The organism is Dinoroseobacter sp. S124A (assembly GCF_049801015.1).
Classification (GTDB): Bacteria; Pseudomonadota; Alphaproteobacteria; order Rhodobacterales; family Rhodobacteraceae; genus Dinoroseobacter.
In genome coordinates this window covers 1-56,703 of sequence record NZ_JBNAGD010000007.1, presented here as the reverse complement: position 1 = coordinate 56,703, position 56,703 = coordinate 1, and the positions used below count along the sequence as shown (strand labels likewise).

At 65.6% G+C, this 56,703-nt stretch carries 52 protein-coding genes and 1 other RNA gene (1 of these 53 only partly in view); 20 read left to right on the top strand and 33 right to left on the bottom strand.

Features of this window, described 5'->3' with window-relative positions; translation table 11 throughout:
• Positions 1-452, top strand: partial view of an FAD:protein FMN transferase gene (locus tag ACP15I_RS16930; RefSeq protein ID WP_424975985.1) — the 3' portion only. Its footprint begins 460 nt before the window's first position; 452 of the gene's 912 nt are visible here — the last part of the coding sequence; its start codon lies beyond the left edge, outside the window; its stop codon occupies positions 450-452.
• A gap of 21 nt (positions 453-473) precedes the next feature.
• Here ACP15I_RS16930 and ACP15I_RS16925 read toward each other — a convergent pair whose 3' ends face one another.
• Positions 474-701 (bottom strand): DUF1150 family protein, encoded by a 228-nt coding sequence (locus ACP15I_RS16925; protein ID WP_424965477.1) that lies wholly within the window; start codon positions 699-701, stop codon positions 474-476.
• The gene (locus ACP15I_RS16920) at positions 698-1,141 is read right to left on the bottom strand and encodes an Hsp20 family protein (protein ID WP_424975984.1); all 444 of its coding nucleotides are present in this window, start codon (positions 1,139-1,141) and stop codon (positions 698-700) included. The genes ACP15I_RS16925 and ACP15I_RS16920 overlap by 4 nt, the downstream gene beginning before the upstream one ends.
• A 179-nt stretch (positions 1,142-1,320) precedes the next feature.
• Between ACP15I_RS16920 and ACP15I_RS16915 the strand changes: the two genes are divergently transcribed.
• The 3 genes from ACP15I_RS16915 to ACP15I_RS16905 all read left to right on the top strand — a co-directional run bounded on the left by ACP15I_RS16915 (position 1,321) and on the right by ACP15I_RS16905 (position 3,172).
• Positions 1,321-1,539: a YdcH family protein gene (locus ACP15I_RS16915; protein WP_424965475.1), complete on the top strand. Its 219-nt coding sequence runs from the start codon at positions 1,321-1,323 to the stop codon at positions 1,537-1,539.
• Between the two features lie 81 nt (positions 1,540-1,620).
• On the top strand, positions 1,621-2,106 hold the full coding sequence (gene purE / locus ACP15I_RS16910; protein WP_424975983.1) for a 5-(carboxyamino)imidazole ribonucleotide mutase: 486 nt from the start codon (positions 1,621-1,623) through the stop codon (positions 2,104-2,106).
• Positions 2,099-3,172, top strand: a complete 1,074-nt coding sequence (locus tag ACP15I_RS16905) for a 5-(carboxyamino)imidazole ribonucleotide synthase (RefSeq protein WP_424975982.1) — start codon at positions 2,099-2,101, stop codon at positions 3,170-3,172. Before purE ends, ACP15I_RS16905 begins: the two co-directional genes overlap by 8 nt.
• 271 nt (positions 3,173-3,443) lie before the next feature.
• Here ACP15I_RS16905 and ACP15I_RS16900 read toward each other — a convergent pair whose 3' ends face one another.
• Together ACP15I_RS16900 and ACP15I_RS16895 are read right to left on the bottom strand one after the other, a co-directional pair.
• Positions 3,444-3,815 carry an HIT domain-containing protein gene (locus ACP15I_RS16900; protein ID WP_424965472.1) on the bottom strand — a complete coding sequence of 124 codons (372 nt, stop codon included), beginning with the start codon at positions 3,813-3,815 and terminating at the stop codon, positions 3,444-3,446.
• Positions 3,816-3,823: 8 nt separating this feature from the next.
• A complete protein-coding gene (locus tag ACP15I_RS16895; protein ID WP_424975981.1) occupies positions 3,824-5,401 on the bottom strand; it encodes a DUF5928 domain-containing protein in 1,578 nt (525 codons plus the stop codon).
• A gap of 115 nt (positions 5,402-5,516) precedes the next feature.
• Here ACP15I_RS16895 and ACP15I_RS16890 point away from each other — a divergent pair, with 115 nt between their 5' ends.
• Positions 5,517-6,332: a sulfotransferase family protein gene (locus ACP15I_RS16890; protein ID WP_424975980.1), complete on the top strand. Its 816-nt coding sequence runs from the start codon at positions 5,517-5,519 to the stop codon at positions 6,330-6,332.
• 78 nt (positions 6,333-6,410) lie between these two features.
• Here the strand turns inward: ACP15I_RS16890 and ggt are convergent, their stop codons facing one another.
• Both ggt and hemF read right to left on the bottom strand, forming a co-directional pair.
• The gene (gene ggt, locus ACP15I_RS16885; protein ID WP_424975979.1) at positions 6,411-8,201 is read right to left on the bottom strand and encodes a gamma-glutamyltransferase; all 1,791 of its coding nucleotides are present in this window, start codon (positions 8,199-8,201) and stop codon (positions 6,411-6,413) included.
• A gap of 178 nt (positions 8,202-8,379) precedes the next feature.
• Complete coding sequence (hemF, locus tag ACP15I_RS16880; protein WP_424975978.1) at positions 8,380-9,273, bottom strand: oxygen-dependent coproporphyrinogen oxidase; 894 nt, start codon at positions 9,271-9,273, stop codon at positions 8,380-8,382.
• A gap of 59 nt (positions 9,274-9,332) precedes the next feature.
• On the opposite strand from hemF, the gene ACP15I_RS16875 reads away from it, so the two are divergent.
• On the top strand, positions 9,333-9,713 hold the full coding sequence (locus ACP15I_RS16875; RefSeq protein ID WP_424975977.1) for a hypothetical protein: 381 nt from the start codon (positions 9,333-9,335) through the stop codon (positions 9,711-9,713).
• Here the strand turns inward: ACP15I_RS16875 and ACP15I_RS16870 are convergent.
• The 3 genes from ACP15I_RS16870 to clpS are packed head-to-tail and all read right to left on the bottom strand — an operon-like array spanning position 9,694 to position 11,873.
• Positions 9,694-10,503, bottom strand: coding sequence for an SDR family NAD(P)-dependent oxidoreductase (locus ACP15I_RS16870; RefSeq protein ID WP_424965466.1), 810 nt, complete (start codon positions 10,501-10,503; stop codon positions 9,694-9,696). The genes ACP15I_RS16875 and ACP15I_RS16870 overlap by 20 nt on opposite strands.
• A 29-nt stretch (positions 10,504-10,532) precedes the next feature.
• Positions 10,533-11,534, bottom strand: a complete 1,002-nt coding sequence (locus ACP15I_RS16865) for a methyltransferase (protein ID WP_424975976.1) — start codon at positions 11,532-11,534, stop codon at positions 10,533-10,535.
• A gap of 18 nt (positions 11,535-11,552) precedes the next feature.
• Positions 11,553-11,873 (bottom strand): ATP-dependent Clp protease adapter ClpS, encoded by a 321-nt coding sequence (clpS, locus tag ACP15I_RS16860; RefSeq protein WP_424966018.1) that lies wholly within the window; start codon positions 11,871-11,873, stop codon positions 11,553-11,555.
• Between the two features lie 158 nt (positions 11,874-12,031).
• Between clpS and ACP15I_RS16855 the strand changes: the two genes are divergently transcribed.
• Positions 12,032-12,733, top strand: a complete 702-nt coding sequence (locus ACP15I_RS16855; RefSeq protein WP_424975975.1) for an HAD family hydrolase — start codon at positions 12,032-12,034, stop codon at positions 12,731-12,733.
• A gap of 179 nt (positions 12,734-12,912) precedes the next feature.
• On the top strand, positions 12,913-14,421 hold the full coding sequence (locus ACP15I_RS16850) for a D-alanyl-D-alanine carboxypeptidase family protein (RefSeq protein ID WP_424975974.1): 1,509 nt from the start codon (positions 12,913-12,915) through the stop codon (positions 14,419-14,421).
• On the opposite strand, the gene ccoS is transcribed toward ACP15I_RS16850, so the two are convergent.
• The 9 genes from ccoS to fnrL form a co-directional block, all read right to left on the bottom strand.
• A complete protein-coding gene (ccoS, locus tag ACP15I_RS16845; RefSeq protein ID WP_424965462.1) occupies positions 14,418-14,576 on the bottom strand; it encodes a cbb3-type cytochrome oxidase assembly protein CcoS in 159 nt (52 codons plus the stop codon). The two genes, ACP15I_RS16850 and ccoS, sit on opposite strands and share 4 nt — an antisense overlap.
• 3 nt (positions 14,577-14,579) lie before the next feature.
• Positions 14,580-16,772, bottom strand: a complete 2,193-nt coding sequence (locus ACP15I_RS16840) for a heavy metal translocating P-type ATPase (protein ID WP_424975973.1) — start codon at positions 16,770-16,772, stop codon at positions 14,580-14,582.
• A gap of 1 nt (position 16,773) precedes the next feature.
• Positions 16,774-17,241: a FixH family protein gene (locus ACP15I_RS16835; RefSeq protein WP_424965460.1), complete on the bottom strand. Its 468-nt coding sequence runs from the start codon at positions 17,239-17,241 to the stop codon at positions 16,774-16,776.
• Positions 17,238-18,680 carry a cytochrome c oxidase accessory protein CcoG gene (gene ccoG / locus ACP15I_RS16830; protein WP_424965459.1) on the bottom strand — a complete coding sequence of 481 codons (1,443 nt, stop codon included), beginning with the start codon at positions 18,678-18,680 and terminating at the stop codon, positions 17,238-17,240. The genes ACP15I_RS16835 and ccoG overlap by 4 nt, the downstream gene beginning before the upstream one ends.
• 337 nt (positions 18,681-19,017) lie before the next feature.
• Positions 19,018-19,878 carry a cytochrome-c oxidase, cbb3-type subunit III gene (ccoP, locus tag ACP15I_RS16825; protein ID WP_424965458.1) on the bottom strand — a complete coding sequence of 287 codons (861 nt, stop codon included), beginning with the start codon at positions 19,876-19,878 and terminating at the stop codon, positions 19,018-19,020.
• Entirely contained in the window at positions 19,875-20,108 is a 234-nt protein-coding gene (locus ACP15I_RS16820) for a cbb3-type cytochrome oxidase subunit 3 (RefSeq protein ID WP_424965457.1), read from the bottom strand. The genes ccoP and ACP15I_RS16820 overlap by 4 nt, the downstream gene beginning before the upstream one ends.
• A gap of 11 nt (positions 20,109-20,119) precedes the next feature.
• Positions 20,120-20,845 (bottom strand): cytochrome-c oxidase, cbb3-type subunit II, encoded by a 726-nt coding sequence (gene ccoO / locus ACP15I_RS16815; RefSeq protein ID WP_424965456.1) that lies wholly within the window; start codon positions 20,843-20,845, stop codon positions 20,120-20,122.
• A 14-nt stretch (positions 20,846-20,859) separates the two neighbouring features.
• Positions 20,860-22,461, bottom strand: coding sequence for a cytochrome-c oxidase, cbb3-type subunit I (ccoN, locus tag ACP15I_RS16810; protein ID WP_424965455.1), 1,602 nt, complete (start codon positions 22,459-22,461; stop codon positions 20,860-20,862).
• Positions 22,462-22,835: 374 nt separating this feature from the next.
• On the bottom strand, positions 22,836-23,585 hold the full coding sequence (gene fnrL / locus ACP15I_RS16805) for a transcriptional regulator FnrL (RefSeq protein WP_424965454.1): 750 nt from the start codon (positions 23,583-23,585) through the stop codon (positions 22,836-22,838).
• 51 nt (positions 23,586-23,636) lie between these two features.
• On the opposite strand from fnrL, the gene hemN reads away from it, so the two are divergent.
• Entirely contained in the window at positions 23,637-24,998 is a 1,362-nt protein-coding gene (hemN, locus tag ACP15I_RS16800) for an oxygen-independent coproporphyrinogen III oxidase (protein WP_424965453.1), read from the top strand.
• 58 nt (positions 24,999-25,056) lie between these two features.
• On the opposite strand, the gene ACP15I_RS16795 is transcribed toward hemN, so the two are convergent.
• The 5 genes from ACP15I_RS16795 to ACP15I_RS16775 all read right to left on the bottom strand — a co-directional run bounded on the left by ACP15I_RS16795 (position 25,057) and on the right by ACP15I_RS16775 (position 31,569).
• Complete coding sequence (locus ACP15I_RS16795) at positions 25,057-26,658, bottom strand: ABC transporter ATP-binding protein (RefSeq protein ID WP_424975972.1); 1,602 nt, start codon at positions 26,656-26,658, stop codon at positions 25,057-25,059.
• Complete coding sequence (locus tag ACP15I_RS16790) at positions 26,655-27,839, bottom strand: ABC transporter permease (RefSeq protein WP_424965451.1); 1,185 nt, start codon at positions 27,837-27,839, stop codon at positions 26,655-26,657. Before ACP15I_RS16790 ends, ACP15I_RS16795 begins: the two co-directional genes overlap by 4 nt.
• A gap of 1 nt (position 27,840) precedes the next feature.
• On the bottom strand, positions 27,841-28,938 hold the full coding sequence (locus ACP15I_RS16785) for a microcin C ABC transporter permease YejB (RefSeq protein WP_424965450.1): 1,098 nt from the start codon (positions 28,936-28,938) through the stop codon (positions 27,841-27,843).
• Between the two features lie 4 nt (positions 28,939-28,942).
• A complete protein-coding gene (locus ACP15I_RS16780; protein WP_424975971.1) occupies positions 28,943-30,844 on the bottom strand; it encodes an extracellular solute-binding protein in 1,902 nt (633 codons plus the stop codon).
• A 206-nt stretch (positions 30,845-31,050) separates the two neighbouring features.
• Positions 31,051-31,569, bottom strand: a complete 519-nt coding sequence (locus ACP15I_RS16775; protein WP_424965448.1) for a c-type cytochrome — start codon at positions 31,567-31,569, stop codon at positions 31,051-31,053.
• A gap of 123 nt (positions 31,570-31,692) precedes the next feature.
• Here ACP15I_RS16775 and ACP15I_RS16770 point away from each other — a divergent pair, with 123 nt between their 5' ends.
• Positions 31,693-32,526 (top strand): prephenate dehydratase, encoded by an 834-nt coding sequence (locus ACP15I_RS16770; protein WP_424975970.1) that lies wholly within the window; start codon positions 31,693-31,695, stop codon positions 32,524-32,526.
• A 30-nt stretch (positions 32,527-32,556) separates the two neighbouring features.
• Here ACP15I_RS16770 and ACP15I_RS16765 read toward each other — a convergent pair whose 3' ends face one another.
• Both ACP15I_RS16765 and nudC read right to left on the bottom strand, forming a co-directional pair.
• Entirely contained in the window at positions 32,557-33,024 is a 468-nt protein-coding gene (locus ACP15I_RS16765) for an SRPBCC family protein (protein ID WP_424975969.1), read from the bottom strand.
• Between the two features lie 23 nt (positions 33,025-33,047).
• A complete protein-coding gene (gene nudC, locus ACP15I_RS16760) occupies positions 33,048-34,007 on the bottom strand; it encodes an NAD(+) diphosphatase (RefSeq protein WP_424975968.1) in 960 nt (319 codons plus the stop codon).
• Between the two features lie 114 nt (positions 34,008-34,121).
• Between nudC and ffs the strand changes: the two genes are divergently transcribed.
• The 4 genes from ffs (at position 34,122) to recR (ending at position 37,126) form a co-directional block, all read left to right on the top strand.
• Positions 34,122-34,218, top strand: an RNA gene (gene ffs / locus ACP15I_RS16755) — signal recognition particle sRNA small type.
• Positions 34,219-34,382: 164 nt separating this feature from the next.
• The gene (locus ACP15I_RS16750) at positions 34,383-36,158 is read left to right on the top strand and encodes a DNA polymerase III subunit gamma/tau (protein ID WP_424975967.1); all 1,776 of its coding nucleotides are present in this window, start codon (positions 34,383-34,385) and stop codon (positions 36,156-36,158) included.
• 20 nt (positions 36,159-36,178) lie between these two features.
• Entirely contained in the window at positions 36,179-36,523 is a 345-nt protein-coding gene (locus ACP15I_RS16745; protein ID WP_424975966.1) for a YbaB/EbfC family nucleoid-associated protein, read from the top strand.
• Positions 36,524-36,526: 3 nt separating this feature from the next.
• Positions 36,527-37,126 (top strand): recombination mediator RecR, encoded by a 600-nt coding sequence (gene recR, locus ACP15I_RS16740; protein WP_424965442.1) that lies wholly within the window; start codon positions 36,527-36,529, stop codon positions 37,124-37,126.
• A 6-nt stretch (positions 37,127-37,132) separates the two neighbouring features.
• Here the strand turns inward: recR and uvrC are convergent, their stop codons facing one another.
• The 7 genes from uvrC to ACP15I_RS16705 form a co-directional block, all read right to left on the bottom strand.
• Positions 37,133-39,016 (bottom strand): excinuclease ABC subunit UvrC, encoded by a 1,884-nt coding sequence (gene uvrC, locus ACP15I_RS16735; RefSeq protein WP_424975965.1) that lies wholly within the window; start codon positions 39,014-39,016, stop codon positions 37,133-37,135.
• Between the two features lie 293 nt (positions 39,017-39,309).
• Positions 39,310-40,089, bottom strand: a complete 780-nt coding sequence (locus ACP15I_RS16730) for an SDR family oxidoreductase (RefSeq protein WP_424975964.1) — start codon at positions 40,087-40,089, stop codon at positions 39,310-39,312.
• Between the two features lie 10 nt (positions 40,090-40,099).
• A complete protein-coding gene (locus ACP15I_RS16725) occupies positions 40,100-41,041 on the bottom strand; it encodes a calcium/sodium antiporter (protein ID WP_424975963.1) in 942 nt (313 codons plus the stop codon).
• A gap of 6 nt (positions 41,042-41,047) precedes the next feature.
• Complete coding sequence (locus ACP15I_RS16720) at positions 41,048-41,218, bottom strand: hypothetical protein (protein ID WP_424965438.1); 171 nt, start codon at positions 41,216-41,218, stop codon at positions 41,048-41,050.
• A 3-nt stretch (positions 41,219-41,221) separates the two neighbouring features.
• Positions 41,222-42,019 carry a S49 family peptidase gene (locus ACP15I_RS16715; RefSeq protein ID WP_424975962.1) on the bottom strand — a complete coding sequence of 266 codons (798 nt, stop codon included), beginning with the start codon at positions 42,017-42,019 and terminating at the stop codon, positions 41,222-41,224.
• A gap of 102 nt (positions 42,020-42,121) precedes the next feature.
• Positions 42,122-42,883 carry an ABC transporter permease gene (locus ACP15I_RS16710; RefSeq protein ID WP_424965436.1) on the bottom strand — a complete coding sequence of 254 codons (762 nt, stop codon included), beginning with the start codon at positions 42,881-42,883 and terminating at the stop codon, positions 42,122-42,124.
• Positions 42,880-43,830 (bottom strand): ABC transporter ATP-binding protein, encoded by a 951-nt coding sequence (locus tag ACP15I_RS16705; RefSeq protein WP_424975961.1) that lies wholly within the window; start codon positions 43,828-43,830, stop codon positions 42,880-42,882. Before ACP15I_RS16705 ends, ACP15I_RS16710 begins: the two co-directional genes overlap by 4 nt.
• Before the next feature lie 671 nt (positions 43,831-44,501).
• Here ACP15I_RS16705 and ACP15I_RS16700 point away from each other — a divergent pair.
• The 5 genes from ACP15I_RS16700 to ACP15I_RS16680 all read left to right on the top strand — a co-directional run bounded on the left by ACP15I_RS16700 (position 44,502) and on the right by ACP15I_RS16680 (position 52,183).
• Positions 44,502-46,727 carry a cyclic nucleotide-binding domain-containing protein gene (locus tag ACP15I_RS16700; RefSeq protein WP_424975960.1) on the top strand — a complete coding sequence of 742 codons (2,226 nt, stop codon included), beginning with the start codon at positions 44,502-44,504 and terminating at the stop codon, positions 46,725-46,727.
• Between the two features lie 2 nt (positions 46,728-46,729).
• Positions 46,730-47,107, top strand: coding sequence for a DUF3307 domain-containing protein (locus ACP15I_RS16695; protein ID WP_424975959.1), 378 nt, complete (start codon positions 46,730-46,732; stop codon positions 47,105-47,107).
• A gap of 205 nt (positions 47,108-47,312) precedes the next feature.
• Positions 47,313-48,743 (top strand): TolC family protein, encoded by a 1,431-nt coding sequence (locus ACP15I_RS16690; RefSeq protein ID WP_424975958.1) that lies wholly within the window; start codon positions 47,313-47,315, stop codon positions 48,741-48,743.
• Complete coding sequence (locus ACP15I_RS16685) at positions 48,740-50,860, top strand: type I secretion system permease/ATPase (protein ID WP_424975957.1); 2,121 nt, start codon at positions 48,740-48,742, stop codon at positions 50,858-50,860. The genes ACP15I_RS16690 and ACP15I_RS16685 overlap by 4 nt, the downstream gene beginning before the upstream one ends.
• Before the next feature lie 3 nt (positions 50,861-50,863).
• On the top strand, positions 50,864-52,183 hold the full coding sequence (locus ACP15I_RS16680) for an HlyD family type I secretion periplasmic adaptor subunit (RefSeq protein ID WP_424975956.1): 1,320 nt from the start codon (positions 50,864-50,866) through the stop codon (positions 52,181-52,183).
• A 3-nt stretch (positions 52,184-52,186) separates the two neighbouring features.
• Here ACP15I_RS16680 and ACP15I_RS16675 read toward each other — a convergent pair whose 3' ends face one another.
• A complete protein-coding gene (locus tag ACP15I_RS16675) occupies positions 52,187-54,397 on the bottom strand; it encodes a CHASE2 domain-containing protein (protein WP_424975955.1) in 2,211 nt (736 codons plus the stop codon).
• 262 nt (positions 54,398-54,659) lie between these two features.
• On the opposite strand from ACP15I_RS16675, the gene ACP15I_RS16670 reads away from it, so the two are divergent.
• Positions 54,660-56,703: tandem-95 repeat protein (locus tag ACP15I_RS16670; protein ID WP_424975954.1), on the top strand; the 2,044-nt coding region annotated here is incomplete at its 3' end.

Genomic DNA, 56,703 nt, shown 5'->3' with positions numbered 1-56,703 from the left:
TGGCCCCGGGTCAGGCGCTGAGCTTCAACGGGATTGCTCAGGGCTATGCCACGGATCTCGTCTCGGACACGCTGAGCGCCCATGGTTTCGGCGATCTTCTGGTCAATATCGGAGAGTTTCGCGGCACGGGCGGTCCGTGGCGGATCGGGCTGCAGGACCCGGATCAGGGCCTGCTGGGGACGCGGGTGCTGCGCAGCGGGGCCATCGCCACCTCAAGCCCGCGCGCCCTGCATCTGGCGCGGGGCGCGCCCCATATCCTCGACCCGCTTGGCGCCACGGGGCCGCAATGGTCCACCGTCTCGGTGGAGGCCGGGACCGCGGCAGTGGCCGATGCGCTCTCGACCGCGCTGTGTCTGGCCGATCGTAAGGCCGCCTCGCGCATCAAGGCGCGTGTCTCGGGGGTGGAGCGGATCACCCTCGTGGATTTCGAGGGTGATCTCGTCACGCTCTAGGCGCGGAGGCGTCAGCCCCGGTCAGTGGACATGGACCGGCGACATCTCGTTCTGGCGGGCCAGCACGAAGGCCGTATCCCGGTCGGTCACCAGCGCGAGGCGCTCGCCCGTATCGGAATGGACGGCAAACAGCTCGGAGGCATCCTCGAGCTGGGCCTGCACATCCGCCGGAAGCTCGGCCATATCCACGGGGCGGACATAGACGATGGGCTGGCCATTCTGGGTCACGTCGTCGAAATCATGGGTCATTCGCTGCGGTCCTTCTTGTGGCTGGTTTTGGCGGGCGTGATCTGGATCGTCTGGACCACGGAATCGGGCACGTCGCGCTTGAGATCCACATGGAGCAGGCCGTTTTCCATGGTCGCGCCATTCACATCCACCCCATCGGCAAGCACGAAGCTGCGCTGGAACTGCCGCGTGGCGATCCCGCGATGGAGAAAGATCCGGCCTTCGCTGTCATCGCGCTGGCGCCCGCGGATCACGAGCTGGCGATCCTCGACCGTGATGGAAAGGTCCTCTTCCTCGAACCCGGCCAGCGCAAGGGTGATGCGATAGCGGTTCTCGGAGGATTGTTCGATATTATAGGGCGGGTAGCCGTCATTGCCGGATTTGGCCGTCCGTTCCACGAGCCGCTCGAGCTGATCAAAGCCGAGCAGGAACGGGTGGGCACCCAGGGTCATCTTCGTCATCGTGCTGTCCTTCGAAAAGCGACGTTCCGCGCGCGGCCCCTTCTGGCGACCGGCACTTGATTGAAATATGGGTGGCGCGGGGCCGTGCGACAAGTGTTCGGGGCCTGCCTGCGGCCAAAGGCCTTTCACGATTGGGGGAATCCCTTTACACCGGGGCCAAGTGAGTTGGAGTGACGGGTATGCATGGCACCGGTGAAATGAGCCGTGAAGAGGTGCTCAAGGTCGAGCTGGAGGTGCTGCGCTGCGAGCACCGGGATCTCGACGAGGCGATCCAGGCCCTGGCCGAGCGCCCGGCGCCCGATCAGCTGACCCTCAAGCGTCTCAAGAAGAAGAAACTGGCCCTGAAGGACCAGATCACCCGGATCGAAGACCAGCTCACCCCGGATATCATTGCATAAGGCCCCGAGCGGCCCCGGCGGCGCGTTGCCAAGCCCCGGCGCTTGGCTATAGTGCCGCTTCCCCAAGAGACGGAGAGGGATATGAGCGTGAGCGTTGGGATCATCATGGGCAGCCAGTCCGACTGGGCGACCATGCGCGCGGCGGCCACGCTGCTGGACGAGCTGGGCGTGGCCTATGAAACGCGGATCGTGAGCGCCCATCGCACGCCGGACCGGCTCTGGGAGTATGGCAAGACCGCCGCAGGGCGCGGGCTGAAGGCGATCATCGCCGGTGCGGGCGGCGCGGCTCATCTACCGGGCATGATGGCCTCCAAGACCCGGGTGCCGGTGATCGGCGTGCCGGTGCAGACCCGGGCACTATCCGGCGTCGACAGTCTTTATTCCATCGTCCAGATGCCCAAGGGCTTTCCCGTGGCCACCATGGCCATCGGCGAAGCGGGCGCGGCCAATGCCGCCCTGATGGCTGCGGCGATCCTCGCCAATGAAGACGCGGATCTGGCGGCGCGGCTGGATGAATGGCGCGCGGCGCTCTCGGCCTCGATCCCGGAGGTGCCGGTCGATGAGTGATCCCCTTCCCCCCGGTGCGGTGATCGGCATTCTCGGCGGTGGGCAACTCGGGCGCATGCTGTCCATGGCTGCGGCCCGGCTGGGCTTTCGCTGTCACATCTTCGAGCCCGGCGCCAATCCCCCCGCCGGTCAGGTGGCCGAAAAGGTCGTGACCGCTCCCTATGAGGATCTCGACGCCCTGCGCACCTTCGCCGAGGCCGTGAATGTGATCACTTATGAGTTCGAGAACATCCCCACCGAGGCGCTTGATGCGCTGGAGGCCCTGCGCCCGATCCATCCCGGCCGCATGGCCCTGGCCAAAAGCCAGGACCGGCTGGTCGAGAAGGCGTTCCTGCAGGGGCTCGGCCTGACCACTGCGCCTTTCGCGCCCGTGGACGATGCCGAGAGCCTGCGCGCTGCGCTGGCCGAGATCGGAGCGCCCGCGATCCTCAAGACCCGGCGGCTGGGCTATGACGGCAAGGGCCAGGCCCGGATCCAGAGCCCCGAGGAGGCCGACGCCGCGCTGGCGGCCATGGCCGGCGCGCCCGCGATCCTCGAAGGTTTCGTGAATTTCTCCCATGAGGTGTCGGTGATTGCCGCCCGGGGGCAGGACGGGGCCGTGGCCTGCTATGACCCGGGCGAGAACGTCCATCGCGACGGGATCCTCGCCACGACCACCGTCCCTGCCCGGCTGCGCCAGAGCCAGCGGATGGATGCGGTGATCCTTGCGGGTCAGATCCTGAACGCGCTGGACTATGTCGGCGTGATGGGGGTCGAGCTGTTCGTGACGCCGGGCGGGCTGGTGGTCAATGAGATCGCGCCGCGGGTCCACAACTCCGGCCACTGGACCCAGACCGGCTGTGTCGTGGACCAGTTCGAACAGCATATCCGCGCGGTGGCCGGCTGGCCCCTCGGGGACGGGCAGCGGCACGCGGATGTGGTGATGGAGAACCTGATCGGCGACGACATGGACAAGGTGCCCGCGCTGGCCGCCGAGCGCGATACCGCGCTCCATCTCTATGGCAAGGCCGAGACCCGCGCAGGCCGCAAGATGGGTCATGCGAACCGGCTGATCCGGCCCGAATAGCCACTGAAAGGGCTTGTTTCGGCAGGCTGCGACCCATCGCAGGGCGCGCCTGTGATGGGATGGCCCGCGCATCCCCGGTCGGACCCGCTGCTCCGCCATCACGCGTCTCAAGCTGCGCGGAGCGCGCGGTTTTTTGCACGGCGTTCCTCGGGCGAATCCGCGTCACGCGGGTCAGTTCAGGCGGCGTAACCCTACGCATCGGTCCCAAGAGGGCGGACTGAACCGCCGCCCGGGACGCTGTTTCGGCGGATCGAGCATCCGCGTTGCACGTTTACTTCGGCGGATTGAGCATCCGCCCGAGGGGTCGGCCGGCCAGAATATGAATGTGCAGATGGGGGACTTCCTGCACGCCGATCTCCTTGGCGTTGGAGATCAGACGGAACCCCTCGTCGCCCACGCCCAGCATCTCGCAGACCTTCGCGATGGTCCGCGTATAGTCGAGGATCTCGGCATCCGAGGCCTCGGCCGCGAAATGATCATAGGTGACGTAAGGCCCCTTGGGGATCACCAGCACATGGACCGGCGCCTGCGGATAGATGTCGTGGAAGGCCAACGTGTGCTCGGTCTCCAGCACGGTCTTGTTGGGCAGATCCCCGCGCAGGATTTTCGCAAAGATGTTCTCGGGGTCGTAGGTATGGGCCATGCCACTCCTCAATCGCTAAATAGGTGGTCGGACCGGGCGAGCGCCTCGGCCTGAGCCTCTGGAATGCCGAAGAACCCGGCGAGGGCCACGGCATTGCCATCGGCGGAATTCTGTTCGCTGATATAATAGACATCGCCGAAGCCCGCATCCCGTATCTGCTCGCGTTCCAGCGCGATCTCGGCGCGGATCGTCGGGACGGCCTGGTCCAGCACGCTCTGGGGCGAGTGATCTGCGGCAAGCCCGATGCGCTTGGCGTGGCCCACAAGATATCCGTCCGAGAAGTTGCAATCGATCACCAGAAGCCGCGTGGTGGCCCGGTCGGCAAAGAAATCCCGCATCAGATCCAGCGCGCTGGGATCGATACAGAGCGCCAGCCGGTCCGTCTCGAAACAGCTGTAGAGCAGGCGCACCACCGAGCGGCGGTGACGGTTGCGCTTGTCGAGCGTCTTGTCGAGACCGCCCAGATCCGGGAGCGCGCAGTCTTCTTCGTGAAAGGCGAAGGCCACCCCCTGCAGGTCCAGATCCTGCTGCGCCCGGGTCAGAAGCCGCTTGGCCACATGCCATTTCTTGCAGGCGATCAACAGCAGCTCGCGTTCGGGGCCCAGACTGCTCGCCGCTTCCCAGAAACGCGGGGCGTAGCGGTGGCCGATCCGCCCCTGCCCGGTGAGGAACCCGTGCAGGCGCTGCCCCTCGTTGGAGATCGCGAATGCGCGCCCGGTCTCGGACCAGAGCGCGCCCAGCCGGTCCTTGAGCTCCTGCGCCTCGGCGGAGATCTTGCGCGCAAAGAGCGCCTCCTGCCCCAGAAGCAGGTCGTGATGGTCGTTATAAAACGTCACCGGCATGCCATAATCCGAGAACATCAGGAAGGTCGGCGTGCGGCTCTCGATCTGCGGGTCCGGCACCAGGTGCCGGGTCAGGGTCTGGAAGAAGGTCTCATCCGGGATCCAGGTGGTCGCGAAGAACCGGAGCACCTCGGGCCGCGCCGCGCAGAAGGCTAGGATCGCCTCGATCGTGCTGCGGCGCAGGCACCACCATTGGGAGCCGATCTGCATGGTCAGATCCGCTGGCACCGGGCGGCGCAGACGCAAGGCCCGCTGCAGCGCGAGAGCGCCATAGAAGAGCCTGGGCTGGGTGCGCTCGTTGAACCAGTGGCGATAGCGCAGCCGGTCCTCTTTCATGCCCGTGCGGATCCAGCCGGAATTGAAGAAATCGACCGCCTCGATGTAGTCGCAATCGCGCCGGTCGAGGAAATCATGGGCGTATTCCGCCGATTTGGTCGGCATGCAATCGCCGGAGACCATGTAGAAATGGCTCGCATCGGGCCAGGCGGCCTCGGCCACGCGCACCGCCTCGAGCGTGGCGGCGACCAGCGACCATTCCCCCCAGCCGCATTTCAGACGACGTTCGGCAAACCGCACCTGCGGATTGTCCTGCAGGGCGGTCCGGATCGCGGCGAAATCCTCGGCCCTTGCCCGCGCATCGAAATGCACGGCAACATAATCCCCCTCGGAGGTCAGACGCCGTGCCTGGGCGATGATCGCGTCAGGGTCCTTGTGGCACAGAAGGATAAAGGCAATTCTTGCCAAGCCGTGCAGCCTCGTGTCAGCTTCGGGTCCGCACCCATAGACCGCGAAGAGTCTTTACAAATCAATGATACATTCATGATTTTGACGCATCCTCGCGCAAACGGACGGAGGAAAGATGGGATTTCCCGGGACCTGGATGACCGAAAGCGGCTCCATGATCTATCGCGTGGTGCCGAAATGCGCCTGCTCGACCATCGGGCAGATCATGTTCTATTCGGACAATGGCGCCTTCTTTGACGGCGACATCCATGACAGCAAGGACCGGCTGCACAAATGGGGGCAGGAGGCGAGCCGCCCGGCGATCGAGGCCGGGATCCGCGACCATGGCGGGCTGGTCTTCACCTGCGTGCGCAACCCCTACACCCGCATCCTGTCGGCGTTTTTCGACAAGATCGCCGGGATCCAGCGCAACGGAAACCGCTATCGGGGCAAGCTCGTCCCGATGCTGACCCAGCGCTACGGTGTGGATGTGGAAGGCGATTTCGACCAGATCGCGAGCTTCCGCCGCTTCCTGCTCTTTGCCCGGGACACGATCCGGTATCGCCGCCCGATGGATCCCGATATCCACTGGTCGGCCATGTCGGGCCATGTCTCGACGCTGGTGGCCAATGGCGGGCGCTATGACCGGGTGTTTTTCACCGAGCGGTTTCAGGACGGGATGCAGGATGTACTGGCGCAGGTCTCGACGCCCCATTCGGTGGATCTGGACACGATCCCGCGGTTCAACGAATCCGAGGGGCACGGCCCCAAGCGGCTCCACCCGGTAGAGGCGTATTTCGACGATCTGTCGATGCACCTGATGTACGAGATGTACAAACTGGATTTCGAGCTCTTTCATTACGAGTTCGAGAACCCGGCCAACAAGATGCCCCTGCGCGAGGTGGATCTGGACGAGGTGCATGCCAAGCTCGGTCCGCGCGCGGTGGCCTGAGCGCCTCCGGGCATGACAAGGGCATGAAAAAGGCCGCTCCGGATCCGGCGCGGCCTTCGCTGTTTCTGGCTCGGTGCCTCAGTCGCCCAGGGCGATGCCCTCGCGACGTGGATCGGCCGCGCCAAGCAGCCCGTCTCCGATGGTGATCACATGCAGGCCCGAGGTCAGGCCACGCGCGTTCATCTTGAAGCCCATGCCCTCAAGCGCGGGCAACAGATCCTCGGCGCTGGTCCCGGCCTCCACATCATAGGTGCCGAACCGGTTGACCAGATGCGGCAGGGCGACGGCCTGCTGCGGATCGAGCCCCCAGTCGAGTTGCGCGATGATCGTCTTGGCCACGTAACCGATGATCCGGCTGCCCCCGGGGGAGCCGATCACCATGCTCGGTGCGCCATCCTTCATCACGATGGTCGGCGACATCGACGAGCGTGGGCGCTTGCCCGGCTCCAGCCGGTTCGCGATGGGCACGCCCTCGCGATGGGTGCGGAAGGAGAAATCCGTCAGCTCATTGTTGAGCAGGAAGCCCCGCACCATGAGCCGCGAGCCGAAGCCGTTCTCGATGGTGGTCGTCATCGACAGCGCGTTGCCGTACTGATCCACGATGGAGATGTGAGAGGTCGAGGGCAGCTCGATGCTCTCATCATCGGCCCAGAGCAGCGCATGGTCGAATTCCGGGCTGCCGGGGCTGACGGTCTCGAGCGCGGCATCCGTGTCGAGCAGGGCCGCGCGCTCGGCCAGATAGGCGGGCGCCACCAGCCCCTGGGTCGGGACGGGGACATAATCGCTATCGGCCATGTAGCGGCCACGATCCGAGAAGGCGAGACGCGAGGCATCGCCGATCAGCCGCCAGGCTTCGGGGTTCTCGGCCCCGAGCGCCGACAGGTCATAGCTGTCGAGCATCCCGAGGATCTGCCCCACGGTCAGCGCCCCGCTGGAGGGCGGGCCCATCCCGCAAACCTCATGGGCGCGGTAGGTGGCGCAAACGGCGGGGCGTTCCTTGACCGTGTAGAGGTCGAGATCGGTCATCGAGAGCACACCGGGATTGCCCGGCGCGGTGCGGACCGTGGCCACGATATCCTCGGCAATCTCGCCGCCATAGAAGGCACCGACCCCCAGGGCCGCGATCTTGCGCAGCGTGTCCGCATAGGCCGGGTTGACCAGCCTGTCCCCTTCGGCAAGCGGGGTGCCGCCGGGCAGGAAGTAGTCCCGCGTGGCCGCAAAGCGCGAGAGCCGCTCGGCATCCCCGGCAACGAGCGTGGCGAGGCGCGGCGAGACCGGAAAGCCCCCATCGGCCAGCGCGATCGCCTCGGCAAAGAGCCCCGCCCAATCCTGCGTGCCCCACTGGGCGTGGGCCTCGGCCATGAGCGCGGGCGTGCCCGGCGTACCGACCGAGAGGCCGCCCACCACAGCATCAAAGAATTTCAGCGGCTCGCCCGCCTCGTCCTGAAAGAGCGTCGGCGTGGCCGCAAGCGGGGCGGTTTCGCGCCCATCGAGTGTGGTCAGCTCGCCGCTCTCTGCATCATACCAGACCAGGAAAGCGCCGCCGCCCAGCCCTGAGGATTGCGGTTCGACCAGCCCCAGCACCGCCTGCATGGCAACCATGGCATCGACGGCCGTGCCGCCTTCGGACAGCACCCGCGCCCCGGCCTCGACCGCATGGGGGTTGGCCGCGGCAACCATCCAGGTCTGGGCGGCCACCGGCGCACCTTCGGTCTTGGTGGCAAGCGCCGCGCGGGCGGCGTCGGACAGGCCCGAGAACGGGCCCGCCGCGCTGGCCGCTTCGGGCGCGACGCTGTCGGCGGCCTCCTGCGCGAAAGCACCCCCGCCGGTCAGGGCGATCAGGGTCGCAAGCGTGATGTATCTGGTCATGATGTCCTCCCACTACCTGCCGCATGGTAGCGACTTTCCACGGACTGGAAACAGGGGACTGCGCCGGAGCAGCGCTTAAGCGGCAAGAAGCTGTTAACCAAAAATTTGCCTCTGGCCCTTAGGCCAAAGACATGGAGATCGCGTCGCTATGGTTGTGAACGAATGCCCGAGCCCCGGCTCAGGGCCATTTCGCCTCGGGCGGCAGGCTCATGAGGACCGCAGTCGCGTCATGGCCGGTCTCGAGCCCGAATTTCGTCCCGCGATCATAGACCAGGTTATACTCGGCATAGAGACCGCGATGGACAAGCTGCGCCTCTTTGTCGGCATCGGTCCAGGGCAGGTTCCGATTGCGTTCCGTCACCGGCAGGAAGGCCGGCAGGAACGCGCGCCCGACATCCTGGGTGAAGGCGAAATCAGCCTCCCAGTCGCCGGTATTCCGGTCATCATAGAAGATCCCGCCGACGCCCCGCGCGCGCCCGCGATGGGGGACGAAGAAATACTCATCCGCCCATTCCTTGTACTTGGGATAGAGCGCGGCATCATGCTTGTCACAATAGGTCTTCAGCACGTTGTGGAATTCTGCCGTGTCGGCCTCTTTCTCGATACAGGGGTTGAGGTCCGAGCCGCCGCCGAACCACCAGGTCTGCGGGGTCCAGAACATGCGGGTGTTCATGTGCACGGCCGGGCTGTGGGGGTTGCGCATATGGGCCACGAGGCTGATGCCCGACGCCCAGAAGCGCGGATCGGTGTCCATCCCCGGCACACCCTTGCGCGCGGCCATGGCGGCCTGGGCGCGGGGCGCAAGCTCGCCATAGACCGTCGAGATATTGACCCCGACCTTCTCGAAGACACGTCCGCCGCGCATCACGCTCATCAGACCGCCACCGGCATCGGACCCATCCTCGGAGGCACGGCTGGTCTCGCGCACATCGAAGCGCCCGGCGGGCAGATCCGCGAAAGGTCCGTCGGTCTGCGTGTCCTCAAGCCCTTCGAATGCGGCGACAATCTCGTCGCGCAGAGTGCGGAACCAGGACGAGGCACGGGCCTTGCGCTCGGTGAAGTCTTCGGTCATTTGGGTCTCCTTCGTCTGACCTTCTGGCTAGCAGTTTTGCCCGCGACTGTCAGGACCCAATGACAGTTCGTGTGTCTCTTTTCCTGCTCGCAGCCCTGTCTGCTTGCGCCATTCCGGACGAGGATGTGTGCTTTACCGTCGCGACGCGCGAACTGGTCACGGTCTACTCGCTTATCGCGGAAGCAGAGGATTCGGCGCTGCGGGGGTATCGGCTCGAGGAGGACACATGGGTCGATATCGATGTGAGCGATTGCTACGCGACCCTGTCCCCGCGCACCATCTGTACGAACCAGTTCGAGACGCGGCGGGATCGCCCCGTCGCGGTCGACGAAGATCAGCAGCGCAAGATCGCCGCGGACCTGCGCGAGCGCCTCCCCGGCCTCAAGGAACGGGCACGGCGCGACTACAATACCTGTATGATCAGTGCGCGGGCTCAGTGACCGGGTCGAGCAGGGTGCGCCCCCCATCAATGGTGATGATCTGACCGGTCACGAAACCTGACCCGGCCGAGGCGAGATACTGCACCGCGTCGGCCACTTCCGAGGATTTCGCGATCCGCGACATGGGCGTACAATCGAGGATCTCGCCCCGCAGGGCCTTGTTGTCCTTGAGCACGTCCTTGAGGCTGGCGCTCATCACGCTGCCGAAGGCCACCGCATTCACCCGGATGCGATGCTCGGCCAGGGCCACGGCCATGGATCGGGTCATCTGGTCCAGCGCGGCCGAGGCGACCGAATAGCCCAGAAGCTGCGCGTGGGTCTGGCGCGCGGCGATGGAGGACAGGTTGACGATGGCCCCTGCCGGAACCTCGTCATCGCCATCGGCCTCGACCTGCTTGATCATCCGCTTCGCCACGAGCTGACTGAGGCGCAGCGCGGTCATCAGGTTCTGCTCCAGCATGGGCGCGACATTGTCTTCATCCGGGTCGAGCGGGTCCGACACCATCATCTGACGGCTGGCATTCACCAGGATATCCACCCGGTCGAAGGCGTCGATCGTGGCAGAGAGCAGGTTCGCCTGGGTCAGCCGCTCGCGCAGATCGCCCGCGTAATACCGCGCCGCGCCATCCTGCTCGCTGGCCTTGCCGACTTCGTCCTCGAGCCGCGCCTCGTCACGATCGGCGAACATCACATTCGCCCCGTGGTCCACGAATTGGCGCGCGATAGCGAGGCCAACCCCGTTGGCCGCCCCGGTGACGATGGCGGTTTTTCCGGAAATAGAGAAGGACATACGTCGTCTCCGATATCATGAAAGGGGGATCAGCTGCGGCGCGCGGCGCCCGGTTGGCGCGGTTTGCGCGCAAGCACGATTTTGTAGCCTTGCGCCTCGGTTACGGTCTCTGCCTCGGCAAAGCACTCTGCGAGCGTGTGCTCATAGGGCAAATGACGGTTTGCCACAAGGGCGAGCACCCCGCCGGGCTTGAGCAGCCGTGCCGCCGTACGCAGGAACATCTGGCCCAGAGCCGGGTCCGCCTTGCGCGACGTGTGAAAGGGCGGGTTGCACAGGATCGCGTCATAGCGCTTGCCCGGGGCGAAGACCGCGGCGTCCTCCCACAGAAAGCGCGCGCGCGGATCGTCGATATTGCGGCGGGCCGCCTCGAGCGCGTCATACTCGGCCTCCACCAGATCGACGCCCGTTACCTCCGGGCGCTGCAGGGCCGTCTTGGCGAGATACCCCCACCCGGCCCCGAAATCGAGCAGGTCGCCCCGGATGCCGGCCGGCAGGTGATCGGCCAGCAGCGCCGAGCCCGCATCCACCGCCCCGGCAGAGAACCCCGACAAGGCGGTTTCCCAGCCCTCGGGCGCAGTGGGGGATGGCACGAGCCCGTCCAGCGCGGGGACCGGGTCCGGCACATGCCCCCAGAGGATCTTGCCATGGGCCTTGGCGTCGCTGTCCAGATCCGGCAGCAGCGGTTTGGCCGCCTTGATCAGACTGTCGATCCCGTCGGTTTTCTGGCCATCGATCACGATCAGCCCGCCCGGGCCGGTGCGCGTGATCGCCTCGGCCAGCAGGGCCTTGGCGTGGTCCTTGGCCCGCGGCACCCAGAGATAGGCCGCCGCAAAGGCGCCCTCGGCCCCGGGCTGCACCTCATACCCGGCGCGGTCCCATGCGGTGAATTCCGGGCGGAACCCATGAACCACCTGCGTCCGATCCGGCGGCAAGCCATCGGTACCGGCAGGCGGGCGCAGGGCAAGGATCCGGCCCTCGGGCCAGTCGAAATAGGCGCGATCCAGCGCGAGCGAGAGACGTTGAACGGGCATAGGCAACGCGGAGCCGCGTTATTCCTTTTCCATGGTGCATTGCAGCGGGTGCTGGTGCCGCCGCGCAAAATCCATAACCTGCGCGACCTTGGTCTCGGCGATCTCGTAGGAAAAGACACCGACCACGGCGAGGCCTTTCTTGTGCACGGTCAACATCAGCTCGACCGCCTGACCATGGGTCATGCCGAAAAACCGCTCGAGCACATGCACCACGAACTCCATCGGCGTGTAGTCGTCATTCAAGATCATGACCTTGTAGAGCGGAGGTTTCTCCGTCTTGGTCCGTGTCTTGGTGATGACGCTCGTGTCATCCTTCGGCGTGCCGGGATCATCGGACATGGCTATCGGGGTGTATCCTGTCATTCGCAACCGCTCTGGTCATGCGCGTTCCCGTGGCAATATAAGCCCTGTGACCGGTCTGAAAAGAGCAAGGCGCCGGGAATGGCGGACAAAAGGGTCGCGCCGGGGACGCTCCGGTCCGGTTGAAGGCAGGCAAAATGACGAAATTAACCACGATTGCGTTCGATGCGGATGACACGCTTTGGCAGAACGAACAGTTCTTTCGTCTCACGCAGGATCGATTCGCAGACCTTCTGGCGGAGTATGTAGAGCGCGATCACCTTCATGAGCGCCTCTTGGAGGCAGAGCGACGCAATCTGGGCCATTACGGATTCGGGATCAAAGGGTTCGTTCTGTCGATGATCGAGACCGCGCTGGATGTCACAGACCGGCGGGTGCCGGGGGCGGTGATTTCCGAATTGCTGGAGGCCGGGCAGGAGATGCTGCGCCATCCGATCCACCTGATGCCCGAGGCGGCCGAGACCATCGCCGCCCTATCGGGCCAGTACCGGCTGGTGGTGATCACCAAGGGGGATCTGCTGGATCAGGAGCGCAAGCTGGCGCAATCGGGGCTCGGCGAGCTCTTTGATGCGGTCGAGATCGTCTCGGACAAAACCCCCGACACCTATACCCGCGCCTTTGCCGCCGACCCCCATGGACCCGCCGGGGCGATGATGGTCGGCAACTCGCTGAAGTCCGATGTGATCCCGGCCATCGCGGCGGGGGCCTACGGGGTGCATGTCCCCCATGACCTGACCTGGGAGCTGGAGCACGCCGCGCCGCCGGTTGAGTCTCACCGCTTCCACGAGGTGCCCGATCTGGGCGCGCTGCTGCCCCTGATCGACCGGCTGATTGCCTAGGCGCTATGGGGCGCGGCTCGGACAGACCCAAGATATGGGATTCCGACCGCTAAAATCCTCCAGAAAATTAACCCAAAAATCGTTCCTCGCACGGGCCTTACGTGCTATCCTTCAAGCATACAAAAACGCGGTGCATCCAATGAGGCGCACCCAGAGGCAGCAATTAGGATCGAGCAGACATGGCACGCCATAGCCTAGAAGGATTCCGTTTAATCGCGGTCGTTCTCCTGTGCCTAGCAGCACATTTGGGCGCCAAACCCGCATCCGCCGCGCCCTATGCGGCGATGGTGATGGACGCCCGCACCGGGGAGGTTCTGCATTCGCGCAACGCGGATACGCGCCTGCACCCGGCCTCCCTGACAAAGATGATGACGCTCTATATCGCGTTCGAGGCCGTGCGCCTCGGCGAGATCGGGCTGGACACCAAGGTCCGCGTCTCGAAAAAGGCCGCCGCCGAAGTGCCCTCGAAAATCGGCCTGCGCGCGGGCCAGAAGATCGCGTTGCGCTACCTGATCCGGGCCTCGGCGGTGAAATCCGCCAATGATGCGGCCACGGCGATCGGCGAGGCGATTTCGGGATCCGAGGCGGCCTTTGCCCGGCGCATGAACCGCACGGCCAAAGCGCTCGGCATGAGCCGGACGACCTTCAAGAATGCCCATGGCCTGACCGAGGACGGGCATCTGTCCACCGCGCGAGACATGACCATTCTGGGGCGGCACCTCTTTTATGACTATCCCGAATACTACAACCTGTTCTCGCGCCGCTCGACCAACACGACCATGGGCACGGTGAACAACACCAACCGGCGGCTTTTGAACGCCTATCGCGGCGCGGACGGGATCAAGACCGGCTACACGCGGGCGGCGGGGTTCAACCTCGTGGCCAGCGCCGAGCGCGGACAGGAGCGGATCATCGCGACCGTGTTTGGCGGGCGCTCCACGGCGACGCGGAATGCGCGGGTGGCCGAGCTGCTCGACATGGGGTTCCAGCGCGCGCCGACCCATGCCTCCGTGCGCAAGCCCGCCCTGCCCCGCTATGACACAGCGGTGGCCTCGGTCAAACGCAGCAGCACCCAGCTCGCCAAGAGCCCGCGCCCGGCGGCTCGCCCGCTGCGCGGGGCGACGCCGGATCAGAGCGGCGAAGCGTTGATCGCCATGCTCACACCGTCGGTGAAAGAGGCGGTCGCGGGCACCACGGCCAGCCTGGCTGCGGTGGAAAGCGACACCGCTGAAGCCGCGGCAGAGGCCGCGCCCGAGCCGGTGACCACGGCCATGGCCTCCCTCGTGCCGCAGCAGCTGGGCTTTGCCAGCGTGCCCAAGGCGCAAGGCGCGGCGGCCGCGGCGATGCCCGCCCTGGCCAAGCCCCTGCCCATCCCCGAGCCGCGCCGCTTTGCGGATGTAGGCCCGGAAACGGAGCCGGAGGTGGTGACCCGCGTCTCGACCTCGGGCGGGCGGCAATGGGGGATCCATATCGGTTCGTACACGACACGCTATCAGGCCGAGCGCGTCCTTCTGAAGATCGCGCTGAAAGAGACCGGCACGCTGGATCAGGCGCTGCGCAAGGTGTCTCAGCGGGGCGGCAAGTTCGACGCGAATTTCGTCGGCCTGACCGAAGAGACCGCCGCCATGGCCTGCCGCCGCCTGTCGGCGCAGAACGTGCCCTGCGACCCGGTCAGCCCGACCTCCTAGGATTTCGGCTTGTCGTCGAACTCGTCGGACAGAATGCGATTGGCGTCCCCCTCGGGGTCGTCAAACTGGCGCGCCTTGACCATCCAGAAGAACCCGGCGAGGCCCAGCCCCCCAAGGGTCAGTGAGATCGGGATGAGGTAGCTCAGGATCTCCATGGCTCAACGGACCCGAAGCGCGTTGAGGCTGACCGAGATCGACGAGAGCGACATGGCCAGCGCCGCGGCCAGCGGCGTCGCAAGACCCGCGATGGCGAGCGGGACCGCGATCACGTTATAGACTGTCGAAATCGAGAAGTTCTGCCGGATGAGCCGCGTGGACTTGCGCGCAGTCTCGAAGGCATCGCCCAGCGGGGCGAGGTCCTTGCCCAGCAGCACCACATCCGAGGCCACCCGCGCCGCATCCAGCGCACTGGCCGGCGAGATCGAGACATGAGCCGCGGTCAGCGCCGCCGTGTCATTGAGCCCATCGCCCACCATGAGCACCCGGTGCCCGGCCTCCGACAGGGCCGCGATATCGGCCGCCTTGTCTTCGGGACGGCAGCTGGCCTGCCAGTCGTCGATGCCAAGCTCCGCCGCGATCCGCGCCACGGGGGCGGCGGCATCCCCGGAAAGGAGCTTGATCGCCAGACCGCGCGCCCGCAAAGCCTCCACCGCCTCGGCGGCTCCGGGGCGCAGGGCATCGGCGAATTCGAAGGCCACCGGGTCCGCCTGACCGACACGCAGCCATGTGGCGGTCACGTCCCGCGCCTGTGCGCCGACCCAGTCGGCGCGCCCGAGGCGCACGTGTTGGCCCTGCCACCGGGCCTCGATCCCGTGGCCGGGCACCTCGCGCAGCTCCTCCAACCCGGGCGCGTCAGCGCTAGGCGCGTGAGCGGCGAGCGCCTGGGCCAGGGGATGGGCAGACCCGCGCGCGAGGCTTGCCGCCAGCGCCATGGTCTCTGCCGGGATCGCATCGGCATTTTGCAACACGGGCTGGCCCAGGGTCAGGGTTCCGGTCTTGTCGAACACCACCGTATCGACCTCGGCCAACCGCTCGAGCGCCGTGCCGCTCTTGATCAACAGCCCGCGCCGGAAGAGCCGCCCGGACGCAGCGGTCACAACCGCAGGCACCGCAAGACCCAGCGCACAGGGACAGGTGATGATCAGAACCGCACTGGCGATATTCAGCGACAGGCGCAGATCCGAGGAATAGAGCAGCCAGCCCAACCCGGTCAGCGCCGCGAGGATATGCACGCCCGGCGCATAGAGCGCTGCGGCCTTGTCGGCGAGCGAGGTGTAGCGCGAGCGCGCGTTCTCGGCCACCGCGACCAGTTCGGCCATCCGGTGGAGCGAGCTGTCCTCCCCCGCCGCGGTCACCCGCAGGGTCAGCACACCGGTCAGGTTCATCTCCCCCGCCGAGACCACCGTGTCGGGACGGGCCTGCACCGGCAGGGTCTCTCCGGTCAAAAGCGAGCGGTCGAGTTCGGAGACACCCTCGGCAATCACGCCATCCGTGGGGATGCGCGCCCCGGGTGTCACCCGGATCAGGTCCCCGACGGCAAGCTCGGCAATCGCGGTCTGCACCTCGGTGCCGCCCACAAGCTTCGTGGCGCGGGGCACTTCGAGGGCGGCAAGCTCTTGCGCGGCCGAGCGCGCCGAGGCGCGTGTGCGAAAGTCGAGATACCGCCCCGCCAGCAGGAAGAAGGTCAGCGACACGGCCGCATCGAAATAGGCGTGATCGCCGGAATGGGCGGTCTCATAAAGGGACATCCCGACCGCCAGCAGGACCGCCAGCGAAATCGGCACGTCCATGTTCAGCCGCCCGCCGCGCAGCGCCGCCCAGGCGCTGGCAAAGAAGGGCTGGCCGCAGAACCCCACCGCCGGGATCGCAATCGCCGCCGAGATCCAGTGGAACATGTCCCGCGTTGCGGCCTCGGCCCCGGACCATACCGCCACGGAAAGCAGCATGATGTTCATCATGGCAAACCCCGCCACGGCGAGCCGCATCAGAAGCTCGCGCGCCGGGCGGTCGGCCTCGGCATTGCCGAGCTGGCCGGGATCGAGCTCATAGGCCTCGAACCCCGCCTGGGTCAGGCGCGCGGTCAGAGCCTCGGCAGAGGTCACCCCCTCCTCGATCTCGACCTGGGCGCGTTTCAGGGTCAGGTTGACCCGCGCCGCGCGCACGCCCGGGGTCTCATGGAGCAACCGCTCCACCCCGGTGATGCAGGCGGCGCAATGGATCTTGGGCAGGCTGAGCACAACCCCGCCCCGCACGTCCCGGCTGCCGAGGCTTTCGGCCAGCGGGGCGGCGGCGCAGGCCGGGCAGGCGGAGGCGCCCCCGGGGCTCAGGCTATCTGCGCTCAGATCCGACATCTCAACCTTTGACGTAGAAGATCATGCGTTGCTTGAACTCGGTGCCATCCTCGGCCCGGGCCACCAGCCGGATGTTCCAGTTCCCGCCATCGAGCGAGACCGGCGCGACATAATCCCGCCCGGTCCAGCGGAAGGCGGGTGTCTGATCGTCCCGCACATGGGTCGAGCGCCCGAGGGTGACATCCACCAGTTCGGCCCGGATCGGCGCGCCCTCGGCATCGGTGAAGACCAGATGCAGCGCCCCATCTTCAAGCCGCACGTCGGTGGTCCAGCCCAGCGCCTCCTGCGCGGCGCGGTCGTCGTCGAATTTCTGGCTGGCGACATAGCTGTTGCTGACCTCGAGCCCGGGGAAGGTGCCGACCGCGTTCACGGCCATGGTCACGTTGACGGCGATGATGATCCCGAACGCCCCGACCATGATCATCAGCATATGGCGACCGGTGAATTCCTTTTCCTGCGTCTTGCTCATTTGCTTCCCTTTCCGTTGAACACGGTGTCCTTGTAGGCACGCTCGCCCGATGTGAAATCCTCGACCCAGAGCCGGAACTCGGTCCGGTCGCTTTCGGCAGCCTGCGAGCCGTTGGGCCCGACCACATAGACCCGCTGAAGCTGCGTGCTGTCGGCGGGCACGGTGACCCAGAGGCCGTCGCTCCCTTCCAGATCGATCTGCAGGCTCTGGCCCGCCGCATCCTCGGCCTCGATCGCAAGATCGAAGCGGCGGTCCTCGCCATGCTTGTTGAGCAGGCGCACCTCATAGGTGTTGCGGATGTCGCCATTCGAGAGGGTCACGAAGGTCGGGTTACGGATCGGCGCCACGGTCAATTCGATATCCGACCGCAGGAACAGCGCCACCGTCAGGCCAACCCCGACCCCGGCCCAGAGCACGGTATAGAGGATCGTGCGCGGGCGCAGGATATGCGCCCAAGGGTGCTTGCCCTTGCCGCCCGCGCGTTCGGTCGGCTCGTCTGACAGCGCCATGTAGTCGACCAACCCGCGCGGCTTGCCGATCTTGGCCATGATGTCGTCGCAGGCATCGATGCAGAGCCCGCAGGTGATGCACTCCATCTGCTGACCGTTGCGGATGTCGATCCCCATAGGGCAGACATTCACGCAGGCCATGCAGTCGATGCAGTCGCCCTTTTCGGCGGCGTCCTCGGATTTGCGGTGCTTGCCACGGGGCTCGCCACGCCAGTCGCGATACCCGATGGTGATCGTATCCTCGTCCATCATCGCCGCCTGCACACGCGGCCAGGGGCAGGCATAGATGCAGATCTGCTCGCGCATGAACCCGCCAAAAACGAAGGTCGTGGCCGTCAGGATCGCGATGGTCGTATAGGCCACGGGATGGGCGCTGAAGGTCAGCAGATCCACCAGCAGCGTGGGCGCATCGGTGAAATAGAACACCCAGGCCCCGCCGGTCGCCACGGCGATCAGCAACCAGGTGACCCATTTGGTCACCCGCAGCCGAACCTTGCGCGCATCCCATTTCTGGCGATGCAGGCGCAGGCGGTTGTTGCGGTCGCCCTCGATCCAGCGCTCGACCAGAATGAACAGGTCCGTCCATACGGTCTGCGGGCAGGCATAGCCGCACCAGACCCGGCCCATGGCCGAAGTAAAGAGGAACAGGCCAAGCCCGGCCATGATCAACAGGCCAGCCACGAAATAGAACTCATGGGGCCAGATCTCGATGATGAAGAAGTAGAAACGGCGGTTGGCAAGATCCACCAGAACCGCCTGATCCGGCAGGTTCGGCCCGCGATCCCAGCGGATCCACGGGGTAATGTAATAGATCCCAAGGGTGAACAGCATGATCCACCACTTCAGGGAGCGGAACGTCCCTTTGACACGGCGCGGAAAGATCGGTTCCCGCGCGGCATAGAGAGATTTGGGTTCCTCGACGGATGACACAGAGCGACTCCTGACACGTAAAGCTTAGTGTAGCATTTGGATTTTTTACCGGGGCTCTACATTGACCTGAGTCAAATCCAGCCAGCCGATTGCGTCCATCGGGCACTGTGACGCGCAGACCCGAGGTCACCCTCCGGAGCCGCGGAACGCCCGAAAAAACAGGGTTAAGGCCGGGGAAACACACCGCCTCGCAGCGCTTGGTGGCTTTGGCGGCGGGCCCGCCCCCTCCCCTTGCGACAAAACAACACCGCCCCCCAGATTTGCGCGAACAGGCTGGGAGGCGGTGCCGGGGCCGAGCCGCCGCGCGGCGGCTCAGGTATGGTATTGCAGGTCGGGGTTACTCGCCCCCGCCCAGCTGGTGCACATAGGTCGCCACAGCGGCCACATCGGCCTCGGACAACCGGTCGATCCAGCTCGGCATCACGCCAAAGCGGGAATAGCGCACGGTGTGTTCGATGGTTTCCGCATCGCCCCCATAGAGCCAGATGGCATCCGTGAGGTTCGGCGCACCGCCATAGATATCGCCGGTGCCATCATCCATGTGACAGGCCGCGCAATTGTCGAGGAACACGGTCTCGCCCGCAGCAACCAGGGTTTCGTCCGTGGCCGTCCCGGAGAAGTTCATGACATATTGCACCACCGAGGCGATCTCGTCGTCCGACAGGATCTCATCGAAAGCGGTCATCTCCGAATAGCGCGCATCCAGGTCATTCTCGTTACGAATGCCATGGGCAATCGTCAGCTGAATATCCTCGATCGTGCCGCCCCAGAGCCAGTCATTGTCCAGCAGGTTCGGGTAGCCAACCGCCCCCGCCGCACCGGAGCCGTGACACTGGGAACACCAGGACCGGAACACCGCCGCACCACCGGACACCGCATAGCGATAGAGCTCGTCGTTCTCCGCCAGCGTCGTCAGATCGGCCGAGGCCAGCATCGCGTCGAGCTCGGCATTCGCCGTGTCGAAGGCGGCGATCTCCTGGGCCACCTCGGCCCGGGTGGAGAAGCCCAGCAGACCCGGGGTCGCCCCCTTGATCAGCGGCCAGGCCGGATAGGCGATGGTATAGAGCACGCCCCACACGATGGTCGCGTAGAAGGTCCACAGCCACCAGCGCGGCATCGGGTTATCGTATTCCTCGATCCCATCCCAGGAATGGCCGGTTGTCGGCACGTCCTGCTTGTCTTCGGGTTTTTTACTCATAGCCGCGCCTCCTGGTACTGGGCGATCCGTTCGCTGACCTCAGGCAGGCCAGCGGATCGGGCCGCGGCGGGTTTGTCTTCGTAACGAAACGGGATGTTGGCCACGTCCTTGTGGGTGTTCTTGCTCCCCGGACGCAGGGCCCAGAGGACCACCACGATGAAGAAGCTGAACAGGAACAGCAGCATCCAGCTATCTGCGAACTGCCGCAGGATCGAATAGGTATCTTCCATATCACTGTCTCCTAGCGGCTGGCATCGGCTTCGAAGGTCGAGAAGTCGACCAGCGTTCCGAGCATTTGCAGATACGCCACCAGCGCATCCATTTCGGTCAGCTCAGGCTGGCCGTCGAAGTTGCGGGTCTGCGCCTTGGGATAGCGGGCGACGAGGTCGTCCCAGTCTCCGTCCGGATCAGCCTGCACGGTGAAGTCGGCCCGGGCGGATGCAAGCATCTCGTCCGTATAGGGCACGCCCACCATCTTATGGGCCTTCAGCAGATCGCCGATGTATTTGCCGTCCAGTTCGCGATCCATGAGGAAGGCGTATTTCGGCATCACCGATTCCGGCACCACCGACTGCGGATCCATCAGGTGATCCACATGCCAGTCATCCGAGTAGCGACCGCCCACACGGGCGAGGTCCGGCCCCGTCCGCTTGGAACCCCACTGGAACGGGTGGTCATACATGGACTCGGCCGCGAGGCTGTAATGCCCATAGCGTTCCACCTCGTCGCGCATCGGCCGGATCATCTGGGAGTGGCAGACATAGCAACCCTCCCGGATGTAGATCTCCCGCCCCTGCAGCTCCAGCGGGGAGTAGGGGCGCATGCCGTCCACTTCCTCGATGGTGTTCTCCAGGTAGAAGAGCGGTGCGATCTCGACGATGCCGCCGATGGTGACCACGAGGAAGCTGAAGACCAGCAACAGCGTGGCGTTCTTTTCGAGGACCTTGTGCTTTTCAAGAATAGCCATTTGTCAGTCCCTCCTTATTCAGCGGGGGCTGCGAGCGGGGCGGAAGCTTTCTTCGCTTCGCCACGGGACACAGTCCACCAAAGGTTGAGGCACATGATGATCGCGCCAGCCAGGTACAGAACCCCGCCCAGACCACGGACCACATACATCGGGAACTTCGCGGAAACGGTGTCTGCAAAGGAGTTCACGAGGAAGCCCTGCGCATCCACTTCGCGCCACATCAGGCCCTCCATGATGCCGGTGACCCACATGGCCGAGGCGTAGAGAACGATGCCGATCGTGGCGAGCCAGAAGTGCCAAGACACCATGGACAGGCTGTAGAGCTTCTCACGGTTCCACAGGCGCGGCACCAGGAAGTACAGAGCCCCGAAGGTGATCATGCCGTTCCAGCCAAGCGCGCCGGAATGCACGTGACCGATGGTCCAGTCCGTGTAGTGGCTCAGCGAGTTCACGGCGCGGATCGACATCATCGGACCTTCGAAGGTCGACATGCCGTAAAAGCCGATCGAGATCACCATCATCCGGATCACCGGGTCGGTGCGCAGCTTGTCCCAGGCGCCCGAGAGCGTCATCAGACCGTTGATCATGCCACCCCAGCTCGGCATCCACAGGATGATCGAGAACACCATGCCGAGGGTCGAGGCCCAGTCCGGCAGCGCGGTGTAATGCAGGTGGTGCGGACCCGCCCAGATATACAGGAAGATCAGGGCCCAGAAGTGAATGATCGAAAGCTTGTAGCTGAAGACCGGGCGTTCGGCCTGTTTCGGCACGAAGTAATACATCATGCCCAGGAAGCCCGCCGTCAGGAAGAAGCCCACCGCGTTATGGCCGTACCACCATTGCGTCATGGCGTCCTGCACCCCGGCAAAGAGCTGCACCGAACGCGAGCCAAAGATCGAGACCGGCAGGGACAGGTTGTTCACCACATGCAGCATCGCAACGGTGACGATGAAGCTCAGCAGGAACCAGTTCGCCACGTAGATATGCTTTTCCTTGCGGGTCATGACCGTGCCGAGGAAGACCGCCAGATAGGCCACCCAGACCACGGTCAGCCACAGGTCCACATACCATTCAGGCTCGGCATATTCCTTGGACTGGGTCGCGCCCAGAAGGTAGCCCGTGGCTGCCAGCACGATAAAAAGGTTGTAGCCCCAGAATACGAACCACGCGAGATTGCCGCCCCAGAGGCGCGACGCGGAGGTGCGCTGTACGATGTAGAAGGAGGTGCAGATCAGGGCGTTGCCGCCAAACGCAAAAATCACCGCACTGGTGTGCAGCGGTCTCAGGCGCCCGAAATTCGCGTATCCTTCGGCCCAGGCGAAATTGAGCGAGGGGAAGGCCAGCTGAAACGCGATGAACGTCCCGGCCAGGAATCCCACAACGCCCCAAAAGGCCGTGGCCACGACGCCGTAGCGCACAACGTCGTCCATGTATTCACTTGTATCGATTGTCTTCGGCTCGTCGACGCGACGCACCTGCCAGAGAAACATTCCCCCGGCGATCACCATGATCAAGACAGCGTGGACCTGATAGGCCAGATCGCGGGCGTAGTTGGCAGCGATAGCTGCCGCCAGAGCGACCAGACCAAGCAGTACGATTTTAACGTAATCCCACATTGATCGTCCCTTCGTTAATCCGTTCGTGTGACCGACTCGCGGGACACTTCGGTGTTAATTATGGGATTTACATGCGGGTTATGCCGGAGCGGATCCTTGATCCATGTCAAAGATCCCGAGCGGACGCCAAAAGAAGTCGCATCCGCCGCAATAAGTCGCATATCTGACAGTCTTGGTGTCTGATTTTATTGACATTCTCGAGGTGATTTTCCGCCACTTCCGGGGGTGTTAGCGCCCCCATGCGACATCGTTTCCGCAACCGGTTGCCCGCTATGCACAGAGGGCAAATTGACGGGGATCAAGCGCGCGATACACTTGAAAAGGTCAGATTTCAGCGTTTTGAACAGGCCGAACCGGGGTCGAAACGCGCCGTGTCAGACCAGCGGGCCGCCATCGGAATCATCGCCTGTTTCGTCCAGAAGGCGGTTGAAATCCGGGATCGTGACCTCGCGTTTGCCGCGCAGGGCGATCACCCCGTCCCGCTTCAGGGCAGAGACCTGGCGGCTCACCGTCTCAAGGGTCAGACCGAGATAATCGGCCATGGCCTCGCGAGTCATAGGCAGCTCGAAGGTAAAGGACGAGGCATGATCATGCTGGGCAATCGCCGCGTTCCGGCGGGCGATGATGGCAATCAGGCTGGCGATCTTCTCGCGCGCGGTCTTGCGCCCGAGCAGCAGCATCCACTCCCGCGCCGCATCCAGCTCGTCCAGGGTCATCTCCAGCAGGCGCTGCGCGACATGGGGGGTCGAGTTCATCATCTGCTCGAACGGGCCGCGACGGAAGCAGCAGAGCGTGACCTTGGTGCTCGCCGTTACATCGTAGGGCGCATAGCGACGACCGGGCCGTCCCATGAAATCCGACGGCAACAACAGCCCCACCATCTGGCGGCGGCCATCCTCCATCGTCTGGCTCAGAGACGCGATTCCATCCACGACGGAGGCCACGAAATTCAGCTCATCCCCGGACCACACAATGGTCTGTCCCGCCTCGAAATCACGATAGTATTTCATGCTCTCGAGCAGCTCGAGCTCGTCGGTTTCACACCGCGCGCAGACCGCCCGATGCCGGATCGGGCAATCGGAACAATCCTTATTCAGTTGAATGGTTTGGCTGGTCGCCGTCATAGATTGATCTGGGTCAAGGACGCGGGAAGGTCGGTAGCTCATCCTAGGGGAATGGACACCAAAACGCAACTTTCGCGCTTGGGCCTTTTTGACGCTCGCGTTCCGCGGTACACCAGCTACCCCACGGCGACGCATTTTTCGAAAACGGTCTCGGCAGCGCACTTCACCGATTGGGTCTCCGGCATTGCGCCGGGCACCGAGATCTCGCTCTATGCGCATGTTCCGTTTTGTCGGCGCCTGTGCTGGTTCTGCGCCTGCAGGACCCAGGGCACGCAAAATGACGAGCCCGTGCGCGCCTATGTCGAGACGCTCAAGGCCGAAATCGCGATGCTCCGGCAGGCCCTGCCCGAGGGGGTACGCCTGTCCCGGATCCACTGGGGTGGCGGCACGCCAACCCTGCTGAAACCGGACATGATGCGCGATTTGGCCGCGGCCATGTTCGACGTGGCACCGCGCACGGAGACGGCCGAGTTCTCGGTCGAGATCGATCCGAACGAGATTGACGAGGCCCGGCTCGACGCGCTGGCCGCTGCGGGGATGAACCGCGCCTCCATCGGGGTGCAGGATTTCGACCCCGAAATCCAGAAGGCGATCGGCCGGGAGCAAAGCTTCGAGGTGACCGAGGCGACGGTGCTGGGCCTTCGGGCGCGCGGCATCCTGAGCCTGAACACCGATATCCTCTACGGTCTGCCTTTCCAGACCGGTGCCAAGATCACCGACTCGGTGCAAAAGCTGCTGTCACTGCAGCCCGACCGTGTCGCGCTCTATGGCTATGCCCATGTGCCCTGGATGGCGCGGCGGCAGAACCTGATCCCGAATGAGGCCCTGCCGACCCCCGAAGCCCGGCTGGAGCTCTTTGATACCGCGCGGCGGCTGTTCCGCTGGGACAATTACGCCGAGATCGGCATCGACCATTTCGCCCATGCCTCGGACGGGCTGGCGCGGGCGGCGCAGGACGGCAAGCTGCGCCGGAACTTCCAGGGCTACACGGATGATACGGCCTCGGTTCTGATCGGGCTCGGCGCCTCTGCGATCTCGCGGTTCCCGCAAGGCTATGCGCAGAACGCCAGCGGCACGGCCCAGTACCAGAAAGCCATCCGCGCCGGGCAATTCGCCACGGCCCGGGGCCACGGCTTTGCCGGGGACGACCTGCTCCGGGCGCGGATGATCGAGATGGTCATGTGCGATTTCCGGATCGACGGGAAAGCGCTTTTGCAGGAATTCGCCGTGACCGAGGCCCGGCTGTGGGAGATGTTCCAGAACGCCGTCGATCAGTTCGAGGGCATGGTCCTCGCAGATCGCGAGCGGCTCACCCTGACCGTTCCGCAACGGGCGCAGCCCCTGACACGGATGATCGCGCGCGCCTTCGACGGCTACGAGGCCCCTGCGGGCAGCCACTCGATCGCGACCTGATACGAGGGACGGGCGCTCCTCCCTGCCCGAGCCCTCGCGACCGGCCTGACCCTCTGGGTCAGGCCGCCCCGCGATCCATGAAGGCCGCCGCCAGCAATTCCTTGGTGTAATCCGAGCTTGGCTGCTCGAAAATCTGAGTGCCTTCGCCCATCTCGACCACATCGCCCTGCTTCATCACGATCACCTTGTGGCTCAAGGCCCGCACGACCTTCAGGTCGTGGCTGATGAAGATGTAAGCCAGCCCGTATTTCCGTTGCAGCTCGCGCAGAAGCTCGACGATCTGCACCTGCACGGTCATGTCCAGCGCCGAGGTCGGCTCGTCCAGCACCACCAGCTTGGGCCGCAGGATCATCGCCCGGGCGATCGCGATCCGTTGCCGCTGCCCGCCCGAGAACTCATGCGGATACCGGTCCATCATCGTCGGATCGAGCCCGACCTCCACGAGGATCTCCGCCACCAGCTCCCGCGGGTCGCGGCCATCGGGATTGCCGTGAACGCCAAGCCCTTCGGCAATAATCTGGGCAATGGTCAGGCGCGGGCTGAGACTGCCATAGGGGTCCTGAAACACGACCTGCATATCCTTGCGCAGCCGGCGCAGCTCGCGTGATTTCCAGCCCTGGATGTTCTCGCCCGCATAGACGATCTGCCCCTCGGACGAGATCAGCCGCAGGATCGCCAGGGCAAGGGTCGTCTTGCCCGACCCGCTCTCGCCGACAATGCCGAGGGTCTCGCCCGCGCGCACGTCCAGTGTGGCGTCATTGACAGCCTTCACATGGCCCACGGTGCGGCGCAGGATGCCGCGTTGGATCGGGAACCAGACCTTGAGGTTCTGGGTCTCGGCTACGACCGGCGCGGCCTCGGGCACCGGATCGGGCTGGCCAGAGGGTTCGGCCGCCAGCAGTTTGCGGGTATAGGGGTGCTGCGGATTGGCAAAGATCTCGGCCGTGGGGCCGGTCTCGACGATCTCGCCGCCCTGCATCACGCAGACCCGGTCCGCGATCCGCCGCACGATGGTCAGGTCATGGGTGATGAACAGCAGGCTCATCCCCTCGGAAGCCTTGAGTTCCGCCAGAAGATCGAGGATCTGCGCCTGAATCGTCACGTCGAGCGCCGTGGTCGGCTCATCCGCAATCAGCAGATGCGGCCCATTGGCCAGCGCCATGGCGATCATCACGCGCTGCCGCTGCCCCCCCGAGAGCTGGTGCGGATAGGCCCCCAGACGGCTCTCGGCATCGCGGATCCCGACCTTTTCCAGCAGGTCGATCACCCGGGCCCGGGCCGCATCCCCGGTCAGCCCCTGATGCAGGGTCAGGCTCTCGGTGATCTGCTTTTCCAGCGGGTGAAGCGGGTTGAGCGAGGTCATGGGCTCCTGAAAGATGAAGCTCACCGAGTTGCCGCGTACCTTGCGCAGCTCGGCCTCGGGCGCGCCGACCATCTCGCGGCCGCCATACTGGATCGATCCCGACACCTCGGCGGCCTCGGGCAAAAGCGAGACGGTGCTCAGCGCGGTCACGGATTTGCCCGAACCGCTTTCGCCCACCAGCGCCACGGTCTCGCCATTGGCCACGTCGAAGCTGACGCCCTTGACCGCCTCGGAAACCTGCCCGTCCTGCCGGAAGGCCACGCGCAGGTCGCGCACCTGAAGGACTGCATCGCTCATGAGAAGGTCTTTCTGGGGTCAAAGGCGTCGCGGATGCCCTCGAAGACGAACACCATCAGCGACAGCATGATCGCGAAGGTGAAGAAGGCCGTGAAGCCGAGCCACGGGGCCTGCAGGTTCTGCTTGGCCTGCAAGGTCAGCTCACCCAGGGACGGCGCCGAGGATGGCAGGCCGAAGCCGAGGAAGTCGAGCGTGGCCAGCGAGCCTACGGTGCCCGTGACGATGAAGGGTAGCATGGTGACCGTGGCCACCATCGCGTTGGGCAGCACATGGCGGAACATAATCTTGGCGTTGGACACCCCCAGCGCCCGAGCCGCGCGGACATATTCGAAATTGCGCGCGCGCAGGAACTCGGCGCGCACCACGCCCACCAGCGCCGTCCAGCCAAAGAGCACCATGAGGAACACCAGAAGCCAGAAATTCATCTGGAAGATCGCCGCCACGATGATGATGATATAGAGGCTGGGCGTCGCCCCCCAAAGCTCGATGATCCGCTGAAAGATCAGGTCCGTGAGGCCACCGAAATAGCCCTGAATCGCCCCAGCGGAGATCCCGATCACCGAGGTCAGGAAGGTCACCACCAGCGCAAACGCCACCGACAGCCGGAACCCGTAGATCACCCGGGCCAGCACATCGCGGGCCGTGTCGTCGGTGCCCAGCCAGTGGTTCGCATCCGGGGCTGAGGGGGCTGTCCCCTGAATGTCGTTGATCGTGTCATAGCTATAGGGGATCAGCGGCCAGAGCAGCCAGCCCTTGTCGATCTCGACTCCGCCGACCTCGCCATCCTGCGCATCTTCGATGATGCCGTCCGGGTCGTCGAAGCAATCCTCCAGCCCACCGGAGATGATCAGGCATTGCACCTCTGCATCGCGGTAGACCGCCTCGGTGCGGAAATCCCCGCCAAAGGCGGTCTCCGGGTAGAACTGGGTCACCGGAAAGTGCAGCTCGCCCTGATAGCTGACGATGATCGGCTTGTCGTTCGCGATCAGCTCGGCAAAGAGCGACAGGATGAAAAGCGCACCGAACAGGATCAGGGACCAATAGGCCCGGCGGTTCGCCTTGAAGTTCCGCCAGCGGCGCTGGCCGAGGGGCGACAGGCCGAAACGGGATTTCTTTTCCGGCGCGACCACGGGACCTGTGGGCGACGCGTCATCGGGACGGGTGTCTTCGGCGAGGGCCATGTTACGTCTCCCTCGAGGCGAAATCGATCCGCGGATCGATCCACACATACATCAGGTCCGAGACCAGCCCCATCAGGAGCCCGATCAGGCCGAACACGAAGAGCGTGCCGAAGATCACCGGATAATCCCGCGCCACGGCCGCCTCGAAGCCCATGCGGCCCAGCCCGTCGAGGCTGAAGATCGTCTCGATGATCAGCGAGCCGCCGAAAAAGACCGACACGAACACTGCCGGAAAGCCCGCGATGACGATCAGCATGGCGTTGCGGAACACATGCCCGTAGAGCACCTGGCTTTCGCCCAGCCCCTTGGCCTTGGCGGTGATCACGTATTGCTTCTTGATCTCATCGAGGAAGCTGTTCTTGGTCAGCAGCGTCAGCGTGGCAAAGGCCGAGATGGTCGAGGCCAGCACCGGCAGCGTGATGTGCCACAGGTAGTCGCCCACCTTGCCCAGCGCGCTCAGCTCGTCGAAATTGTCAGAGGTCAGGCCGCGCAGCGGGAACCATTGAAAATAGGAGCCACCGGCGAACAGGACCAGCAGCAGGATCGCGAAGAGGAACCCGGGGATGGCATAGGCCACGATGATCAGGCCCGAGGTCCATGTATCAAAGCTCGACCCATCGCGCACGGCTTTGCGGATGCCCAAGGGGATCGAGACCAGATAGGCGATCAGCGTGGACCAGAGCCCGAGCGTGATCGAGACCGGCATTTTCTCGATGACCAGATCTACAACGCTGATCGAGCGGAAATAGCTCTCGCCGAAATCGAAGCGCATGTAATCCCACATCATGTTCAGAAAGCGGATATGGGGTGGCTTGTCGAAGCCGAACTGCGCCTCAAGCTCGGCGATGAATTCAGGGGGCAGTCCGCGCGAGCCGAGATAACGGTCATCGCCCGTGGCACTTGCCCCTGCGCCCACATCCCCACCGGCATCTCCGCCGCCGGCGATGTTCTGGAACACGTCGCCGCCGCCATCGAGCTGGGCCAGCACCTGTTCCACCGGGCCGCCGGGCACGAACTGGGTCAGCGCGAAATTGATCAGCATAATGCCGAACAGGGTCGGAATGATCAGCGCCAGACGGCGCAGGATATAGGCTCCCATGGGGTTACAGCGCGCCCTTGGCCCGCAGGGCCTCGGCCTTCTCGGCGTTGAACCACCAGAAATCCAGATTGCCCAGCGCGAACGGCGGCAGGGTCTCGGGATGCTCATACATGTCGTAATAGGCCACCGTATGGGTGTTCTTGTTCCATTGCGGCACCCAGAACTTCTCAGCCCGCAGCACCCGGTCGAGCGCGTGGACGGCGGTGGTCAGCTCCTCCTGGCTTTGGGCGTCGAGCACCACATTGATCATCCGGTCGATCGCTTCGGACTGGATGCCCATCTTGTTGAAGGTCGAGGTATCAGCGGTCTCGGAGCCGTAGAACTGCCGCAGGTTGCTGCCCGGGATGTAGTCGGTGGACATGAACGCAGTCACGATGTCGAAATCATAAGAGGGCGGGCGCTCGCGCAGGGTCATCTGCGCATTGTCGATCCGCGTATGGCGGGCATCGACGCCGAGCCGCTTGAGGTTCTCGACATAGGGGTTGATCACCCGGTCGAAGGTCTGGCTGTCATTGAGGAACTCGATGGACAGCACCTCGCCATCCTTGCGGCGCAGACCGTCATCGCCCACCTCCCAGCCCGCCTCGTCCAGCAGACGCGAGGCGGCGCGCAGGTTGCCCCGATCAAGCTGCCGCGCGCCTGAACGCGGGAAGCTGAACGGCTCGGAGGTCAGGATGTTCGCCTCCAGAAGCCCGTCATCGACCAGCGGCTGCAACAGGGCGATCTCGCCCTCGCTGGGCAGGCCCGTCGCCTCCAGCTCGGAATTGTCCCAAAAGCTGTCGACGTAGTCGTAGATGCCATAGAACAGCGTCTCGTTCGACCATTCGAAGTTGAACATCATGCCCAGGGCCTCGCGGACGCGGGGGTCCTGGAATTGCGGGCGGCGCAGGTTGAACACCCAGGCCTGGCCCGTGGCCTTGGCACCATTTGGCAGCTCGGCCTTGATCACCGAGCCCTCCTGAATGGCGGGAAAGTCATAGCCCGTGGCCCAGATCTTGGACGAGGCCTCGTTCCGGAAGGTGTAGGTGCCGCCCTTGAAGCCCTCGAACGCGGCGTTGTAGTCGGCGTAATACTCGATCCGGATCGCGTTGAAATTGTTCCGCCCGATATTGAGCGGCAGATCCGCGCCCCAGTAATCCGTGTCGCGGGTGTAGACCACGGTCTGGCCCACATCCATCCGCCCCAGCACGTAAGGCCCCGAGCCCAGCAGCGGCTCCAGCGAGGTCTCTTCGAAATCGCGATCATTCTCGGTGTAGAACGCCTCGGAGAAGACCGGCAGCGCGCCCACATCCGAGATCAGGTCGCGGGTCGGGATGTCCTGCTTGAAGACAAAGCGCACCGTGCGGTCATCCAGCGCCTCGGCGCTCTCGACCTTCTGGGCAAGCTGCGCGCGGAAAGAGGGCAGGCCCTTGGTCAGCAGCAGATCATAGGAGAAAACCACGTCGCTGGCATTCAGGGGGGAGCCATCGGAGAAGGTGATGCCCTCGCGCAGGGTGAAGGTCACCTCCGAGCGGTCTTCGGGATAGCTGATCGTCTCGCAGAGCAGGCAATAGACCGCGCCGATCTCGTCGGCGGTGCCTGCCATCAGGCTTTCGAAGAACACCGAGGACAGACCCGCCGCACGCCCCTTGAGCGTGTAGGGGTTCATGGAATCGAAGGACCCGAAGGCCCAGACCGAGATTTCGCCCCCCTTGGGCGCGTCCGGGTTCACGTAATCCAGATGCGGGAAATCGGCGGCGTATTTCAAATCGCCAAAGGTGGAAATGCCATGGGCGGTGATCATCTCGGCCTGCGCCGGCAGCGCGGCCAGCGCCATCGCGGTGCCCAGCGCAAGCGGAGCGGTCCAGCGCGAGAGGCTGTCAGTTGGGGATGTCACCTCGCCGGTGGGCGCCTTGGCATGTCGCATGAATGTCCTCCTGAACGTGTCAATGGCGGCACTGGCGTGCCCGTCCTTAAAGCTAAAGAGCCGCGCGCGGGTCTTTCAAGCCTTCTCACCTGCATTTCACGAGGAAGTATGCCGCCGCGAGCAAAAAACAAAAAACGGAGTCCCGGCGGCCACAAAAAAAGAGGCCACCTCGCGGCGGCCTCCGGCATTGTGAACCTGTGGCTTCGTTACTGGAACGTAGCCAGATAGGCGATCAGGTTGGCGCGATCCTCGGCCTTGCCCATGCCGCGATAGGCCATCTTGGTGCCCGGGGCGTATTCCTTCGGGTTCTCGATGAACGAGCTGAGGTTTTCCGGGGACCAGTCGCCGGTCGTGGCCAGCAGGCCATCGGAATAGGAATAGCCGTCGGCGGCATGCTTGGGCCGGCCAACGATGCCGTGCAGATAGGGGCCAACGCCATTCGCGCCCGGCTCCAGCTTGTGGCAGGCCTGGCACTGGCGCCACAGGCGCTCGCCCGCGCCGGCATCGGCAGCGGCATACACCTCGGCAAAGGGGATTTCGACGACTTCTTCGACGACGGCGTCGCTCTCACCTGTGTCGATGGAATAGGCTTGGGCGTGGTCATCCCCGTGGCCGCCACCATAGGTGCCGTAGAGGATTCCGCCCGCCCAACTGCCCAACAGGAACACGAGGAGCGCGCCGCAGAAGCCACCCACAACCTTTGTCATCGTCATAGTATCGAACATGTTGCTACCACCAGCTGCAAGATTTGCACGGTAACTATGGCTTCCCCTCCCCGAGGGCAAGGTATAGATACCGCGACCAAACGCCCGACTGAACCTTGGACGGGCGTCTGACAGAGGCCCGCCATGACAGTCAAAATCGCATTTCAGGGGGAACCCGGCGCCTATTCGCACCAGGCCTGCCACGATGCCCGCCCCGACGCCGAAGCCGTTCCGTGCCGGACCTTCGAGGATGTCTTTGCCGCCGTGCATGACGGGACCTGCGAGCTGGGCATGCTCCCGGTGGAGAATTCGACCTATGGCCGGGTCGCCGATATCCACCGTCTGTTGCCCGAAAGCGGGCTCCATATCATCGAAGAAGCCTTTGTGCGCGTGCATATCAACCTGCTGGCCGTGCCCGGCACGACGCTGGATCAGGTCCACTCGGCCCAGAGCCACACGGTGCTGCTCGGCCAGTGCCGCGGCTTTTTGCAAGAACACGGGATCCACGCGGTAACCGGTGCGGACACGGCCGGATCCGCTATGCAGGTCGCCCAGACCGGCGATCCGGCGCAGGCCGCGCTGGCCTCGGAACTTGCGGGCGAGATCTACGGGCTGGACGTGCTGGCGCGTCATATCGAGGACCATGACAACAACACCACCCGGTTCCTGATCATGGCCCCCGAGATGAACCTGTCCCGACGGGGACCGGGCAAGATGATCACCTCTTTCGTCTTCGAGGTGCGCAACATCCCCGCCGCGCTCTACAAGGCGATGGGCGGGTTCGCGACCAATGGCATCAACATGACCAAGCTCGAGAGCTACATGGTCGGCGGCTCCTTCACCGCGACCCAGTTCTATGCGGATATCGAGGGACATCCGGAGGACAAGAATGTCCAGCTCGCCCTCGAAGAGCTGGGCTATTTCACCTCGCGGCTGGAGATTCTCGGGGTTTACCCGGCGGATCTGCGGCGCGACTGAGCGCGGCGGGCCCGCAGGGGCCGCCCCGCCCTAGCCCCCGGCGTGGAGCCGGTCTTCGAGCTGGCGCAGGGCCTTGCGCACCCGTTGGCGGTAGCCCTTGTTGAGGCTGTCCCGCGCCAGCTTCATGGATTGCAACAGGACCTTGGCGGTGATCGACTTGGCCCGCGTCTTGGTCGCCACGGTGATCTCGGTGGCATTCCGGTCCAGCGCCTCGGCCAACACATCGACCTCGAATTGCAGCCCCTGCACCGCCCCTTCGAACCGCATCTTCTGCGGCGCATGGAGCGTCACGAGCGTCATCTCGGCGATCCGGTCGCGTCCCCGGGCCCGAAACGGGATCTGCCAGCGCATGCCGGGCCCCGGGCGCGGCAGCTTGTCGAGCCGCTTGACCTCGATCCCGTTTTCCAGCGCCATCCGCTCGTAATGGGCCATGTCGCTGAGCCCTGCGAACACATCCTCGACCGGGCCGGTCACCACCTCTGAGGCTTTGAACTGCATCGCGTCCTCTGTCTCCGTTCTCGTCAGTCGCCCGCCCGATCCGACAGCCAGGCCGTCAGCAGGCTATGGGCAATCGCGCCCTTGCGCGGCTCGCGCATCTTGGGATGCGCGCCCATGAAGACCTGCAAGAGCTCTTCGCGGCTCATCCAGATCGCATCCTCGATCTCGACGGGATCAATCGTGATCTCCTCGCTGATCGCCTCGCCCGCGCATCCCATCATGAGCGACGCCGGATAGGGCCAGGGCTGCGATGCGAGATAGCGCACTGCGCCGACACGGACACCCGCCTCTTCGAACACTTCGCGGCGCACGGCGGCCTCCATGGTCTCGCCGGGCTCGATGAACCCCGCCAGCAGGGAATACATCCCCTCGGGCCAGCCGGGCGAACGGCCCAGAAGCACCTTGTTGCCATGGGTGATGAGCATGATCACCACCGGGTCCGTGCGCGGGAAATGATGCCGCCCGCAGGACGGGCACTGGCGCTGCCAGCCGCCCATGGTCACCTCGGAGGCCGTCCCGCACATGGAACAGAAGCTGTGGGTCCGGTGCCATTCCATCACCTGCCGGGCAGAGGCCGCGAACTCCGCCTCGCGCCGGGTGAGCCGGGTCATGATCCCGCGCAGCTCGGCAAAGACCTCGCCCTCGGGCAGGTCCGGATGCTGCTGCTCGCTGCGATCGAGAAAGCTGTCGAGCTCGCCCGTGGGCTCCGGCGGCTCCCAGCCCGAGAGATCCCGGGCAAAGCGCGGCCCCGCCTCGTCGAGCCCGAGGAAAATCGGGGCCTCGGTCGCCGTTGCAAAGACCGGATGCACCAGCGGCAGCGCAACAAGCCCGTTGGGGCCGATCAGGGGCTTGCCGCGCCAGAAGGCGAAAGACCGCGCCGCCGGGTCCGCCGCCAGCCGGGCCAGCGCCTCGGCATCGCCCCGCAGATGGGCCGCGCGGTCAAGGCCGGAGGTTCCAAAGGTGATCTGATCTTCAAAGGGCATGCGGGGGGCCTTCCAATGGGGTTCCCGATCCTTGCCATGTCTGCCCGCGACACACAATTGCCCGCGCGGAACACCCTCTTGCGGCAGGGGCTTCGGATCCGTATATACCCGGTCGAGAGGTTGGCGCGGGCGAGCGCCTCGCCAACCCGGTCAGATCCGGAAGGAAGCAGCCGTAACGAGCCCCGCTTGGGTCGTTGTCCAGCCTCTCACCTTTTCCCCTTTCGCCGATATTCAGCATGCGCGCCCACCGCGCCGGCCTGCAAACGCCCCGAATGCGCCCACCCGGGCGACCGCGACGTCCGGAATGGGCCACGGCGCTGGACCTCGGCCCTGCGCCCGCCTACCTTGCGGCGTGGGCGAGTCAGACGGGGCGATATGAGCGAGACCGACGAGAACGGCTATCAGGTGCTGGCGCGGAAATACCGTCCGGCAACCTTTGCAGACCTGATCGGACAGGACGCCATGGTCCGGACCCTGCGCAATGCGTTTCAGGCGGACCGGATCGCCCAGGCCTTCATGATGACCGGCATTCGCGGCACCGGGAAAACCACCACGGCGCGGATCATCGCCAAGGGCATGAACTGCACCGGCCCCGATGGCGCGGGCGGGCCGACCACGGATCCCTGCGGGCAATGCGACAATTGCCGGGGCATCATGGCGGGCCAGCATGTGGACGTGATCGAGATGGATGGCGCGAGCCAGACCAAGATCGACGACATCCGCGCCAATGTCCTTGATTCGGTGCATTACGCCCCAGCCTCGGCGCGCTACAAGATCTTCATCATCGACGAGGTGCACATGCTCTCGACCAGCGCGTTCAACGCGCTGCTCAAGACGCTCGAAGAGCCCCCCGCCCATGTGAAGTTCATTTTCGCCACCACCGAGATCCGCAAGGTCCCCGTCACCGTGCTCAGCCGGTGCCAGCGGTTCGACCTGCGCCGGATCGAGCCGGAGGTGATGATCGCCCATCTGCGCCGGATCTCGGATCTGGAAAAGGCCGAGATCGCCGAGGATGCGCTGGCCCTGATCACCCGGGCCGCCGAAGGCTCGGTGCGCGACGCCATGAGCCTGCTGGATCAGGCGATCAGCCATGGCGCGGGCGAGACCACGGCCGAGCAGGTCCGCGCGATGCTGGGGCTGGCGGATCGCGGACGGGTGATGGACCTCTTTGATCTGGTGATGCGCGGCGATGCGGCGGGGGCCTTGACCGAACTGTCGGCCCAGTATTCCGACGGGGCCGACCCGATGGCGGTGCTGCGCGATCTGGCCGAGGTCACCCACTGGGTCTCGGTCATCAAGATCACGCCCGAAGCCGCCGAGGACCCCACGGTCAGCCCCGATGAACGCGCCAGGGGACAAGCCGCCGCCGAGGCCCTGCCCATGCGGGCCATGACCCGGATGTGGCAGATGCTGCTCAAGGCGCTGGAGGAGGTTGCGATCAGCCCCAACGCCATGATGGCCGCTGAGATGGCGATCATCCGGCTGACCCATGTGGCCGACCTGCCCTCCCCCGAGGATCTGGTGCGCAAGCTGCAGAACACGCCGGTGCCCCCGGGGCCCGCAGGCGGCGGTGCGCCCGCCCCGCAAGGCGGTGGCGGCACCACGGCGCGCGCCCGCACGCAACAGAGCGGCGCGGCCCCCGCCGGTGGTGGGGTCAGCGCGCAGGGGGCCGCCGGCCCCGCACTGGCCATGGCCGCCCCTGCCGAGGACGCCCTTGCCCGGTATGGCCGGTTTCAGGATGTGGTCGAATTGATCCGTACCCGCCGGGACGTCAAACTGCTGGTCGAGATCGAAGGCGGCCTGCGCCTTGCCTCCTACAGCCCCGGACGGATCGAGTTTGCCCCGACCGAGAGCGCGCCGCGCGATCTCGCCCCGCGGCTCGCGCAACGGCTCCAGACATGGACCGGGGTCCGCTGGGCGGTGAGCGTTGTCTCCGAGGCCGACACGCCGACCATTGCCGAGACCCGCGACGCGGAAAAGCTCGAACAGGAAAAGGCCGCCCTCGCGCATCCGATGGTGGCCGCCGTATTCGCGGCCTTCCCCAAGGCCAAGATCACTGAAATTCGCTCCCATTCCGATCTGGCCCAGGAAGCCGCCATCGAGGCGCTGCCGGAGGTCGAGGATGAATGGGACCCCTTCGAAGACGACTGATACCGGAAAGGAACCTCACAATGCTCAAAGGGTTGGGACAGCTTGGCGACATGGCCAAGGTCATGAAGCAAGCGCAGGACATGCAGGCCAAGATGGCCGAGATGCAGGAAAACCTCGCGACGATGGTCGTCACCGGCGAGAGCGGCGCGGGGCTGGTCAAGGCCACCGCCACCGCCAAGGGCGAGCTGACCGGGCTGGATATCGATCCGTCGATCTTCAATCCCGAGGAGAAGGAAGTCGCCGAGGACCTGATCCTCGCCGCGATCAAGGACGCCCAGGCCAAGGCGCTCGACAAGGGCCGCGAAGAGATGGCCAAGGTCACCGAGGGGCTGAACCTGCCCGAAGGCATGAAACTGCCCTTCTGAGCCATGAGCACCGCGCCCAAGGATATCGAAACCCTGATCGACCTGATGGCGCGGTTGCCCGGATTGGGGCCGCGGTCGGCACGGCGCGCGGTGCTGTTTCTTCTGGGCAAGAACAAGCGGCTTCTGGGCTCGCTGGGCGCCGCGATGCAGGAGGTCGCCGCCTCCGCCCGGGATTGTCTGAATTGCGGCAATATCGGCACGCAGGATATCTGCGAGATCTGCAGCTCGGAAAAGCGCGCGACGGGCGAGATCTGCGTTGTGGAGGACGTCGCGGATCTTTGGGCGATGGAACGCGCGGGCGTGTTCAAGGGGCGCTACCATGTGCTGGGCGGCACGCTCTCGGCGCTGGACGCCATCGGCCCGGAGGAGCTGCGCATCCCGCAGCTCAAGGACCGGGTGACGAGCGAGGGCGCGACGGAGGTGATCCTTGCGCTGGCCGCCACCGTGGATGGCCAGACCACCGCCCATTACATCGCCGATGTGCTGGAGGGGACCGGGGCGAGCGTCACCAGCCTCGCCCAGGGCGTGCCCATCGGGGGCGAGCTCGACTATCTCGATGACGGGACGATCACGGCCGCACTGAAGGCCCGCAAAGCGTTCTAGCCCGCCCTACCCGCGTGCGTGGAAGAAATCGTAGATCGTCTGCGCCATCGCCTCGGAAATCCCGTCCACCGCCTTGAGATCCGACAGGTTCGCCCGGCTCACGGCCTTGGCCGAGCCGAAATGCGCCAGAAGCGCGCGCTTGCGCGTGGCCCCGACCCCGGCGATCTCGTCCAGCGGCGTGCGCCCCACGGATTTCGACCGTTTCGCCCGGTGGGTGCCGATGGCAAAGCGGTGCGCCTCGTCCCGCAGGCGCTGGACGAAATAGAGCACGGGATCGTTGTGGCGCAACGCCGTGGGCCGGGCGCCGGGGCGGTGGAACTCCTCCTTGCCCGCATCCCGGTCGAGCCCCTTGGCGACACCGATGAACGGCACATCCTCAACCCCGAGATCGCCAAGGATCTCGGCCACCGCCGAGACCTGCCCCGCGCCGCCATCGATCAGCAGGAGGTCCGGCCAGGCTTCGCTCTGGCGATCCGGGTCCTCCTTCAGAAGGCGCTTGAAACGGCGAGACAGCACCTCCTTCATCATCCCGAAATCGTCCCCCGGGGTCAGGTCATCGCCGCGGATGTTGAACTTGCGATACTGCGACTTCAGCAACCCGTCCGCCCCGGCCACGATCATGGCGCCGACCGCATCGGTGCCCTGGATGTGCGAGTTGTCATAGACCTCGATCCGCTTGGGCGGCGCGTCCAGCTCGAACGCCTCGGCCAGACCGCGCAACAGCTTGGTCTGGGTCGCGCTCTCGGCCATCTTGCGGGCGAGGCTCTCGCGGGCATTGCGCGCCGCACTCTCGATCAACTCGGCCTTCTCGCCGCGCTGGGGCACGAGGATCTCGACCTTGCGACCGAGTTTCTCGGTCAGAGCGGCGGCCATCAGGTCGGTATTCTCGATCGGGTGGCTCAGCAAGATCTGCCGGGGCGGGTCCTTCTGGTCGTAGAACTGACCGAGAAACGCCTCGAGGATCTCGGGCTCCTCGGCGCCGGAGCCGGTGCGCGGATAGAAATCCCGGTTGCCCCAGTTCTGGTTCGCCCGAATGAAGAAGACCTGCACACAGGCCTGCCCGCTCTCGAGATGGAGCGCGATGACATCCGCCTCGGACACCGTGCGCGGGTTGATGCCCTGGGCCGATTGCACCTGGGTCATGGCGCGGATGCGGTCGCGCAGGGCCGCGGCGCGCTCGAACTCCATCTCTTCCGAGGCTTGGGCCATCTGCGCCGCGAGCTTTTCCTGCACATCCGTCGACTTGCCCGACAGGAACCGCTCGGCATCCTTAACCGACGCCGCGTAGTCAGCCTCGGAGATCTCGCCGGTGCAGGGCGCGGAACAGCGCTTGATCTGATAGAGAAGGCAGGGCCGCGTCCGGCTGGCAAACATCGAATCCGAGCAGTTCCGCAGCAGGAACACCTTCTGCAACTGGTTGAGCGTCCGGTTCACCGCGCCTGCGCTGGCGAAGGGGCCGTAATAGGCGCCCTTGTCGGCCTTGCGCCCGCGATGTTTCCGGATCTGCGGAAAGGCATGATCCTTGGCCACGAGGATGTTCGGAAAGCTCTTGTCGTCGCGCAACAGCACATTGTAGCGGGGCTTGAGCTGCTTGATGAGGTTCTGTTCCAGCAGGAGCGCTTCGGTCTCCGTCCGGGTGGTCAGGAACATCATCGATGCGGTTTCGGAAATCATCCGCGCGATCCGCGCCGAATGTCCCGTCATCCGCGCATAATTCGACACGCGCGCCTTGAGGTTCCGGGCCTTGCCGACATAGAGGACCCGACTCTCCGCATCGAGCATCCGGTACACGCCGGGCGAGGTGTCGAGCGTGCGCAGGTAGCCCTGGATGCAGGCATGTCCAGTCAGGGACTCCGGATTTTCTGCATCTTTTTGATCAGGTTCGGCCATACCACTCATCCGTGAAATTGCTTGACCAAGGTTGTCCACGGATCGTGTGGATAACTCTGGGGGCAAGTTTCCTTCAACCGGATTTTTCCTTTTATTATTTAGGGGTTCTTCACTTTGATTAAAAAATGGTCAACGCCCTAAGCATTTGTTTTCACGTATTTATTTCTGTTGACACTCCGAGTGTCAAACTCTGTGACAGAATCATGACGTGTTTCCTGAGCTGCGAAAGCACCGTGGACAAGTCAAGGCCGTGCGGCGGAAAAAACTGACTTTGGGCGCTGTCCGGCCCAACGTCACTCGACCCCGATCACGTCCGGCGTGGCCCAGGCGAGATGCTGGCCACCATCCACGCAGAGCAGCTGCCCGGTGACTGCCGGCGCGTCGAGGAAATAGCCCAGCGCCGCCGTGATCCCCGCCGGGTCCGCGCCCCGTTCCAGCAGGGTTGCGGCGCGCTGCTTGGCAAAATGCGCCTCGGATTGCCGCCCGCCGCGCAGGGTCGGCCCGGGGCCGATCGCGTTGACCCGGATCTGCGGGGCGAGCGCCTGTGCCGCCGTCTGGGTGAAGGCCCAGAGCCCCATCTTGGCCAAGGTATAGGTCATGAATTCCGGGGTCAGTTTGCGCACCCGCTGATCGATCAGGTTGATCACGAGGCTGCTGGCCAAAGGCTCCCCGTTTGCATCCGTCTGGGTCTCGGGGGCCTGCGCCGCAAAGGCCTGGGTCAGCACGAAGGGCGCGCGCAGGTTGCTCTGGAAATGGCGGTCCCAGTTCTCGCGCGTGGCGGTCTGCACGGTGTCGTATTCGAAGATCGACGCATTGTTCACCAGCACGCTCAGAGGGCCGAGTTCCGCCGCCGCCGCGGGCACCAGCCCGCTCATATCCGTCTCCGAGAGAAGGTCCGCCTGCAGCGCCACGGCCTTGCGGCCCAGCGCCCGGATCTGGTCGGCCACCGCCTCGGCCTCGGACGCGGAACTGGCGTAATGGATGGCCAGATCATAGCCCCGCTCCGCCAGATAGAGCGCCATTGCCGCCCCGAGGCGCTTGCCCGCCCCGGTGACCAATGCCGATTTCGTCATGTCCCGCCCCTCACGTTAGGAGCATCACCACATAGGCTGCATAGAGACCTGTCAAGACGACACCGGCGACCCGGGTGAGGTTCTTGCGAAGGTAGACAAACGGGATCAGCAGGAGCGATGCGCCAAGCATCACCCAGAGGTCAAACCGCAGGAATTCAGCGGTCACCGGGATCTCGCCCACAAGCGCCGTGATGCCGATGATCGCCAGCAGGTTGAACATGTTCGACCCGATCACATTACCCAGCGCCACATCCGCCTGACGTCGGATCGACGCCATGACCGTGGTCGCCAGCTCCGGCAGCGAGGTCCCGAAGGCCACGAGGGTGAGACCGATCACCTCCTCGGAGATGCCAAAGGCCCGGGCGATGTTGATCGAGGCATCCACCAGCAGGTCCGCGCCCAGCGGCAGGCCCACAAGGCCCAGCGCCAGGAACAGGATGATCCGGGGCCAGGGCATGTCGGGATCCGCGCCCTCGACCTCTTCCTCGTCATCTTCCTGCGCATTGCGATGGGCCCGAGCCTCGCGAAAGGCATCGCCCAGCATGAAGGCCAGCGCCGCCAGCAGCACAAGCCCATGGATCCATGTGATCGGGCCCAGAAAGCAGACCGCGATGAACAGAAACGTCGCCGCGATCATCTGGATGTAACTGCGCTTGGTATCGCAATCGGCCGTGTGCAATCCGGCCAGCAGCGCCGGAATGCCCAGCACCAGAAGGACATTCGCCGTGTTCGAGCCCACCACATTGCCCAGCGCAAGCCCCGGCGCACCATCCTCGACCGCCGCGATCGATATCAGCAGTTCGGGCGCGGAGGTGCCGAAGGCCACGATGGTCAGCGACACGATCAGCGCCGGGATCCCGACCCTCAGGCTGAGATTGACGGCCCCCTTGACCAGACTGTCCCCGGCCAGAACCAGGATGACCAGCCCGAGGGCGGCAAAAAGGAAATCCATACGCGCTTATCCCTTGCCGCAACCACAGGGGTCATTGGACAGCAGATAGCGACCGCAGGACCTGCATTTCGTCGGTTTCTTCAACGCCACCTTGCCGACATAGGGCAGACGCAATTTCCCGAACATCGCCAGAATGGCCATGCCGACGAGAAATCCGGTGACGATCTTGAATATCATTCCTCAGAGACCGTAACGCGCCCAGAGGCCGCGCTCTTCGAGGCCCGCAAGGGCGTCTTCGACCAGCGAGAGCCCGAACCGGCTGACCAGAGGCCGCCTTGCCCCGTAGACGCGGAAACGGGTCTTGTCGCCGAGCTTGTCCTTCATCACCGGCACCAGATGGCCGATCCCGTCTGCGAGACCCACATCGATGCCCTGCTGACCGATCCAGACCTCGCCGGTAAAGAGATCCCGGTCCTCGGGCAGCTTGGCGCCGCGCCGGGCGGTGATATGGCCCTTGAAGGTCTCGTGAAGCTGGGCCTGCAGCGCCTTGAGCCGCGCGATATCCTCTTCGCGCTCGGGCCGGAACGGGTCGAGCATGGATTTGTCCTTGCCCGCCGTATAGACGCGCCGCTCGATCCCCTGACGTTCCATCAACTCGTGAAAGCCGAAAGAGGCCGAGATCACCCCGATGGAGCCGACGATGGAGGTGGCATCCACCCAGATCTCATCCGCCGCCGCGGCGATCCAGTATCCGCCCGAGGCTGCAACATCCTCGACGAAGGCATAGACCGGCACCTCTTTTTCTTCCGAGAGCCGCCGGATCCGCGCCCCGATCAGCGAGGATTGCGCGGGCGAGCCGCCGGGTGAATTGATCACCAGCGCCACCGCCGCGGGCTTGCCCTTGAAGAAGGCGCGCTCCAACAGGGGCGCGACACCGGGGTCATTGAGGGTCCCGCGACCGGTCGCAGCAATCGCGCCCTGCAGGCGGACGACCGAGACGGTGGGGTGTTTTTTGACGAAGGGCAGCCATCTTTTCATGGAGGGCGATGTAAGCCGCTCCTCCCCCAGCGACAAGGCACCGCGCATGCGGGACCGGGAATACTGTTGCTGCATTGCCGCCCGTCGCGGCCTCAGCCCGGCTCAGGCGCGGATGCGATAGCCCGACCGGAAGATCCACCAGATCGCGCCGAAACAGGCCGCCGTGAAGGCGAGGATGGCCAGAATGCTCCAGACCACGGGCACGTCCGCCGTGCCGAAAAACGCCCAGCGGAAGCCCGAGATCAGGTAGACCACCGGATTGAACAGGGTCACGGTCTGCCAGATCGGCGGGAGCATCGAAATCGAGTAAAAGCTGCCCCCCAGGAAGACCAGCGGCGTGATCACCAGAAGCGGGACAAGCTGCAACTGCTCAAAATTCTTGGCCAGAATGCCAATGATGAAGCCGAGCAGACTGAAGGAAATGCAGGTCAGCACCAGAAAGCAGAGCATCCAGACCGGATGCGCAATCTGCAGCGGCACGAACAGAAACGCGGTGGCCAGAATGATCAATCCGATCAGCAGGGATTTCACCGCCGCCGCCCCGACATAGCCGATCACGATCTCGAGGGTTGAAATCGGCGCACTCAGGATCTCGTAGATCGTGCCGATGAATTTCGGGAAGTAGATCCCGAAGCTCGCATTGGACACCGATTGCGTCAGCACCGAGAGCATGATGAGCCCCGGCACGATGAACGCGCCATAGGAGGTGCCCTCGATCTCTTCCATGCGCGCACCGATGGCCGCGCCGAACACGACGAAATAAAGCGAGGTCGACACGATCGGCGAGATCAGGCTCTGCGTGATGGTCCGGAAGAACCGGTTCATCTCGTAGATGAAGATGGTCTGGATGGCGGCAAAATTCATGGCGCGGCCTCCTCGGGCGCGTGGACAAGGGAGACGAAGACCTCTTCGAGCGAGCTTTGACGGGTTGACAGGTCCCGCATGGTGATGCCCGCCGCGTCGAGATCGTTCAGCACCCGGCGGATGCCTGTGCGCTCGGCCTGCGTGTCATAGGCATAAATGATCTGACAGCCCTCGGCGGCGAGGGTCAGGTCATGGGCGGCGAGGCTGTCCGGCAGCGCGCTCAGGGGTTCGGCGATGTCGATCACCGCCTCCTTGCGGCCCATCCGCGCCATCAGGCCGGCAGTGTCCTCGACCAGCAGGATCTCTCCCTTGTTGATCACGCCGATCCGATCGGCGATCGCCTCGGCCTCTTCGATATAATGCGTCGTCAAGATGATCGTGACCCCCGCCGCCTTGAGGTCCTCGACCACGCGCCACATGTCCCGGCGCAATTCCACATCCACGCCCGCCGTGGGCTCGTCGAGAAACAGCACCCGGGGCTCGTGGGACAGGGCCTTTGCGATCAGCACCCGGCGCTTCATGCCGCCGGACAGGGTGATGATCTTGTTGTCCTTCTTGTCCCACAGACTGAGGTCGCGGAGGATCTTTTCCAGATAGGCCGGATCGCGCGGCTTCCCGAAGAGCCCGCGCGAGAAGGTCACCGTGGCCAGCACCGTCTCGAAGGGTTCCAGCGTCAGTTCCTGGGGCACGAGACCCACGAGCGCTCGGCTTTTTCGAAAGGCGGTGACTACGTCATACCCGCCCACGGTCACGGTGCCCGATGTCGGCGTGCTGAGACCGCAGATGGTCGAGATCAGCGTGGTCTTGCCCGCGCCATTCGGTCCCAGCAGGGCCAGGATCTCGCCCTCGCGGATCGACAGGGACACGCCCTTGAGCGCGGTGAAGCCGCCCTCATAGGATTTCACCAGATCGGTGACGGTAACGATATCTGCGACGGGTGCAGTCATGGGAGGGCTCCTTGATCGGATCGGCACCCTACGCGCCGCCGAGCGCCCTGAAAACGCCGTGAGCGCGCGAGCCGCCCTGCGCATTCGCACAGAAACGGCGCCGGGGCCTGAAACTGTGCAACGCCGCCGCGCGGTGGCATGTTCCTCTGGCCGGGGCTAGCCGGAGCCTTTGGGTCGCCCCGTGCACCGCCAATCCCCTTGTTGCCGCGCCTCGCAGGGCGGAGCCGGACCGTCACAGGGCGATCAGGACGGCTTTCGTCAACCGGATGCGGACCGGCGTGATGGATAGGCTCAACGGCCCTATCCAGGCCCGCGACCCTCTGCACGCACGAACGGCGCGGATCCGGCGACGCCATGCGGGCGCTGTCATCGCCGCGCTGCGGGGCCTGCCCACCACATCGGGTGCTTCGAAATTGGACCTCATGGTCAGATCTGTTGACGGAGGTTACAGCCCATGCCAGCCTCAGGCGCGGAGCGCAGCCTCGCTGCGCCCCGGAGGGGGCGATGGGCCCTGTATCCGATGCCTGTCTTGCCCCGGGGGTCTCGCGACCAGTCATGCACCAGTCTTTCCCGCCTTCGCGCCCTTCCGGGTCCTGTCGCGCCGGGCCGATTGCGCGCGGCGTGCAAGGCTGCCCGCGCGCGGGCGGCGGGATCGCGGACATGGTGCGCGCTTGACCGAGCTGCCCGGGGACCAGACGCTGGGCACTGCCACAGACCCGCGTGCCGCGCCCAAGGGCGATGGTCTGCCTGCCGTGATCGCGGGACTGCTCGTCGCGTTCAACCTGCTCTGTCAGGCCGTGGCCCTGTCGGGGTTGCTCTTCACCGGGGCGCTGGCCCTCGGCGTAGGGCTGAGCACATCACTTCTGATCATCAGCTGCATCATCGCGACCCTTGCCATGGCCTGCGTGCGGGGGATGCCTGGGATGGCCGTGGGCGCGTTGCAGAACGTGCCGGTGGCCGCATTGCTGCCTGCGGCGATCGTGCTGGCCACCGGCGGGATCGACGGGCTGACCCCGACGGAGGCCGTGGCGACGATGCTCGCCCTGCTCGGGGCGTCGGCCTTTGTCCTCGGCAGCGCGATGCTGGCCCTTTCGGCGCTGGATCTGGGCCGGGTGGTGCGGCTGATGCCGCACCCGGTCTCGGCCGGGTTTCTCGCCAGCGCGGGGATGATCCTTGTCCTCGCCGGGCTCTACCGCGTGTCCGGCGCCGCGGAGCCGAGCCTGCAAGGGTTGCTTGAGGCCGGGGCCTCCCATGGCCCCGCCATCGCGCTGACCCTGGGTCTGGCGGGGGCAATGGGCCTGCTGGCCCGGTGGCGCGTGGATCTGGGTCCGATGCTCGGCATCCTGCTCGGCATTGGCGGTTTCTATGCGGTGCTGGCCTGGCAGGGGCTGAGCCCCGAGGACGCCCGGGCGCTGGACTTCCTGCCGCCACTGGTGAGCCGCAGCGACGCCATCGGCTGGTCGCCCGCCCTGTTCACGGCCATCCACTGGGAGACGCTCTGGGCCCAGACGCCCCTCATCCTCGCCGCCGCCATGATCGGCGTGCTGGGGGCCATGCTGAACTTCACCGGGATCGAGCTGGCCCTGCGGAGCGAGATCGACACGCGTGGCGCGCTCTCGGCGACGGGCCTGTCCAATGTGGCGCTGGGACTGATTGGTGGCAGCATCAGCTATGTGTCGTCGGTCAACACAGTCTCGGCCAGCCTGCTCGGCGCGCGTGGGCCGATGACACGGATCGTGCTGGTGGTCGGGCTGGGCGTCGGGCTGGTCTATGCCGGCGAGATCGTGGCCTTCACGCCGACCTTCGTGGCCACAGCCCTGCTGATCTATATGGGGGGCACGATCCTGTCGCGCTGGCTGCTGAGCCAGTGGCGCGACCAACCCAGAGCGGACTGGGCCATCGCCTTGAGCATCGTGGTGGTCACGGTCCTCTTCGGGATCCTGCCGGCCATCGCGCTCGGCATCGTGACCGCGTCGCTGATCTTTGCGATCAGCTATGCGCGGCTGCCGGTGGTCACGCAGCTACGCGACCTCACCGGACAGCGCAGCGCCGTGGATCGCGGCCCGGCCCAGACTGACCAGCTGGACGCACAGGCGGACAAGGTGCTGACCCTGACATTGCAGGGGTTCTTGTTCTTCGGCTCAGTCGAACAGGTGCTGGACCACATCCGCGCCGCGCTTGGGCGTCCGAACCGCCCGGACACGATCATCCTCGATTTTCGCAAGGTCTCGGCGCTGGACAGCGCGGCCCTCGCGGCGATGCGCAAGCTCGAATATCTTGGCGAGAAGCATGGCACCGGGATCGTCATCGCCGGGGCGCGACCGCAACTGGCGGCGGCCCTGCTGCGGATCGAGGCGATGCTGACCGACCGCTCGGCCGTGGTCTTCGCCCCCTCGGTCGATGGGGCGCTGGAGGCAGCCGAAGACAGGCTTCTGGCCGATCACGCGGCGGGCCCCTGGGCGGATACCGCCCGCAGCGCGATTGCCGACGCCCTGCAGGATGATGCGCTGGCCGCACGGCTTCTGACCCGGATGCAGCGTCTGGACGTGGCCGAGGGAAGGACCCTGATCACCTATGGCGCCGAGGACGAGGATATCTACGTGATCGAGGCCGGGCGGCTCGCCGTCTTTGCCCATCTGAGCGATGGGCGCCGGATGCGCGTGCGCTCCCTCCGGGCGGGCGCGATTGTCGGCGAGATCGCGAGCTATGCCCGTTTGCCACGTACCGCAGATGTGGTGGCGGAAACGCCGGCGGTTGTGTATCGTATAGATCCGGGCACTCTCGATGCGGTTCTGAGCGAGGACCCCGCTCTGGCGGCCGCCTGGCACAAGATGATTGCGATTACCCTGTCCGAAAAGATCCACCGGACAACACTGATGTTACGGGAAAGTGTGTGACCATGAGCGGTGAGGCCATGCTTGTGACGCTGCTATTGCTGCAGCTCAAGCATTTGATGGCGGATTTTTTCTGGCAGACCCGTTGGATGGTCGAGAACAAGGGGCAGTACGGGCATCCGGGCGGCTGGGCCCATGCGGCTGTGCATGGTGGCGCGAGCGCGGTGATCCTCGGGCTGCTGGCCCCGATCTCGCTCGGGCTGGTGCTCGCGATCTGCCTCGTGGAATGCGTCGTGCATTACCATATCGACTGGATCAAGGAGCAGGCCGTGAAACGCTCGGGCGCGGGGCCGACCGAGAAACGGTTCTGGAATATCACCGGCACGGATCAGGCCCTGCATCAGGTGACCTATCTGGCCATGGTCGCGATGATCTTTCTGTGACCGGGCGCAGATCCTGCCCCGTCAGGCGTCACTGCCCGGCAACGCCGCACAGATCCACGCCCTGCGGGGGCCATTGCGCCGTTGACTTGCCCCCGGCCTCACGGGTTAATTCGGCTTAACCATGAGCAAGGGCAGGGATTTGCGTTCTCCGTCAGGCGCATCACGGGCAGTGTTTAACCACCGGCAGCACCCGGAGGAGGACTTGGTGACAGCCAAAGGCCAGCTTCAAGCGGCTCGAACGCGCAGGGATCTGCGCGGCCTGAAGCGTCGGGCGCATGCGGTCTGCCTTGCTCTGGCCTGCTTCGGCCCGGCACAGGGTGCGGGTGCTGCCTCGCTCGACGAGGCCGTGCGCGCGGCCCTGACCACCAATCCCGCCCTGCAGGCCACCAGCGCCGAGATGCGCGCCGCAGCCTATGACCTGATCGCGCTGGAGCGGACCTATCTGCCCACGGTCTCGGCCTTTGGCGAGGCCGGGGCGGAATGGGTCGACAATCCCGGCTCGCTGACCGACGAGGACAACCGCGAGTGGAAGGGCACGGCGCAGCTCGGGCTCGGGGCCGAGCTCACCCTGTTTGACGGGTTCCAGCGCGCCAACCGGATCTATGACAGTGCCGCCCGGGTCGATGGCAGCATCTTCGAGCTGCTCGATGCCTCCGAAACCATGGCGCTCAACGCGACCGAGGCCTATTTCGACGTGGTCCGCCACCGGATGCTGGTGGATGCGGCGCAGCGCAATCTCGACCGCCATATCGAAATCGCCGATCAGGTTCGCGCCCTCGTGCAGGGCGGACGGCTGCCCTCCAGTGACGCGCTGACCGCGGATGACCGGCTGCAGGCGGCCTCGCTTGCCATCGTGCAACTGCGCCAGTCCCTGCGCGACGCCAATGCCCGCTACGAGCGGGTGATCGGCGCCACTCCGGGCAGCGGGATGCAGATCCCCCGCCTGAGCAACCTGCCCGCGACCCAGGATGCGTTGATCCAGGCCGCGCTGCGCAACAGCTTTCGCCTTCGTCAGGCCCAGAGCGCCATCGACCAGAGCGTCTATGAACAGGAGATCGCCAAGGGCGCGCGCCTGCCCCAGGTGACACTCAATGCCGGGGTGACCCAGGGCGAGAACCGCGATGGCCAGCGCGGATCGGAGACCGACGCCTTTCTCGGACTGCGGATGAACTGGACGCTCTATTCCGGGGGCCGCTCGGCCGAGGACAAGGCCCTGATCGCCCGAAACTCGCAAGCCTTCTACACCCGGCAGGACACCATGCGCGAGGTCGAGGAGCTCGCGCGCCGCGCTTGGTCCAGCCTGCAATCGAACACCGAGAGCGCAATCCTCGCCGACCGCCAGCTGCGCGCCAACCGCGAGATCGTCCGCCAGTTCCGCGAGGAGTTCACCGCCTCGTCACGGTCCCTGCTGGATGTGCTGGAGGCCGAGCGCGCGCTCTATAATGTCGAGTTCCGCAAGATCAGCACCGATGCCAGTTTCGCCTTCAGCCAGTTCCGTGTGCTCGCCGCCCAGAGCAAGCTGGCGGCACATTTCGGGATCGCGGAGTCCGAGATCGCCCTTGAGCCGACCTTTCAGGCGCGGGCCCTGGTGGAACCGCGAGCGATCTTTGCCACCGAGATCCCCGCGCTGGAGTGAGCGGTCCGGTGCCTGACAGCTGGATCCTGCGCTGGCTTGCCGCCCATCACGGGCGGCCCTATTCCGAGACCGCCCTTGCGGCCGCCCTGCCCGCCGGAGCCACCCTGACCGAGCCCGAGATGCTGGGACGCGCGCTGTCGCAACTGGGCCTGCGCAGCCGGTTGCTCGACGACGCGCCGGGCAGCCTCGATCCGGTGGTTCTGCCCTGTCTCGTCTTTGCCAAGTCCGGCGATGTGGCCGTGCTGGTGCGCCACGGGGACGGGCTGGGCCTGGTGCGCAAGGGCCGCGCGGCGGACCCGGTGACCCAGGCCGAGCTGCGCCGGCATTTCCAGCCGCGCGCCCTGTTGGTCACGCCCGCCACGCCGCAAACCGATACCCGCCTCTCCCCCGACACCGTGGCCGAGGCGCAGGCCCCGAAGCACTGGTTCTGGGGGCCCGTGCGCGCGAACTGGCGCGGATGGGGGCAGGTGATCATCGCGGCGTTCTGCCTGAACCTGCTGAGCCTCGCGCTGCCGATCTTCGTCATGAATGTCTATGACCGGGTGATCCCGAACCTGGCCTTCGTCACGCTCTGGACCCTTGCGATCGGCGTCAGCATCGCGCTCCTGCTGGATATGATCCTGCGGGCCCTGCGCGCCGGGATGGTCGAAACCATCGGTCGGCGCGTGGATTTGCAGGTCGGGGCCGAGCTCTTTCGTCACGCCATGGCGCTGCGCATGACCCAGCGCCCGGGCGGGGCCGCGGCGCTGGTCAACACGATCCGCGATTTCGAGCATGTGCGCGAATTCTTTGCCTCCGCCAGCGTGATCTCGGTGATCGATCTGGCCTTTGTCGGGCTCTTCATCGCGGTTCTGTTCTGGCTGGTGGGGCCGCTGGCCCTCGTGCCGCTCTGCGCTGTGCCGGTGGTGCTGCTCATCGCGGCGTTGGCGCAGATCCCCATGGGGCGTCGCGCCGCCGAGGCGCAGAAACTCGCGACCAAGCGCCATGTGGTTCTGGTCGAAACCCTGACCGGGGCTGAAACCATCAAATCGCTCGGCGCCGAGCCCGTCATGCAGCGCGAATGGGAGGCCGCCGTCGCCGCCTCGGCCCGGGTCAGCGGCGCGACCCGCGTCTGGTCCAACGTGGCCACCTCCGGCAGCTTCGCGGTGCAACAGGCCGTGAGCGTGATCACCGTGATCTGGGGGGTCTTCCTGATCTTTGACGGGGCGATCACCATCGGCGCACTGATCGCGGCCAATATCCTCGCGGGCCGCGTTCTCGCCCCGCTGAGCACCATCGCCCAGACGATCTTTCGCGCGCAATACGCAGCGAAATCCATGGCCGCGCTGAACGCCTTCATGGCCCTGCCCGAAGAGCGTCCCGGCCCGGTGCGCGGCGGCCCGCAACTGGTCCAGGGGCGGATCGAGATGGCGGGGGTCAGCTACAGCTATTCCGGCGCGGCGCAGCCCGCGCTGAGCGAGATCGACCTGACGGTCACGCCGGGCGAGATCGTCGCGGTGCTGGGCCGGGTCGGTTCGGGCAAGACCACGCTCGCGAGCCTGCTCTGCGGGCTGATCACCCCGGCGCAGGGGCAGATCCTGATCGACGGGCATGGCATCGGGCAATACGACCCGGCGGATCTGCGGGCCGGGGTCGGCTACCTGCCCCAGGACCCCGAGGTCTTCACCGGAAGCCTGCGCGAGAACCTTCTGATCGGGCGTCCCGAGGCCACGGGGGCCGAGATCTCCCGCGCGCTGACCCTTGTCGGGCTCACCCGCTTTGTCGCCGAGACCCCGGAGGGCCTGGAGATGGACCTGGGCGAGCGGGGCAATCGCCTCTCGGGCGGGCAGAAACAGGCGCTTGCGCTGGCGCGGCTTCTGCTGCGGGATCCGCCGGTCCTGTGCCTCGACGAGCCGACCAACGCCATGGACCAGCAGATGGAGGCGATCGTGATCTCGGGGCTGCAGGGCCTTGCCGCCGAGGGCAAGACCATCCTGCTGACAACCCACAAGGACACGCTGGCGCGGATCGCGCCGCGCTATGTCGTGCTCGACCGGGGGCGCAAGATGCTGGACGGCCCGCGCGCGCAGGTCATCGCCGAGCTGCAGGCCGCCGCCCGCAAGAAAGCGGCGGAATAGGCCATGTTCGGACAGCGCATTGAGGAAGAGTTCAGCAATGATCCCGGAGCGCTGCAGGGCGTGCGCCCGGCGCGGGGATCGCGCGCGCTGCTCTGGGTGATCGTGCTGGGGATCGCCGGGTTCTTTGGCTGGGCCCAGATGTTCGAGATCGAAGAGGTCGTGCGCGGCCCCGGGCGTGTGGTTCCCGCCCAGCAAGTGCAGGTGGTCCAAAGCCTCGAGGGCGGGATCGTGCGCGCGATCTCGGTGCGCGAGGGTATGGTGGTCGATGCGGGCGCGCCGCTGGTGCAGATCGACGATACCGGGTTCGCGGCCCGGCAGGGCGAGCTTGTGGAACAGGAAACCGCGCTACAGGCCGAGGCGGTTCGGCTGCGCGCCGAGGCCAGCGGCGCGGAAGCCGTCTTCCCCGAGGCCCTGCGCGCCCGGGCCCCCGAAGCCGTGGCCGCCGAGGAACAGGTTCTGCGCACCCGCCGCCTGCAACTTGAGACCGAGCTCGCCGTGCTCGCCGATCAGCGCGCGCAGCGGGCCGGCGAGCTGGAGACCCTGCGCGCCGAGGAGGCCAAGATCCGCGCCGTGCTCGCCCCGCTCACGGCGGAAATCGCCCTGACCGAGGATCTGGCCGCGCGCGGTGTCGTGCCCGAGATCGAGGTGCTGCGCCTGCAATCGCGCAAGGCGGATCTGGAGGGGGATCTGGCCATTGGTGCCGCCCGCGCCCCTGTTCTGGAGGCAGCCCTGCGCGAAGCCGAGAACCTGATCGGGGCGGCCCGCTCGGCCTTCGTGCTCACGGCGCAGGAGCGTCTCACGAATGTGCAACGCGATCTGGCCGTGGTCGAAGAGAGCCTCCGCGCGGCCACCGACCGCGTGACCCGGACCCAGCTGCGCGCCCCGGTACGCGGCACCGTCAACCGGGTCACCACCACCACGATCGGCGAGGTCGTCCAGCCCGGCGCGCCCGTGGTCGAGATCGTGCCGCTCGATGACAGCCTGCTCATCGAGGTGGAGATCGGACCGCGCGACGTGGCCTTCGTGACCCCGGGCGTTTCCGCCTCGGTCAAGCTGACGGCCTATGACTACCTGATCTATGGCGCGCTGGAAGGCGAGGTCACGCAGATCGGCGCGGACACGGTCCTGAACGCCGATGGCGTGCCGGTCTTTCGCGCAGAGATCCGCACCGGGGACAGCTTTCTCGGCGATCCCGATCGGCCCCTGCCGATCCTGCCCGGCATGCAGGCCAGCGTGGATATCCGCACCGGCAGCCGCACGGTGCTCGACTATCTGGCCAAGCCGCTGCTGCGCGCGCAATCCGAGGCCTTCCGCGAGCGCTAGGGCTCACTTCGTGGTGGCATCCACGATGCCGTCCCAATCCTCGGCCGGGGGTGTGGCGCGCAGCTGTGCAAGCCGGGCGGCATAGATCGCGCAATACCCCTCCAACCCGAAGCGCGGCGCCAGGGGGGACAGCCGGATGAGCGCCGCCTCGGCCCCGTCCCAGTTGCGGGCACGAAACGCGTCAAGCATGCGCCCGTTCTCCTGCGCGAGGCTGAGGAAATCCGGCGCGCTGCGCGCGGCCTCGTCGCCCAGGAGGGCGTGGATATGGACCGGCTCGGTCTTGCCCACCACGCGGATCAGATCGATCTCCAGCGTTGCGAACGCGCCCTCGACCGCGCGCGCGGTCTCGGCCCCGATCACGATCCCCACGCCATAGATCTTGGACTGCCCCTCAAGCCGGGAGGCAAGATTCACCGGATCCCCAAGGGCGGTGTAGTCGAACCGCGTATCACTGCCCATATTGCCCACAACACAGAGCCCGGTATTTATCCCGACCCCCACATTGAGCGGCGCGGGCGGCGTGCCCGGCCCGGCTGCGCGGCGGGCGTTCAGGGCGGCGATCCCGTCTCGCATCTTCAAAGCTGCGCGACAGGCGGCCTGCGCGTGATCCGCATGGTCCAGCGGCGCGTTCCAGAAGGCCATGACCGCATCGCCCATGAACTTGTCGATGGTGCCCCGCTCGGCCAGGATCGCCTCGGATTGCGTGGTCAGCAGCTGGTTCATCAGGGTCGTCAGACCCTCGGGGTCCTCCTTGTACCCCTCGGAGATTGCCGTGAAGCCCCGGACATCCGTGAAGAGCAGCGTCAGCTCCCGCGCCACGCCGCCAAGGGCCAGATCCTCGGGGCGCTCGGTCAGGCGCTGTACCAGATCAGGCGAGACATACTGGCCGAACGCGCCCCGGATGCGCCGCCGGGCCCGCTCCTCGCGCAGGTAATTCGCGCCCGCCATGACGATGAACAGCAGCAAAAGCGCCAGCGCCGGAAAGCTCGGGTCCAGCAGCAGGCGCGCCTGCAGAAAGGCGGCATAGCTCGTCCCGACCCAGCCCAGCAGGATCGCCCCTGCCGCAACCGCGACCCAGCGCGCCGCGAGCCTTGGCACTAGCAGCACGACCAGAAGCCCCAGCACCAGCACCACGGTCAGCTCCACCGCGATGGTATAGTTCGGACGGCTCAGGAGCGTGCCGGACAGGATGTTTTCCAGCACCTGCGCATGGATCTCGACCCCGGCCATGGACACGCCCAGCGGCGTGGGCCGGTAATCCTCGAGCCCGATGGCCGAGGTCCCGATCAGGACCAGATGCCCCGCGAGACGCCCGGCGGGCACGCGTCCCTCCACCAGATCCACCGCCGAGACGAACCGCCCCGGCAGGCTCGGCCCGAACCACGGCCAGACCGTGCCATCGCGGTAGGTCGGGATGACCTGCCCCGCCACCACCAGCCCGTCCACACCGGCCGCATTGCTGCGCACCGCAAAGGGCTGCCCCCCGGTCGCGACACGCAGAAGCTCGGGCGCGAGACCGAGGCGCAGGACACCGTCCACCTCCATCACCAGCGGGAGCCGCCGATAGATCCCGTCCGGATCGGGCCGCACGGTGAAGATCCCGCGCCCGGCGGCGGCGGCCTCAAGCTCCGGCAGGTTCTGCACCAGATCCGGGTAACGCTGCAGGAAGGGTGTGGGATCCGGCCCGATGAAGGCATGGGGCACCGGGCGGGCGGGTGCCGCCTCGACCGATTGCGGGCGCGAGGCATGGCGCACGCTGGTCTGGCCCAGCACCACCGGCGTGCGGGACAAGGCATCGGCCAGTTGCGCATCGTGATCGGGCAGATCCGCAAGCAGGGCCCGAAAGCCTGGATCCAGATCCCTCTGCGCCTCGGCCAGATTGGGCGGCGAGAGCCGGTCCGCCTCGGCAAAGATCACGTCAAAGGCCAGCGCCGCCGCGCCCGCCTGCTGCACCCGCGTGACGATTTCCGCAAAGACCGTGCGGGGCCAGGGCCATTGCCCGATTTCCGTCAGGCTGCGGTCGTCGATATCGATGATCGCCACGGGCTGGGGGACCTGCGGGCGCGGGTTCACCCGCTGAAACGTGTCAAAGGCCGTATGGCGCAGATCGGCCACCCAGACCGGGTCGAGAACCCGCAGCCCCAGCAGCAGCACGATTAGCGCAACACCCAGCACCCGACCCTCTGTCGCCTGCTGTCTGAGCCATCCCGCCATGCCTAGGGTCCTGACATTTCTCGAAAACCGGGGCCGCGCCCGGGGTCTTGGTATCAAGACCGCCCCTCCGCGCCGGGTCAAGGCCCCACGCGGCCCCGCCCGCCGGGAAGGGCGGGTGAAAAGTGTGATGCAGATCGCAGAGAATCGGCGCAATCTCGGCTAGCCTCACCGTCTTGACGGCGCGGTCCGGTTTCGGCTGGGGCAATCCGTCTGGATTGGTTAACGTGGCCCTGCCACCCGCAAGAGAGATCCGAGGTTTTCCATGGCCCTGACGCTGCAGACCTTTGAGACCCTGGATGCCGCGCGCATCGAGCCCCTCTCGGCGTCCGAGGGGGCCGGGATCCCCGTGCCAAGCGCACGGCTCTTCGAGGCGGAGTTTGACCGGGCCGGACCGGATCTGCGGATTGAGATCGAAGGCGAGCCGACCCGGGTGGTCACGGACTATTTCCGCGAGGCGACGCCCGGGGATCTGGTCGCGCCCAACGGGGCCGTGCTGCGCGGTGGCTTGGTCGAGCGGCTTGCGGGCCCCGAAGCGCCCGGGCAATGGGCGCAGGAAGGTCCCCTGCCCCAGCCGCAACCGATCGGCCTGGTCGAGACCCTGAGCGGCGAGGCCGCGGTCCAGCGCACCAATGGCACGCGGGTCGAACTGGACCTGCAGACGCCGATCTTCCTCGGCGATGTGCTCGAGACCGGCGAAGACACGATCCTGTCCGTCACCTTCGTGGATGGCACGATCTTCACCCTCGCCGCCGATGCGCGCATGGTGATCGATGCCCTGATCTACAACGAGGGGCAAACCGACAATTCGGCCACCTTCAGCCTGATCCAGGGCGGGTTCGTCTTCATCGCCGGGCAGATCGCGCCCACAGGCGGGATGGAGGTCGAGACCCCCGCCGCCACCATGGGCATCCGCGGCACGACCGTTCTGGCGGATATCCAGTCCGATAATGGTGTGATCACGGTCGAGCTGGCCCTGACCCGGGACCTCGATGGCACGCTCGGGCGGATCGAGGTGTTCGATCTCGAGGGCAATCCGCTGGCCGAAATCACCGGAACGGACACCAAATGGGTCCTCTCACCGGATCGGGGTCTGGCGCTCGAAGTGCCGCGCAGCACCAATGATGTCGCCTCGGATTCCGTCCTGATTGCCGAGGCCTCCGATGCCCTGCGCGCCGCGCTTGGCCGCGTGGCGGCGGGCGAAGAGATCGTGCCCGGCGCAACTCCGCCGCCCCCGGGCGACGCCCTGCCCCCGGTCGTGGCGCTGGCCTCGGCGGCGGACTCCCTGAGCGGCGATGACGGCCCCGCGCCTGTGGTGCTGGCAAGTCTGGCGCCCCCCGCGCCCACCGCACCGGCCGCAACGCCCCCAAGCTCCGATGGTCTGCTCATCTCCCTGGAGGATACGGACACGGACCCGGATGACACCGTCTTCTTCTTCAACGGGGTTGAGGATGATCCCGATGGGATCGACGGTGCCCTGCCCCCGCCCATGGGGGATGCAGTCTATGTGCTGATGACCTCGCCAACGAACGGGACCGTGACCCTGCTTGCGGATGGATCCTTCGTCTATCGCAGCGAGCAGGATTTCAACGGCCAGGACGGTTTCACCTACCGGGTTGAGGTCGACGGCGTCGCCGTGCGGTTCGGCGAGGCTGTGATCAACGTGGCCCCGGTGAACGATGCCCCGGTGCTGGACGATGTGGCGATCTCCACCCCCGAGGACAGCGCGATCACCGGGCAGATCCTCGGCACGGATGCGGATGGCGATAGGCTGGTCTACCGGCTCGACGATCCGGCGACCAATGGCGATGTCACATTGCTGTCGGACGGGACCTATCGATACACCCCCGATGCGGATTTCAACGGCACGGACAGCTTTACGGTCGAAGTCGATGATGGTGCGGGCGGTACGGATCTGGCCACGATCTCTGTAACGGTCACGCCTGTGAATGATGCGCCGGTGGTGACCTCGGGGGCGGGGGATGCGGCCGGGGCGCTGACCGAGGACGGGCCGACGGATGTCACCGGCGGCCAGCTTGCCGCGAGCGATCCCGATACCGGCGCCGTGCTCAGCTGGTCGGGCGGTGCCGCCACCGCGCTTGGCGCCTTCGCGATCACCCCGGACGGGGCCTGGAGCTATACGCTCGACCCCGATGCCGCCCAGTCCCTCGCCGCGGGGCAAGAGGTCACCGAGACCACGGAGGTCACCGTCTCCGACGGGCTGGGTGGCACCGCGACCCAGACCCTGAGCGTCACCATCACCGGCACGAATGACGCGCCGGTGGTGACCTCGGGGGCGGGCGATGCCG

Coding starts and splice junctions, on each gene's coding strand:
- clpS (WP_424966018.1), bottom strand. CDS start 11,873: ATGTCCGATGATCCCGGCACGCCGAAGGATGACACGAGCGTCATCACC.
- ggt (WP_424975979.1), bottom strand. CDS start 8,201: ATGACCAGATACATCACGCTTGCGACCCTGATCGCCCTGACCGGCGGG.
- ACP15I_RS16790 (WP_424965451.1), bottom strand. CDS start 27,839: ATGGCCCTCGCCGAAGACACCCGTCCCGATGACGCGTCGCCCACAGGT.
- ACP15I_RS16835 (WP_424965460.1), bottom strand. CDS start 17,241: ATGAGCAAGACGCAGGAAAAGGAATTCACCGGTCGCCATATGCTGATG.
- ccoS (WP_424965462.1), bottom strand. CDS start 14,576: ATGGAGATCCTGAGCTACCTCATCCCGATCTCACTGACCCTTGGGGGG.
- fnrL (WP_424965454.1), bottom strand. CDS start 23,585: ATGACGGCGACCAGCCAAACCATTCAACTGAATAAGGATTGTTCCGAT.
- ccoO (WP_424965456.1), bottom strand. CDS start 20,845: ATGGCTATTCTTGAAAAGCACAAGGTCCTCGAAAAGAACGCCACGCTG.
- ACP15I_RS16900 (WP_424965472.1), bottom strand. CDS start 3,815: ATGGCCCATACCTACGACCCCGAGAACATCTTTGCGAAAATCCTGCGC.
- ACP15I_RS16745 (WP_424975966.1), top strand. CDS start 36,179: ATGCTCAAAGGGTTGGGACAGCTTGGCGACATGGCCAAGGTCATGAAG.
- purE (WP_424975983.1), top strand. CDS start 1,621: ATGAGCGTGAGCGTTGGGATCATCATGGGCAGCCAGTCCGACTGGGCG.
- ACP15I_RS16840 (WP_424975973.1), bottom strand. CDS start 16,772: ATGTCGGATCTGAGCGCAGATAGCCTGAGCCCCGGGGGCGCCTCCGCC.
- ACP15I_RS16865 (WP_424975976.1), bottom strand. CDS start 11,534: ATGCCCGTTCAACGTCTCTCGCTCGCGCTGGATCGCGCCTATTTCGAC.
- ACP15I_RS16765 (WP_424975969.1), bottom strand. CDS start 33,024: ATGCAGTTCAAAGCCTCAGAGGTGGTGACCGGCCCGGTCGAGGATGTG.
- ACP15I_RS16775 (WP_424965448.1), bottom strand. CDS start 31,569: ATGTTCGATACTATGACGATGACAAAGGTTGTGGGTGGCTTCTGCGGC.
- ACP15I_RS16750 (WP_424975967.1), top strand. CDS start 34,383: ATGAGCGAGACCGACGAGAACGGCTATCAGGTGCTGGCGCGGAAATAC.
- ACP15I_RS16720 (WP_424965438.1), bottom strand. CDS start 41,218: ATGATATTCAAGATCGTCACCGGATTTCTCGTCGGCATGGCCATTCTG.
- hemF (WP_424975978.1), bottom strand. CDS start 9,273: ATGACCGAAGACTTCACCGAGCGCAAGGCCCGTGCCTCGTCCTGGTTC.
- ACP15I_RS16770 (WP_424975970.1), top strand. CDS start 31,693: ATGACAGTCAAAATCGCATTTCAGGGGGAACCCGGCGCCTATTCGCAC.
- ACP15I_RS16695 (WP_424975959.1), top strand. CDS start 46,730: ATGAGCGGTGAGGCCATGCTTGTGACGCTGCTATTGCTGCAGCTCAAG.
- ACP15I_RS16710 (WP_424965436.1), bottom strand. CDS start 42,883: ATGAATTTTGCCGCCATCCAGACCATCTTCATCTACGAGATGAACCGG.
- ACP15I_RS16920 (WP_424975984.1), bottom strand. CDS start 1,141: ATGACGAAGATGACCCTGGGTGCCCACCCGTTCCTGCTCGGCTTTGAT.
- uvrC (WP_424975965.1), bottom strand. CDS start 39,016: ATGGCCGAACCTGATCAAAAAGATGCAGAAAATCCGGAGTCCCTGACT.
- ACP15I_RS16725 (WP_424975963.1), bottom strand. CDS start 41,041: ATGGATTTCCTTTTTGCCGCCCTCGGGCTGGTCATCCTGGTTCTGGCC.
- ACP15I_RS16925 (WP_424965477.1), bottom strand. CDS start 701: ATGACCCATGATTTCGACGACGTGACCCAGAATGGCCAGCCCATCGTC.
- ACP15I_RS16780 (WP_424975971.1), bottom strand. CDS start 30,844: ATGCGACATGCCAAGGCGCCCACCGGCGAGGTGACATCCCCAACTGAC.
- ACP15I_RS16855 (WP_424975975.1), top strand. CDS start 12,032: ATGACGAAATTAACCACGATTGCGTTCGATGCGGATGACACGCTTTGG.
- ACP15I_RS16785 (WP_424965450.1), bottom strand. CDS start 28,938: ATGGGAGCCTATATCCTGCGCCGTCTGGCGCTGATCATTCCGACCCTG.
- ACP15I_RS16680 (WP_424975956.1), top strand. CDS start 50,864: ATGTTCGGACAGCGCATTGAGGAAGAGTTCAGCAATGATCCCGGAGCG.
- ACP15I_RS16915 (WP_424965475.1), top strand. CDS start 1,321: ATGCATGGCACCGGTGAAATGAGCCGTGAAGAGGTGCTCAAGGTCGAG.
- ACP15I_RS16905 (WP_424975982.1), top strand. CDS start 2,099: ATGAGTGATCCCCTTCCCCCCGGTGCGGTGATCGGCATTCTCGGCGGT.
- ACP15I_RS16890 (WP_424975980.1), top strand. CDS start 5,517: ATGGGATTTCCCGGGACCTGGATGACCGAAAGCGGCTCCATGATCTAT.
- ccoP (WP_424965458.1), bottom strand. CDS start 19,878: ATGAGTAAAAAACCCGAAGACAAGCAGGACGTGCCGACAACCGGCCAT.
- ACP15I_RS16715 (WP_424975962.1), bottom strand. CDS start 42,019: ATGAAAAGATGGCTGCCCTTCGTCAAAAAACACCCCACCGTCTCGGTC.
- nudC (WP_424975968.1), bottom strand. CDS start 34,007: ATGCCCTTTGAAGATCAGATCACCTTTGGAACCTCCGGCCTTGACCGC.
- hemN (WP_424965453.1), top strand. CDS start 23,637: ATGGACACCAAAACGCAACTTTCGCGCTTGGGCCTTTTTGACGCTCGC.
- ccoN (WP_424965455.1), bottom strand. CDS start 22,461: ATGTGGGATTACGTTAAAATCGTACTGCTTGGTCTGGTCGCTCTGGCG.
- ACP15I_RS16875 (WP_424975977.1), top strand. CDS start 9,333: ATGACAGTTCGTGTGTCTCTTTTCCTGCTCGCAGCCCTGTCTGCTTGC.
- ACP15I_RS16795 (WP_424975972.1), bottom strand. CDS start 26,658: ATGAGCGATGCAGTCCTTCAGGTGCGCGACCTGCGCGTGGCCTTCCGG.
- ACP15I_RS16870 (WP_424965466.1), bottom strand. CDS start 10,503: ATGTCCTTCTCTATTTCCGGAAAAACCGCCATCGTCACCGGGGCGGCC.
- ACP15I_RS16675 (WP_424975955.1), bottom strand. CDS start 54,397: ATGGCGGGATGGCTCAGACAGCAGGCGACAGAGGGTCGGGTGCTGGGT.
- ACP15I_RS16705 (WP_424975961.1), bottom strand. CDS start 43,830: ATGACTGCACCCGTCGCAGATATCGTTACCGTCACCGATCTGGTGAAA.
- ACP15I_RS16820 (WP_424965457.1), bottom strand. CDS start 20,108: ATGGAAGATACCTATTCGATCCTGCGGCAGTTCGCAGATAGCTGGATG.
- ACP15I_RS16730 (WP_424975964.1), bottom strand. CDS start 40,089: ATGACGAAATCGGCATTGGTCACCGGGGCGGGCAAGCGCCTCGGGGCG.
- recR (WP_424965442.1), top strand. CDS start 36,527: ATGAGCACCGCGCCCAAGGATATCGAAACCCTGATCGACCTGATGGCG.
- ACP15I_RS16850 (WP_424975974.1), top strand. CDS start 12,913: ATGGCACGCCATAGCCTAGAAGGATTCCGTTTAATCGCGGTCGTTCTC.